Genomic DNA, 55,392 nt, shown 5'->3' with positions numbered 1-55,392 from the left:
CCTGCGCCGGCTACCTCGTGCAGGCCGACCGCGAGCCGACGAAACTGCCCTCGCTCTCCCAGCCGACGCTGCCGCAGGCGAAGGGCAAGGCCCCCGAGCCGCTGTCCGCCGCCCAGGACCGCCGGGTGAAGACCGACGGCGACCTGCGCAAGCTGCTGCTCAAGAAGCCGGGTGGCGCGAAGGCCGCCGACTGGCTGTCCGGCACCGACGGCTGGTTGGACCTGGCCGCCTACGCCGACCAGTACAAGAAGCCGGAAGAGATCTTCGGCGACCTCGTCGGCGACGAGTTCCGGCGCGCGGCCGTCACCGGCTGGGAGTCCGGCACGACCTCCCTGGAGATCCGGCTGATCCAGTTCCGCCAGGAGGAGGCCCCCGCGGCCGCCGACACGGCGGACAACAGCCAGTACTGGGCGGACGCCGAGACGGCCACGAAGAGCTGGACCGTCCCCGGTACCGGGAACGGCATGGCGTACGTCCACACCCAGCCCGAGCGCGAGGCCGGCTACCTGCCGCTCTACAGCGCCGAGGCCCACGCCTGGCGCGGCGACATCGCCATGGAGATCTGGATCTACGACACCAAGCCGATCTCCAAGAAGAAGATCATGGACCTGGCCGAGCGGCAGATGGAGCGGCTGTGACCGAGAACCAGAACGAGCCGGTCCAGAGCACGCCGCTCGGTGACGCAGGTGAAGCCGGTCAGGTGGGGCCCGTCGAGCCCGGGCAGCCCTCGGCGCCCGCCGCGTTCGACGCGTTCGACGCCTACGGCGTTCCCGTCCCGCCGCCGGCCAAGAAGCCCTTCCCTCGTCGCCGTATCGCCGCCGTGGCTGGATCCCTCGTGCTCGTCGGCGCCGTGGTCGCCGGTGTCGGCCAGACCGTCGTGACCGTGAAGGACGCTGACCGTGACGCCGGCGCCCCGGTCTGGAAGTTCCCGAAGACCACGGCCGAGGACAAGAAGGCGGCCACCGCCAAGGGTCTCGCCGGCGTCCTCGTGCCGTACGGCACCGACGGCTGGAGCCGTGGCCCCGACCTCGGCGAATACGGCTCCGACGCGGAGCTCAGCGGCGCCCAGGCGACCGCCCTGCGCAAGGAGTCGCTGAGCGACCTGCCCCGCAGCCAGCGCAGGAAGCTGGAGAAGCAGATCGACCGGCAGCGCATCAAGGGCATGGCGATGCGCAGCTACCTCAGCTCCGACGCCAGTGCCCTCAGCGAGAACGAGGGCACCTTCGCGGTGAGCATCGTGCTGGCGCAGATGGAGAGCCGGGCGGCCGTCCGCGACATGGCCACGTTCCAGAACGAGTTCCTCGACGCCCTGGACGTCTTCCGCAAGGGCCCGAAGGTCAAGGGCCACAAGAACGCCGAGTGCTTCCTGCCGCCCGAGGACGACGACACGGACCTCGACACCATGTACTGCTCCGCCTACCAGGGCGACGTCCTGGTCACGGCCACCGCGGACGGCGTCAAGCCACTGGACACCAAGGGGGTCGCGATGCTGCTGAGCGAGCAGCTCGACCGCATAGCCGAGCCGGGGGAGGCGGTATGACCGAGCAGCCACAGATCGCGGAGCCGACGGCCGCGGAGCAGACGGCCGTGGAGCCGCAGATCACGGCGCCCCAGATCGCGGAGCCGACGGCCGTGCAACCGGCAACAACGGAGCCGACTGCCGTGAAGCCGGCAACAACGGAGCCGGCAACACCGGAACCGCAGTCGGCCCCGCCCCCGCCCCCACCCCCGCCTCCGTCCGCGCCCCCCACCGCCCCACCCCTCCAGGCACCCTTCGCACCCCTCACACCCCCCGCTCCCAAGGACCGCCGGGTCCTGCGCGCCGTCCTGCGCTGGACCGCGGCCGTCGTGGTCTTCGCGGCGGTCGGGGCGTCGGCCGCGTACGGCATCACGCGGATGGAGCGGACGGACGTACCGGGCCTGGCGACGGAGTCGGACGGGCGGTGGGACTACCCGCAGCTGGTGAAGCCGCCGCTGCCGTCGGGCAGTCCGGAGCCCTTCGCCGAGGCGAACAAGGCCGGCGCGCACTACGCCGACCTGCGTGCCCTGCTGCTGCCCGCCCCCGCGGGGGCCACGCAGGACAAGGCGCTGCGCGGCTCGGACGGCTGGCTGGCGACGAAGGACTTCCTGGCGGAGTACGAGCCGGAGGATCGTGGGGAGTTCCGGCAGGAGCTCGTCGACGACGGACTGCGGCACATCGCGGCCCGCGGCTGGACCACCGAGGACGGCACGCACACGCGGATCTACCTCCTGCACTTCGACACGGCGGCCGTCGTCGACGAGGTGTTCTCCGGCGACGTCGGCCCGTACAGCGGTCCGGGCCGCATGGTGCGCGGCGCCGAGGACTCCGTCTTCGACGAGGACTTCCCGGAGCCGGCCCGCGTCGACGACGTCCAGCGCTCGGTGTACACGGAGGCGAAGCCGTACGGCGCCGAGCAGGTCCGGCAGGCGTACCTGGCCGCCGGTGACGTCCTCGCCGTGATCATCCAGTCCCGGAAGGGCACGGCGAAGGCCGTTCCGTTCCAGCAGACGGTGACCCTGCAGAGCCAACTGCTCGGGTGACCTCGGTGAGGGCACACCTCACTGAGAGGGCCGGGCCCCGGCCGCGTAAGCTGGGGCCCGGCTTTTGTGTACTGCCATCCCACTGTGTACTGCCATCCACGATCGTCCGAGGAGCACTCCGTGCTTGAGGTTTTCTTCGAAGCCCTGCTGGTCCTGGTCTGCGTCGGCGTGCTCGCCTTCGCCGGACTGACGGTGAAGAAGCTGTACCAGGGCCAGCGCTGACCCACGTCTAGGAACTGCTGCTCATGATCGAGATCCCGTCCGACCTCCACAAGGACCTGGTTCCCCTCGTCTTCCTGCTCGGCAACTGGGCGGGCGCGGGCGTGCACGACTTCCCCGGTTCCGAGAAGTGCAACTTCGGACAGGAGGTCACCTTCACGCACGACGGTCGGGACTTCCTGGAGTACCACTCCCACACCTGGGTGCTCGACAACGACGGCAACAAGGTCAGGCCGCTGGAGTCCGAGTCCGGCTTCTGGCGGATCGACGCCGAGCGCAAGGTCGAGGTCACCATGGTCCGCGACGACGGTGTCGTCGAGGTCTGGTACGGCGACCTGGCCGCCAAGAAGCCGCAGATCGACCTGGTCACGGACGCGGTGGCGCGTACGGCGGCCTCCGGCCCGTACACCGGCGGCAAGCGGCTGTACGGCTACGTCAACAGCGACCTCATGTGGGTCGGCGAGAAGCAGACCCCCGAGGTCGAGCTGCGCCCCTACATGTCGGCCCACCTGAAGAAGGTCGTCACCCCCGAGGACGTCGAGCGCTGGGCCAAGGCCCTCCCCGACGACATGCCGGACGACGGCATCGCCTTCTTCAAGTAGGAGCTCGCGAAGAGGAATCGCGTTCCCCGTTGGTCCTAGACTCTCTGGTGTGGTGAGCACCGACTGGAAGAGCGACCTCAGGCAGCGCGGCTACCGGCTGACGCCGCAGCGGCAACTCGTGCTCGAAGCCGTGGACACGCTGGAACACGCGACCCCCGACGACATCCTCATCGAGGTGAGGAAGACCGCGTCGGGGGTCAACATTTCGACCGTGTACCGGACGCTGGAGCTCCTGGAGGAGCTCGGGCTGGTCAGCCACGCCCACCTGGGGCACGGCGCGCCGACGTACCACCTCGCGGACCGGCACCACCACATCCACCTGGTATGCCGCGACTGCACGAACGTCATCGAGGCCGACATCTCGGTGGCGGCCGAGTTCACCGCCAAGCTCCGCAAGGAGTTCGGCTTCGAGACCGACATGAAGCACTTCGCGATCTTCGGCCAGTGCAAGGACTGTTCCCGCAAGGCGGCCCAGAGTTCTGCGCTCAAGGGTTCAACTACCGAGTCGTAGGCTTAGCCGTATGAAGAGCCCCCTGCTGTCCCTGTCCGGCGCCGTTCCCGCCGAGGGTGTGGACGAAGGCGTCGCCGCCCACTACGGCGACCTGTTCCGCGAACAGCGCGCCCTCGCCGGCGGCACCGGTTTCGTCGATCTCTCGCACCGCGGGGTCGTCACCGTCACCGGTGAGGACCGGCTGAGCTGGCTGCACCTGCTGCTCACCCAGCACGTCAGCGACCTGCCCACCGGCCAGGCCACCGAGGCGCTGATCCTGTCCGCGCACGGCCACATCGAGCACGCCCTGTACCTGGTGGACGACGGCGTGACGGTCTGGGCGCACGTCGAGCCCGGCACCCAGGACGCGCTGGTCGCCTACCTGGAGTCGATGAAGTTCTTCAACCGGGTCGAGGTCGCCGACCGCACCGCCGACTTCGCGGTCGTCCACCTGCCGGCCGGTTCCATCGCCGGGGTGCCCGAGGGCGTCGTGGTCCGCGAGACGGCGTACGGCCGTGACCTGTTCCTGCCGCGCGAGGACCTGGAGTCGTACGCCGAGAAGACCGGCCCCGCGGCCGGGATCCTGGCGTACGAGGCGCTGCGCGTCGAGCAGCACCGCCCGCGCCTCGGCTTCGAGACCGACCACCGCACGATCCCGCACGAGCTGGGCTGGATCGGCACCGCGGTGCACCTCCAGAAGGGCTGCTACCGCGGCCAGGAGACGGTGGCCCGGGTGCAGAACCTCGGGAAGCCGCCCAGGAGGCTCGTCTTCCTCCACCTCGACGGCAGCGAGGTTCACCTCCCGGTGGCCGGCACCGACATCCGCCTCGCGGACGAGGGTCCCGACGGCCGCAAGATCGGCTTCATCACGACGTCCGTGCGCCACCACGAGCTGGGGCCGGTCGCGCTGGCACTGGTGAAGCGGAACGTGCCGTTGGACGCGCGGCTGATGGCGGACACGACGGCCGCGGCCCAGGAAGTCGTCGTAGAGCCGTAGATCGTTCCCGGAGTCCCGGAGTCCCGGAGTCCCGGAGTCCCGGAGTCCCGGAGTCCCGGGTTTTCGGGGTTCAGATCTCGATCTGGACGGTGAACGGGCCGTCGTTCGTCAGCGACACCCGCATTTTCGCGCCGAAGCGGCCCGTCTCCACCGTCGCCCCCAGGGAACGCAGCTGGGCGACCACCTCGTCGACGAGCGGCTCGGCCACGTCGCCGGGGGCGGCCGCGTTCCAGGTGGGGCGGCGGCCCTTGCGGGCGTCGCCGTAGAGGGTGAACTGACTGATGACCAGGAGCGGGGCGTCGATGTCGCTGCACGACCTCTCGTCGGCCAGCATGCGGATCGACCACAGCTTGCGGGCGAGCTGGGCCGCCTTCTCCTTGGTGTCCTCGTGGGTCACGCCGACCAGGACGCACAGTCCCTCGCCGTCGATCTCCCCGACCGTCTCGCCGTCCACGACGACGCTCGCGCCGTCCACCCTCTGCACCACTGCTCGCATACGACCATCATGCCGGGCGGCGGACGGTGCTCCGCACGTGCCATTTTTTGCTGCTTACCCGGCCATCTGGGGCCGTTCGGGGGCACTCGGTCACATAGCGGCCACTTGGGGTGGCACGATGCTTCCACATCCGGTCGAGGGGACGGTAGAGGCACATGAGCACACCGAGTATCGGGGGGCGGCTGGGAATTCAGCGGCCGCCCGTCCAACGCATGGGCAGCCCGGTGCTGCCCGCGGACCCGACCGAACCCGACCTGTCCCTGCTGAGCCTGCCCGAGCTGCGCACCCTGCGCCGGGACGCCCAGCGGGACGAGGCCGACCTCAGCTACGTACGGCGGCTGCTCCAGGGCCGTATCGACATCCTGCGGGCGGAACTGGCCGGGCGGTCCCCCGCGGGGGCGGCGGCCGTCGTCGACCGGCTGTCGGAGATCCTCGCCGACGCCCCGGCCCGGTACCGCTCCTCCGCCCGCCATGTGACGCTGGGCACCCCGCACGGCGAGGAGTACCGGCTGCTGGCCGCGGAGATGCTCGCCGAGGTCGAGCTGTCGGACCTGCGTGCGCGCACCGACCTGGAGCTGAACACCGCGATGGGCCGGCTGGTGCGGTACGAGCGGCAGGTGTCCCGGCGCCGGCAGCGGCTGCAGCGCACGGCGGACGGCTGCAGTGCGGAGATCACCCGCAGGTACCGTGAGGGGGAAGCGCAAGTCGACGACCTGCTCACCTGAGGCGGCGGCCGTACCGGCGATCCCGGGGCCCGCTGTCGGGGCGGGTCACCTGATCCCCGGAGGCCACCGCCGATGTCCCAGTCCCGTTCCGCCGCCCTGCCCGCCATACCGCCCGTCCTCGCCGAGGTCGTGCGCTCCGGGTTCGTCGAAGGACGGCACCGGGGCAGTCTGGTCCTGCTGGACGCGGACGGGTCGGTGGAGCTGGCGCTCGGCGACGTGACGTCCCCGGTCTTCCCGCGCTCCTCCAACAAGCCCATGCAGGCGGCGGGCGTCGTGCGGGCGGGCCTGGACCTCGCGGGCGAGCGTCTGGCGCTGGCCGCGGCCAGCCACTCCGGGGAGCCCTTCCACCGCGACCTGGTCCAGAAGATGCTGGACGAGCACGGCCTGGGCGAGGCCTCGCTGCAGTGCCCGCCGGACCTGCCGCTGGACGCCGAGGAGCGCGAGACCTACCTGGTGTCGGGCGGGGTGCGGTCCCGCGTGACCATGAACTGCTCCGGCAAGCACACGGCGATGCTGGCGGTGTGCGCGCTGCGCGGCTGGCCGCTGGACACGTATCTCGCGGTCGATCACCCCTTGCAGCGGCTCATCCACCAGGTTGTGGAGGAGGCGGCGGGCGAGCAGGTGGCCGCGGTGGGTACGGACGGCTGCGGGGCGCCCCTGATGGCGATCAGCCTGACCGGCCTGGCCCGCGCCTACCGCACCTTCGTCCACGCCGACCCGGGCACGGCGGAACGCCGGGTCGCGGACGCCATGCGCGCCCACCCCGAGTACGTCGCCGGCACCCGCCGCCCCGACACCTGGCTGATGCGCGAGGTGCCCGGCACCCTCTCGAAGATGGGCGCGGAGGCGGTCCAGGCGGTCGCCCTGCCGGACGGACGCGCCCTCGCCTTCAAGGTGGAGGACGGCGGCGGCCGGGCACTGGGGCCGGTGCTGGGGCGGGCGCTGGAACTGATGGGGGTGGACTCGCCGGTGGTGGAGCGGATCGGGCGGGCGCCGCTGGAGGGCGGGGGCCGGGTGGTGGGGGAGATCCGGGCGGCGTTCTGAGGGGCGGGACGGGCAGGGGCGGCGGGGGTGGGCCGGGGCGCGGGCACGGGGGTGAGGGCGGGGCGGGGAAACCCTCGCGACACCGCCACGCCGCCCGCCTACCGTGATCCCATGACCCACCCGAGCCGTCCCGACATCGACGTCCGCCCCATCACCGAGTCCGAGTTCCCCGACTGGATCCGCGCGGTGAACACCGGCTTCCTGCGCGAGCCCATCCCCTCCGAGACCGAGCTCGAAGCCCGTCGCGCCCAGTTCGAATCCGGTGACTCCGGCCGCTACCTCGGCGCCTTCGACAACGGCCGCTGTGTCGCCACCTTCAAGTCCTTCGCCCAGGAACTCACGGCCGTCGGCGGCGCGGCCGTCCCCGCGAACGCCGTCACCGGCGTCACCGTCACCGCCACCCACCGTCGCCGCGGCCTGCTCACCCGCATGATGGCCCGGGACCTGTCGGCCGCGAAGGAGCGCGGTGACGTCGTCGCCACCCTGATCGCCGCCGAGTACCAGATCTACGGCCGCTACGGCTTCGGCCCCGCCACCTGGATGACCGAGTGGACGGTCGACGTCCCGCGCACGGGCCTGGACCCGCGGCGCTCCGGCAGCCCCGAGGACGGCGGCCGTATCGACCTGGTGGACGGCGAGGACGTCCGCAAGCTCGGCCCCGAACTCCACGAGCGGGTACGCCGCGCGCAGCCCGGCGCGGTCAGCCGCGACGAGATGTGGTGGCGGGTCAACACCGGTGTCGTACGGTTCGAGCCGTCATGGAGGGAGCCGCACTACGCGGTGTACCGCTCGGCGAACGGTGAGGTCGAGGGACTGGTCTCGTACGCGGCCGACGACAACTGGCACGGCAAGCTGCCGCACGACACGGTGTCCGTGAACTGGCTGCTCGCGGCGAGCCCGGCCGCCGAGCGCGCCCTGTGGCGTTACCTGTGCTCGATCGACTGGGTCACCAAGGTGAAGAGCGGCTGGCGGGCCCCCGACGACCTGCTTCCTTTCGTCCTGCCGAACCCGAGGGCGGCCACGGCCACCACGCAGGGCGACTGGCTGTGGGTGCGGATCCTGGACGTCGTACGAGCGCTGGAGGCGCGGACGTACGAGGCGGAGGGGACGCTGGTCCTGGAGGTGGCCGACCGGGACGGCCTGACCGGCGGGCGGTACCGGTTGGAGGCGTCGGAGGCGGGCGCCTCCTGTACTCCGACGCGGGAGAACGCCGACCTCACGCTCGACGTCGGCGACCTGGCGGCCCTGTGGCTGGGCGACGAGTCCGCGGTGCGGCTGGCGGCGCTGGGCCGGGTCCGGGAAGGACGAGCGGGCGCCGGCCGGTTGGCCGACGCCCTGCTGCGTACGTCCAGGCGGCCTTGGTGCCCGGACATGTTCTGAGACCTCCCTTCGGCCGACGACCGTTGCTAGTTGCTAGTTGCTAGTTGCTGTTTGCTGAGTGCTGCTTGCTCATTGGTGCTTGCTCTGCATCCGTAGCGAGCTGTTCGGTTGTGGCTGTGCGGTGTCCGTAGCGAGCTGTGAAGTTGTGGCTGTGCTGAGGCTGTTCGGTTGTGGCTGTGCTCGGTGGTGACGGTGTTCAGTTGTGGCTGTGCAGACGGAACGGGCTCCCGGCTCCCCTCCGGAAGGGAGCCCGATCAGCCGGACTGGGCGAGCAGCATCACGAGGATCACCGCTCCGATGCCGCCGATCGCGGCGCTCTTGGTCTTGACGCCGACGGTGAGAGCGACGAAGGCGACGATGCCCATCGCACCCAGCTTCCACTGGACGAGTGCTTCGAAGCCGACCGCGAGGGCGGCGATGGCGAGAGCGATGAGCGGCATGGCGGTCCCCTCTGTTTTCGGGACGATGGCCAACCTCGTGGAAGTTTGACCATGTTGCTCAAGTTGGTGACCAACTTCACTGTACTTCTCTCCACTTGGAAGCGACTCATAACCACCTTCACTTGAACTGCCGAAAGATGGCGGGAAGTTGTAGTGTTTGGTCGTGGATCCGAAACACCCGGCCGTCAATGGGCGGAAGAGGTCACAACGGCCACAGAGGACACATCGCGAGGTGGCCGACGAGCTGCGTGCCCGGATCCGGTCCGGGGCACTGCGGCCGGGCCAGCGCATGCCCACCCAGGCCAGGCTGGCCGACGAGTTCGGGGTCGAGCGGGGGGTCGTACGGCAGGCTCTGCACATCCTGCAGTCGGAGCGCCTGCTGACCAACGTTTCCAAGGGGAGCCCGGCGACCGTGGCTCCCGACCTGGGCCTGGGCGGGGCGCCGACCGGTCCCGCGGCGCCGCCGCTGCCCACCACGGCGGCCCTCGCCCCCCGTATCGCGGCCGCCTTCGCGGCCCCGCACGTCGAGATCGACGCCCTCTGCCTGACCTCGGTCTCCCTCACGCTCGCCATCGGGGAGCCGCTGCGTCAGATCCACGCCGGGGAGCTGAAACCGGCCAAGATCGACGTCCGGGTGCTGCTGCCGAGCCGGGACATCGACCTCGCCTTCCCGGTCCCGGTCGAGGACCACGGCTACGGCCCCCCGGTCCAGAAGCGCTGGCTGGCCCACCGCAACGCCCAGGGGCAGGTGCTGAAGCACAACCTGCTGGCCCTGCGCTCCACCCACGGCATCGACGTGCACGTCTCCTTCCGTGCGCTGCCCTTCACCCCACCCGTCAAGCTGTACCTGCTCAACGGCGAGGAGGCCCTCTTCGCGTACTACACGCTGACCCGGCGCGCGACGGAGTTCGACCACGGGCAGCTGGAGATGTACGACGCCGAGGGCACCCGGTCGATGCTGTTCTCCTTCGCGCAGGGCGCCGGCCTGCGCGACACGACGTTCGTGGAACAGTCCCACCTGTGGTTCAACGCACTGTGGGAGACGATCAGTTCGGAGCTGCTGCTCACGAGCTGATGTCTCCCACAGTGGCTGATCGGGGCACCGGTCGCTCATCCGAGGACACCGGTTCGGTCACAGGGCGGGCCGTGTGACCAGCAGTGCGAGCATGACCGCCCCGACGGAGCTGACGGCCGGGCTCTTGGCCTTGATACCTACGGTGAGCAGCAGCAGGCCGATGATGCCGGCGACGCCGTACTTCCACTGGACGGTCTGCTCGACGCCGACGACGAACACGGCGCAGAGGAGGGCGAGGACAGGCACGGTGGTTCCCCCTTCGGGCTTCCGGGGCGGGACGGAACAGGAGGCAAAACTTCCGCCAACTTGACCAAGTTGGCAACCAACTATGGTTATGTTGTCCCCACTTGGCAGCTATCCATAAACAACTTTCAAACAACTCCCCACAGATGGATCGAAGTTGTAGCGTTTGGTCGTGACCCAGGAGAACGTGGCAGTGAACGGCAGCAGAAGGCTCTCCCCTCAGGAAATCGCCGACATCCTGCGCGAACGCATCCGCGTGGGTGACCTCAAGGCGGGCCAACGCCTCCCCACCCAGGCGGAACTCGCCGAAGAGTTCAGCGTGGAGCGGGGCACCGTGCGACAGGCCCTGCGGGTGCTCCAGGAGGACGGGCTGCTCAGCAACGTGAGCAAGGGGAGCCCGCCGCGGATCGCGGAGGTCACCCCGACCAGCGAGGAGCCCCAGCCGACCATGGTCGGTCTGGCCTCCCGGCTCACAGCGGCCTTCTCCGCGCCCGAGGTGCGCATCGACGCGGCGTGCCTCACGGCGGAGTCGCTGATGCTGGCCCTCGGCGAGCCGATCCGCCACATCCACGAGGGCCGCATCCGCCCCCGCTCGATCGACGCCCGCATCCTCCTGCCGTCCCGGGACATCACCCTGGCCTTCCCGGTCCAGGTCGACGGCGGCGGCGACGACGATCCGGTCCACCAGCGCTGGCTGGACATGCGCAACGCCCAGGGTCACGTCCTGCGCCACAACCTCCGGGCCCTGCGCTCCTCGCACGGCGTCGACGTGCGCATCTCCTTCCGCGCCCTGCCCTTCACCCCGCCGGTGAAGCTGTACCTCCTCAACGGCACGGAGGCGCTCATGGCGTACTACATGGTCACGCGCCGCGAGGAGCCCTCGGACCACGGCACCCTCGACATGTACGACGTCCTCGGCACCGAATCCCTCCTCTTCTCCTTCGACAGCGCGGCCGGCCCGCGCGACGCCGCATTTGTGGAGGAATCCCAGAAGTGGTTCGACGCCCTCTGGGAAACCATCACGACGGACCTGACACTCTCCTAGTGACTGCTGATACGACGCACGCTGAACGGGACTCACTGATCGCCTCCGCTCGGTACGTGCTCTGGGACCTGGACGGGCCCATCTGCCGGTTGTTCGCCGGATATCCCGCGCACGGCATCGCGCGTGACCTGGTGAAGTGGATCGACGGTTTGGGGATGGGGAGTCTGCTGGACAAGAAGGAACGATCCGCCACTGATCCCCAGGAGGCCCTGCTCGCCATCCACAGACGGCGGCCGGGCAGTGACCTCGTCCGCGAACTGGAGACGTGGCTCACCCGGCGCGAACTGGCCGCCGTCCCGGCGGCGATGCCCACCCCCTATGCCGACCCGGTGATCAGGACGTGGGCTTCGGGGGACACGCGGTTCGCCATCACCACGAACAACGCGGGCGAGGCCGCCTCCGCCTACATCGAGACCCGTGGACTCGGCGACTGCTTCCGGTACATCGGCGGCCGCACGCCGGACCTCGACCTGATGAAGCCGAATCCGCACTGTCTGCGGCAGGCACTCACGCACATGGGTGCCCACGACCCGTCGCAGGCCCTGATGTTCGGCGACGCACCGACCGACTACGAGGCGGCCCGGACGGCCGGTGTCCACTTCCTGGGCTACGCGCGTAACGAGAAGAACCTGGCGGCCCTCCTGGCTGTCGGCGTCAAGCGCGAGTTCATCGTGAACTCCCTCGAGCAGGTGCTGGAGGTGGTGCGGCGCAGGCGATGACGCGAACAGGAGCAGGTGCCGCGCCGTCGGCCTGCCGGCAATCGCTCAACTGTTCGGCAGCTAGGGGATCGCCACACAGGCTCCACCAAACCTCGTATACCTCATTGAGACCATGAATCGCAGGACTCGAGTCGTACGAGCCCCGGTCCGGCGCTAGGCTCTGCATCACTTTCCGGAGCCTTGCACTTTGATCCAGGAGCAGCCGGTGGATGCGCGCTCTGTTCCATCGCCTCCCCCCGGGAGGGCCGGCACCCACGACCCGTACGTCGAGTTCGTGCGCCGGGCCCGGACCCACGGCGAGACGTGCGACGGTCACCACAACCAGAACTACGTGCTGCCGCTGACCGAGCCCATGGCGCGGTTCGTGGGGCGTCGGCCGGGCACGCCGGCGATAGTGCGGTTGCGGGCACGGGGCGTACTGCCGGTGGTGATCAGGACCTGGAACGAGGCGGACGTACTCGGTGCGATCAGGGGCCGGGTGCCCAGGGTTCCGGAATGCCTCGCCAAGCGGAACGGTTCCGCGGTGCACAGCTATGTGGAGGGCGTGCCCCTCTCCAGCATCTGCGAGAACGGCAAGCCGGTCGATTCGCTGCTGGTCGACGCGCTGATGGAGACCGTCGCGGGCATGTCCCAGGTCCGCAGGGACGTTCTGCCGGCCCTGCCGAGCGGTCTGCCGAGCGGCGCCACGGACAGCAGGGGTTTTCTGCGCACCCTGGCCCATCGCACCGACCGCGAGATCCGGCTGCCCAACTGGCCCGAGTTCGGTGGCCTCTTCGCGGCCCTGGGAGTGCCCTCCGACGCCCTCACCAGACTGGCCGAACTCGTCCCCGCCATGTCGCGACGGCCGCACAACCTGCTGCACACGGATCTGCACCGGGACAACCTCATCGTGTCCGAGGGTGAGGCTCCACTCGCCTGCATCGACTGGGAACTGGCCACGTACGGCGACCCGTTGCACGAACTCGCCACCCACCTGGTCCGTATGCGCTACCCGGTGACGCAGTGGGACGACGTGACCCGGGCCTGGGCGGCGGCCATGGAACGGCACCGTCCTTCGGCGGTCAAGGGACTCACCAAGGACCTGCGCCACTACCTCGGTTTCGAGCGGGCACAGTCCCTCTATCCGGACGTCATGCGCGCGGCGAGGTCGCTGGAGGACCGGCTCGACGACACCAGCCTGAACGCGGCGACGGCATCCGTCCACGCGGCCCTGGAGGCGGCCGCCGTTCCGCTCGGGCTCGCCAGGGTGCCCGGCGAGGCGGAGATCGAACGGGCCCTGATGCGCTGGCGCGACTCCCGGCATCGCCGGGGCGTCGGCTTCCGGCCGGTGCCGGCCCTCGCGTGGGAACCGGACCGGCGGGTGCCGGAGCATCCCGAGTTCCCGGGCACCGCGGTGCAACAGGCTCTGGTCGCGGAGGGCGCGGCCCGGGCGAGCCGCGTGTTCAGGGGCACCGCGCACCTGAACTCCGTGGTCAGGGTGCCCGGGGTGGACGCTCCGGTGGTCGTGCGGCGCAGGCTCACCTCGTTCTGCCGGCTCGAGCCCAGTCACCTCAGCGAACACGCGGTGCTGCAGGCGATCGAGCAGTCCGGGGCGGACGTGACGGCGCCACGGGTCCTCGCGCTCGGCACCAGCCACGCGAACGAACCTTTCGCCATCCACACCTATGTCGGACCGACGCACGGTGACCGGCCCCCCAGCCATCCGGTGAACGGACTGCTGCCGCACGAGGCCGACGGGCTCGTCAACCAGCTCCACGCCCTGACCGGCGTCGCCCACACGGGACTCGACCCCCTCGACGGGAACCTGGACTTCTACACCTGGCTGAGCCGGCAACTGGTCGAGCTGGTACGGCGGTTGCCCAGCCCGTCACAGCGACTGGCGAAGTCCCTCGGGTTGCCCGACGCCGACCGGCTGAGCGAGATCCTGGCCCGGCACCGGGTCACCGCGCGCACCCACGTCCTGCTGCACGGGGATCTGAACCCCTGGAACCTGGTCCGGCACTCCCAGCACGACGACCTGGCGCTGACCATCATCGACTGGGAGATGGCGATGGTCGGCGACCCGTTGTACGACCTGGTCCGGCACTTCCACCTCACGCCGACCCGGCCGGAGATCCGGGCCCGCATGTTCCGCCGATGGGAGAGCCTGCTGGACCCCGAGTACACCAAGGACTGGCGACAGGACTGGCGTGTCTACCGGTGGGTCGAGATCGTCCGCTCCGCGTACGTCGACCTCGACCGGCTCGTCACCGGGGCGGGCCTCGACGCTCCCAACGTGCGCCGCGCGGTCGACTCGTACGCGATGACCCTCGCCGCCGCCACCGCCTCCCTGGGCCTTCCGGTCCGGTCCGCGGCACACCCTCGGCTCACCCGGGCCCTGCCCCCGACCGTTCCGCGGTAGCCGGGCGGGCTGCGTACCCTCACCGCATGGCTGAGAACGGCGAGACGGGCCCGGTCGGGCTGCGCGAGCGCAAGAAGCAGCGGATGTACGAGACCGTGTCGGAGATCGCGATCCGGCTGTTTCTGGAGAAGGGGTTCGACGCGGTGTCCGTCGCCGAGGTGGCGGCCGCGGCGGAGATCTCGAAGCCGACCCTTTTCCGGTACTTCCCGGCGAAGGAGGACCTCGTGCTGCACCGGTTCGCCGATCACGAGGGGGAGGCCGCGCGGGTGGTGGGGCGCAAGGAGGCGCCGCCTTTGGTCGCGCTGCGGCGGCACTTTCTCGCCGGGCTGGAGCGGTGCGACCCGGTCACCGGGCTCAACGACCATCCCCAGGTGCTCGCCTTCCACGCCCTGCTCTACGGGACGCCCGCGCTGGTCGCCCGGCTGTACGGGTTCCAGGAGCGGTCGGAGGCCGCGCTGGCCGAGGCGCTCGGCGGTGGGCTGGAGGCACGGCTGGCCGCCGGGCAGATCGTGGCCGTACAGCGGATCCTCGCGCTGGAGAACTGGCGGCGGATCGCGGAGGGGGAGCGGGCGGCGGACGTGCGGGAGGACGCGATGGCCGCGGCGGAGCGGGCGTTCGGGGTACTGGAGGCGGGATTGCCGCGGCTGGCGTGAGCAGGCCAGTAAGCGGTACCGAGTTAAAAATTTAACTCAGTTACATTATTCCGCTACGCTTGCCGGAATGACGTCACCCGACCCTTCCCTCCAGGACGCCCTTCATCGCGAACGCGCCCACCACAACCGCTGCCGCGCCGCACTGACCGCCATGGTCGACGGGGCCGGGGAACACGTCGTCACCGGCGAGGACGTCTCCGCCTCCGGCGCGGACGCCGAGGTCCTCGGGTACCGGCTGCGCAGCCGGGCCAGACAGATGCGGGAACTGCCCGAAGGGCCGTTGTTCTTCGGGCGGCTGGACTTCGCGGGCGGTGAGCACGCCGGGCAGGAATACCACCTCGGGCGGCTGCGGATCAGCGAGCACCCCGCCGCCCCGCCCCTCGTGGTCGACTGGCGTGCCCCCGTCTCCCGCGCCTTCTACCAGGCGAGCGCCGGCGACCCGCGGGGCGTCGCCGTCCGCCGCCGCTTCGGCTGGGCGCCCGGCAGCCGGGGCGACTCCACCGACCTCACGGGGCTGGAGGACGAGCACCTCGGCCGGGGAGAGAGCCGCGCGAGCGACATCGTCGCCCGGGAGATCGAGCGCCCCCGGGTCGGTCCCATGCGGGACATCGCCGCGACCATCCAGCCCGAGCAGGACGATCTCGTACGCGGGGACCTGGCCCTGTCGGTGTGCGTGCAGGGCGCCCCCGGCACCGGCAAGACCGCGGTCGGCCTGCACCGGGCCGCGTACCTGCTGTACACCCACCCGCAGCGCATCCGGCGCGGTGGACTGCTGATCCTCGGACCCAACCGCACCTTCCTGTCGTACATCGCGGCGGTCCTGCCCGCCCTGGGCGAGACGGGCGTGCGGCAGTCGACGCTCCTCGAGGAGATCGCCCGGCACCCCGTCGGCGGCGCCGACGACGAGCGGACGGCCGCCGTCAAGCACGACGCCCGGATGGCACGGGTACTGCGGCGGGCGCTGTACGCACGGGTGTCGGCTCAGGGTCCGGCCGAGGCCCTCGCGGTGCCCGACGGGTCGTACCGCTGGCGGGTGAGCGCCGGTGAACTCGCGCGGATCGTGGCCGACGTACGGGCCGAGGAGCCGCCGTACGGTGTCGGGCGGGAGCGGGTGCGCAGTCGGGTCGTACGGAGCGTGCAGTTGCGGGCCGAGCGGCGGGCGGGACCGCAGAACGCCGCCTGGGTGCAGCGGATCTCGCGGTCACGCGTGATCGGGGGGTACGTCGACGCCGTGTGGCCGCGGGTCCGGCCCGAGGAGGTGGTGGCCGAACTCCTCACCGACCGCGAGGCGTTGGCGGCCGCCGCCGACGGGCTGCTGGACGTCGACGAGCAGAAGGCCCTGCTGTGGGCGAGGCCGCCGCGCTCGTGGAAGTCGGCGCGCTGGTCGGCCGCCGACCTCGTCCTGCTCGACGAGGTCGCCGGACTCCTCGAGCATCCGCAGGCGTACGGCCATCTCGTCGTGGACGAGGCACAGGACCTCTCCCCGATGGAGTGCCGGGCGATCGCCCGCCGGGCCTCCTTCGGCTCGCTCACCGTCCTCGGCGACCTCGCGCAGGGCACCACGCCCTGGGCGGCCCGGTCCTGGACCACGACCCTGCGCCACCTGGGGAAACCGGACGCGGCCGTCGTTCCGCTGACGACCGGCTTCCGCGTACCGAAGGCCGTCGTGGCCCTCGCCAACCGGCTGCTGGCGAGGCTGGACGTCGACGTCCCGGCGGGGGAGTCGCTGCGCGGGGACGGGGAGTTGCGGATCCGCCCGGTTCCGGCCGGTGACCTGCTCGGTGCGGTCGTGGACGCCGTACGGGACGCGTCGGCGCACGAGGGGTCTGTCGGGGTGGTCGCGGCCGACACGGACGTCGACCGGGTGCGACGGGCGCTCGACGCGGCCGGGATCCCGGCCGCGGGCCCGGACGCGCCGGCCGCCCGCGTGAGCGTCGTCCCCGCGACCCTCGTCAAGGGCCTCGAGTACGACCATGTCGTCGCCGTCGAGCCCGCGGCCATCGCGGAGGCGGAGGAGCGGGGGCTGCACCGGCTGTACGTGGTGCTCACGCGGGCGGTGTCCCGGCTGGAGGTGGTGCACGGACGGCCGCTGCCGTTCTAGACGCCCGACGCCTCCCTCGGCGCGACCTGTCAGCGCGGCCGCTCAGCGGGACCCCTCAGCGGCGGCCCAGCAGGTCCGTGACCCGCATGAACCCGTCCGTGCCGTGGCCGAGTCCGACGACTCGGCGGGCCAGGCCCTCGGTCGCGCGCATCACGCTCGCGTCGATGCCGTGGGACTCGGAGGCATGGACGATGTGCGCCATCGTCGACACCGCCGAGGTGATCGGGTTGAGCTCGCCGGAGAAGGTGCCGCTGTCGACGTCCCGAGCGAACTCCTCGAAGAGCGGCGGGAGGATCGCGGCGATGCCCTGGGCGAAGGGGGTGAACTCCCGGGCGGTGATGCCCTCCGCGCGTGCCACCGCCAGGGCGTGCGCGTAACCCGACATCGCCGTCCAGAAGACGTCGAGCAGGGCGATGTCGTAGGAGGCGGCCCGGCCGATCTCCTCACCGAGGTGGGTGTGGGTGCCGCCCAGCGCGTCCAGCACGGCCCGGTGCTCCTGGTAGAGCTCCTCGGGGCCGCTGTGCAGGAACACCGCCTCGGGCGTGCCGATGGTCGTCGTCGGCGTCATGATCGCGCCGTCGAGATAGCGGATGCCGTGGTCGGCCGCCCAGCCGGCCGTGTTCCGGGCGCGGTCGGGGGTGTCGGCGGTCAGGTTCACGACGGTGCGGCCCTTGAGGGCGTCGGTGACCGCCTCGCCTCGCAGGATGGCGTCGGCCGCGTCGTAGTTCACCACGCAGACGACGGTCAGCGCGCTCGCGGCGACCGCCTCCGCCGCCGACCGCGCGGCCACGGCCCCACGGTCGAGCAGCTCCCCTTCCTTCCCCGGCGTGCGGTTCCAGACCGTGACCCGCAGCCCCGCCTCCAGTAACGCGCCCACGAGGGCACGGCCCATCGGCCCCAGTCCGAGGACGGTGACGGCAGACTGGTCGGTGGACTTGGACATGCTTGAACTCCCTTGAGAACAGTGATGATTCGTGAGAAATGGGGCGAGGATGACGCGTGCGCGTGCCCGGGACCTGAACGTGTGTGGAGTGACCGCCGCGATCTCCGTGATCGACGGCAAGTGGAAGACCGCGCTGCTGTGGCTGCTGGAGTCCGGCCCGTACCGGCCGGGTGAGCTGCGGCGACGGCTGCCCGGGCTCAGCGAGAAGGTGCTGACTCAGGCGCTGCGCGAGATGGAGGAGGACGGCTTGGTGCACCGGGAGGTGCACGACGTGCTGCCCCTCAGGACCGAGTACTCCCTGACCGGGTTCGGTCGTGAACTCTCCGAGGCTCTGGCCCCCCTTTCCGACTGGGGCCACCGTCGCCTGGAGAAGCTGGCGGCCCCCTGACGGCCGACTGCTGTCCGGCCACCACCAGCCTCGTTCGTGCGGCCGGAGCTGCCAAGTACCCACAAATAAGTGGGTACTTGGCGCCCCGTCTCAGCCGCGTCCGGACGTCGCGGGAGGTGTCGACGCCGGAGGCGCCGATGCGGGAGGTGTCGACGCGGGAGGCGTCGACTCGGGCGCCCGGCCGCCGGGGCCCGCACGCTGCCCCCGAGGGAGCCGGTCAGGTGCCGACGTAGGCCGCCAGGTGCTCGCCGGTGAGGGTGGAACGGGCGGCGACGAGCTCGGCCGGCGTGCCCTCGAAGACGATCTCGCCGCCGTCGTGACCGGCGCCGGGGCCGAGGTCGATGATCCAGTCGGCGTGCGCCATGACCGCCTGGTGGTGCTCGATGACGATGACCGACTTGCCGGAGTCGACGAGCCGGTCGAGCAGACCGAGCAACTGCTCGACGTCGGCGAGGTGGAGGCCGGTGGTCGGCTCGTCGAGGACGTAGACGGGCTGGTCGCCGCCCTTCTCGGCCATGTGGGTGGCCAGCTTGAGCCGTTGCCGCTCGCCGCCGGACAGCGTGGTGAGCGGCTGGCCGAGGCTGAGGTAGCCGAGCCCGACGTCGGCGAGCCGGTCGAGGATGCGGTGCGCGGCCGGCGTGCGCGCCTCGCCGCTGCCGAAGAACTCCTCGGCCTCGGTCACCGACATGGCGAGCACCTCGCTGATGTCGCGGCCGCCGAGGTGGTGATCGAGGACCGACGCCTCGAACCGCTTCCCCTCACAGTCCTCGCAGGTGGTGGCCACGCCGGCCATCATCGCCAGGTCGGTGTAGATGACGCCGGCGCCGTTGCAGGTGGGGCACGCGCCCTCGGAGTTGGCACTGAACAGCGCCGGCTTCACGCCGTTGGCCTTCGCGAACGCCTTGCGGATCGGGTCCAGCAGCCCCGTGTACGTCGCCGGGTTGCTCCGTCGCGAGCCCCGGATCGCGCTCTGGTCGATCGACACCACGCCCTCGCCGGCCGGGATCGACCCGTGGATCAGCGAGCTCTTGCCGGAGCCGGCGACGCCGGTGACGACGGCGAGTACTCCGAGCGGGATGTCGACGTCGACGTCGCGCAGGTTGTTCGCCGACGCGCCGCGGATCTCCAGCGTGCCGGTGGGCTTGCGCACCGTCTCCTTGAGGGAGGCCCGGTCGTCGAAATGGCGGCCGGTGATGGTGCCGCTCTTCCGCAGCCCTTCGACGGTGCCCTCGAAGCAGACGGTGCCGCCCGCCGTACCGGCGCCGGGGCCGAGGTCGACGACGTGGTCGGCGATCGCGATCGTCTCCGGCTTGTGCTCCACGACGAGCACCGTGTTGCCCTTGTCCCGCAGTCGCAGCAACAGCTTGTTCATCCGCTCGATGTCGTGCGGGTGCAGCCCGATCGTGGGCTCGTCGAAGACGTAGGTGACGTCGGTGAGCGAGGAGCCGAGATGGCGGATCATCTTGACGCGCTGTGCCTCGCCGCCCGACAGCGTGCCCGACGGCCGCTCCAGCGAGAGGTAACCGAGACCGATCTCCACGAACGAGTCGAGGCTGTGCTGCAGCGCGGCGAGCAGCGGCGCCACCGACGGCTCGTCGAGGCCGCGCAGCCATGCCGCCAGGTCCCTGATCTCCATCGCACAGGCGTCGGCGATGGAGAGCTTCCCGATCTTCGAGGACCGGGCCCCCTCGCTGAGCCGGGTGCCCTCGCACTCCGGGCAGGTGGCGAACGTCGTCGCCCGCTCCACGAACGCGCGGACGTGCGGCTGCAGCGCGTCGATGTCCTTGGACAGCATCGACTTCTGGATCTTCGGGATCAGACCCTCGTACGTCAGGTTGATGCCGTCGACCTTGATCTTGGTCGGCTCCTTGTGGAGGAGGTCGTGCAGCTGCCTCTTGGTGTACGTGCGGATCGGCTTGTCCGGGTCGAAGAAGCCGCAGCCGGCGAAGATGCGGCCGTACCAGCCGTCCATGCTGTAGCCGGGGATGGTGAGCGCACCCTCGTTGAGCGACTTGGAGTCGTCGTAGAGCTGGGTGAGGTCGATGTCGGAGACGGTGCCCCGGCCCTCGCAGCGCGTACACATGCCGCCGGTGCGGTTGTACGTCGCCTTCACCGCCTTCTTGGCACCGCGCTCGACCGTGATGGCGCCGCTGGCCCGGACCGAGGCGGTGTTGAAGGAGTACGCGCTGGGCGGGCCGATGTGCGGCTTCCCGAGCCGGCTGAAGAGGATCCGCAGCAGGGCGTTGACGTCGGTGGCGGTGCCGACCGTGGAGCGGGGGTCGGCGCCCATCCGCTGCTGGTCGACGATGATCGCCGTCGTCAGTCCCTCGAGTACGTCGACCTCGGGACGCGCCAGTGTCGGCATGAACCCCTGCACGAAGGTGCTGTAGGTCTCGTTGATCATCCGCTGCGACTCCGCGGCGAGCGTGCTGAAGACCAGGGAGCTCTTGCCCGAGCCGGAGACACCGGTGAACACCGTCAGCCGGCGCTTCGGGATCTTGAGGCTCACGTCCTTGAGGTTGTTCACGCGTGCGCCCTGCACGCGGATCAGATCGTGGCTGTCGGCGACGTGCGGCGTCGACGGCCGCGTGTCCGTCCTCGTGACCGTGCTCATCGGTCCTCCATCTGTCGGGCGGGGCGCCTTGGCGGTCTCTGGCGGGTGCGATCGCCGGTACGGTGGCCGGCCTGCGGCAGGCTCACGTGCCGGGGCGCTGGTTGAAGCGCAGCATGTTGCCCGCGGGGTCGCGGAAGGCGCAGTCACGCACCCCGTACGGCTGGTCGAACGGCTCCTGCAGCACCTCGGCGCCCGAGGCCTGGATGCGCTCGAATGTAGCGTCGCAGTCGTCGGTCGAGAAGATGACGCCGCGCAGCATGCCCTTGGCCAGCAGCTCCGCCATGGCCTGCCGGTCCGCCGGCGAGGCGTTCGGGTCCGCGAGCGGCGGCTCCAGGACGATCTCCACGTCGGGCTGCGACGGCGAGCCGAGGGTCACCCAGCGCATTCCCTCGAACCCGACGTCGTTGCGCACCTCGAGTCCGAGCACGTCCCGATAGAAGGCGAGCGCCTTGTCGTGGTCGTCGACGGCGATGAAGCATTGTGAAAGTTTGACGTCCATGCGGCCACGCTACGGGCGGGCGGCGTCCTTCGCTTCTTCGTTTCTGACGGCTTCCGCGGCGCCCACCGGGTCTGCTTTCTTGACTGTTTTCGCGGCGGCCACCGGTTCGGTGTTCTCGACCGTTTCCGCGTGGCCCGGCGGTCCCTCGTTATTGACCGCTTCCAGGTTCCTGAGCGGTTCCAGGGTCCGGAGCGGTTCCGCGTTCCGGACCGGTCGCGTGAAGATCTTGGCGACGCAGGCCGGGATGGCCGCGCCCTGGTCGTGCGGGCGCGCCCGGTACGCGCTCGGGCTCTCGCCCACCAGCTCGGTGAACCGCGAGCTGAACGACCCGAGCGAGGTGCACCCGACGGCGAAGCAGACCTCCGTCACCGACAGGTCGCCGCGCCGCAGCAGTGCCTTGGCGCGCTCGATCCTGCGCGTCATCAGGTAGCTGTACGGGGTCTCCCCGAAGGCGGCGCGGAAGCTGCGGGAGAAGTGGCCGGCCGACATGTGGGCGGCGCGTGCCAGTGCGGGGACGTCGAGGGGCTCCGCGTAGTCGCGGTCCATCTGGTCGCGGGCCCGGCGGAGCCGAACGAGGTCCCCAAGCGTCACCGGACCAGCATCGCACGACCGGTGTGCCCACTCCTTGCCATGCTCAAGGTATAGCGCGGCGGGGGGCTTGCGGCAAGGCCCCGGTCGTGCCGCAGAATCGTCGGCCAGGGCCAGGACCTGCGGAAACGGCGGCCTGGATGTGTGTATCTCGTCAAATGGGGGCGCTTTGAAGACGGACGTGATCGTGGTCGGCGGCGGACCGACCGGCTTGATGCTGGCCAGTGAGTTGCGGCTGGCGGATGTGCGGGTGGTCGTGCTGGAGAAGCTGACCGAGCCGACCGAGCAGTCGCGCGGGCAGGGCCTGCACGCGCGCAGCGTCGAGATGATGGACCAGCGCGGTCTGCTGGACCGGTTCCTCGCGGTCAGTGAGAAGTTCCAGGTCGGCGGTCTGTTCGGCGGCATCGCCAAGCCGTGGCCGGACCGGCTGGACACGGCGCACCCCTACGGTCTCGCCACCCCGCAGCCGGTCACGGAGCGGCTGCTCAACGAACGTGCCCTCGAACTCGGCGCCGACATCCGGCGCGGCTGCGAGGTCGTCGGGCTGAGCCAGGCCGACGAGGGGGCCGGGGTGAGTGTTGAGCTGGACGACGGCACGAGCCTGCGCTCGCGCTACCTCGTCGGCTGCGACGGCGGACGCAGTGTGGTGCGCAAGCTGATCGGCGTCGGTTTCCCCGGCGAGCCCGCCAAGGTCGAGACCCTGTTGGGCGACATGCGGGCGACCGAGGATCCGGCGACGATCGCCGCCGTCGTCGAGGAAGTCCGCAAGACCCACCTGCGGTTCGGTGTCGTCCCCCAGGGGGAGGGGGCGTACCGCGTCATCGTGCCCGCCGAGGGTGTGGCCGAGGACCGTGCGGCCGCGCCGACCCTGGAGGACTTCAAGAAGCGGCTGCGGGCGGTCGCGGGCACCGACTTCGGCGTGCACTCGCCGCGCTGGCTGTCCCGCTTCGGCGACGCGACGCGGCAGGCCGAGCGCTACCGGGTCGGACGGGTGCTGCTGGCCGGCGACGCGGCGCACATCCACCCGCCGACCGGCGGACAGGGACTCAACCTCGGCGTGCAGGACGCGTTCAACCTCGGCTGGAAACTGGCCGCTGCGGTCAACGGCTGGGCACCGGAAGGACTGCTGGACAGCTACCACGCCGAACGGCACCCGGTGGCCGCCCGCGTACTGGACAACACCCGCGCGCAGATCACGCTCCTCGGCACCGATCCGGGTGCGACGGCGCTGCGGGAGCTGTTCGCGACGCTGATGGACTTCGAGGAGGTGAACCGGTACGTGACCGGGATGATCACCGCGGTCGACGTCCGCTACGACTTCGGCGAGGGCCATGAACTGCTCGGCCGGCGGCTGCGCGACGTGCGGCTGAAGCAGGGCCGCCTCTACGAGCTGATGCACGGCGCCCGCGGCCTGCTGCTCGACCGGACCGGCGGGCTCTCGGTGGCGGGCTGGGCGGACCGGGTCGACCACGTCGTCGACTCCAGCGAGGAACTCGACGTACCCGCGGTGCTGCTGCGGCCGGACGGCCACGTGGCGTGGGTCGGTGACGACCAGCAGGATCTGCTCGGCCACCTGCCGAAGTGGTTCGGCGCGGCCGCGGCCTGAGCGCCCGTGTCCTGTCTCAGGTAAGTCCGGGTAGCGCGAGTCGGTGACCTGCGGTGCCCGGAGATCAGTGAGACGGTTCAGCTTGTGTTCGTCTCGGCTGACTCCGAGCATTTTTCCGACGGTCAGCGGGTCCCGTTCACGGCAAGAGCGCCCGAGCCGGCCGAAGCCGACCCGGGCGTCCAACCAACACACGTGTACAGAGGCCTACTTGACGGTCCGATAGGCCCGGTGGATCGTCTGCTTCAGGGTGTTGCCGGCCGCGTCCGTGAGCGTCACGCGCAGAGAGACCGCGCCCGCCTTCGCCGGGTGACGCAGGTCGAGGCGCTTGCCGTCGACCGCCTTCGTCGGGTGCCAGGTCCGGCCGTCGTCGTACGAGACGGAGAAGGCCAACTTGCGGGCGGTGCGCGCGGTGGCCGCGCCCTCGACCGTGAACGGGACAGAGAAACGCGTACCCGCCTTGGCCGTGCTCGCCAGGCTCAGCTTGGGCGAGAAGCGGACCGCCGACAGCGGCAGCCGCTGCCCGGCACCGGTGACGTGCGCGGAGGTGAAGGTCCACTCGGCGGTGACCCGGGTGGAGACCGACGACAGCGAGGTCGGACGGGAGACGTCCGTCGTCAGGCGGTACGTGCGCTTGGCGGCGGGGAGTTCGTACGAGACCCCGGCCAGGTCGGTGTCCGCGGCGAAGATCTTCGTGCCGCCCGCGTACAGGGTGCTCCTGGCCTTGCCGTAACGGGAGTCGCCGACATGACCGGCGCCGTCGGAGAAGAGCGGAAGGTACGCCATGAAGGTGTCACCGACGCGGACCGCGCCCGGACGGTCCTCGTTGCCGGTCAGCGGGCCCGTGAGGTGCGGGCCGAAGACGCCGGTGTTGAAGCGCTCGGTGTACTGCTTGCCCGCGCTGTACGCCCGGGGGTTCGCGGTCCACTGGCCGGCGTCGTACACGGTTTCGCCGTCCGCGTCCGTGCCGCTCGTCTGCCAGAGGGCGTACCGCCATTTCACGCCCGGCAGGACGTACTCGGTGAGGGTGGCGGGCAGGGAGAACTCGGTCGGGTGGAAGTCGAGCCAGAAGCCGTCCCCCGGTGTGAGGGGCGCGGCGACGAGCGACCCCTTCTTGCCCTTGGCGGGCGCACCGGCGGGGATGCTGACCTTGGCGAACTGCGAGCGCTTCAGGTTCGCGGTGAAGCCGGACAGATCGCCGGTACGGTTCATCGCCGGCCGGTAGTTCGTACTGCCGTGCGTCCAGGTGCCGTTGTACTGCGCGAACGACTCGTTCGCGGGCAGCCGGGCGCCGAACTGCCCGACCCGCAGCTTGGCGAAGCTGCCCATGTCGTACGTGCTGACGCTCCGGTGCCCGTCGATGTCGAACCCGTAGTTGAGGGTGGCGGCGGTGTGCTTGGCCTTGGCGTCCGGCACGGTGATCCGGACCGGCTTGGCCTTGCGGGCGTCCATGACGAGGGTGGTGTCACGGGTGAGCGAGAACTTCGGGTTGAGGAGGAGGGCCAGGTCCCCGGACTCGGGGGTCGCGCCCGTATCGATCCGGCCTTCGAGGCTGTAACGCCCCTTGGGTAGCCGTACGGTGAACTCGCCGTCCGTGTCGTCGGAGTAGTCCTGCCAGATCTCGTTGTCCAGGCCCTGCACCCCGGTCTGCGAACGGGTGGCGGTCTTGCCCTGCAGGTCGAGGTGCTTGACCGTCAGGTCGTACGACTCGACCTCGCGGTGTACGCCGATGCCGGTCCGTACGGTCGTACCCGCGCCGTCCGTCGCGGTGACCGAGCCGCCGAAGCCGCCGTCGGCCGTGCCCGCGCCGCTGTCGGCGGTGACCTGGGCGGTCGCGGTGGCGCCCGCCGGAACCGTGAGCTGCTTCGGCGAGACCTCGAACATGCCCTCGGCGGCGGGCTTTCCGTCCTCGCCGTACGCCTCGGTGCTCAGGTCGAGGGTGAGGGGGCGGTCGCCGTCGTTGCGGTAGGTGACCGTCTTCGTGGCCGGCTGGTCGTCGGTGTGCGGCCACTGCTGGGCGGGGAAGCCGAGGGTGGCCGGGTTGGTGGTGAGCTGCTGGTCGAGGGCGCGGACGATGTCCGTACGGCCCGTGCCCTGCGCGAACGCCGAGACGCCGGGGGTGGGCTTGGCGGATGCGGTGAGCGCGGCCTTGATGCGCTCACCGGTCCAGTCGGGGTGGCGCTGGGCGAGGATCGCGGCGGCGCCCGCGACATGCGGGGTCGCCATCGACGTACCGCTCATCGAGACGTAGCCGTCGGCGGCCGGGTCGCCCTCCGTGCCCTCGGCGGCCTTCGCGGCGACGATGTCGACGCCGGGGGCGGTGAGGTCGGGCTTGAGGGAACCGTCCGCCGTCGGGCCGCGGCTGGAGAAATCGGCCATCGCGTCGGTGCGGTCCACCGCGCCCACGGTGAGCGCGGCGGCGGCGCTGCCCGGCGAACCGACGGTGCCGGCGGCGGGGCCCTCGTTGCCGGCGGCGATCACGAAGAGGGTGCCGGAGGAGGCGGACAGCTCGTCCACCGCCTGTTCGAGGGGGTCGTCACCGGGGCTGTCGGGGCCGCCCAGGCTCAGGTTGACCACCTCGGCGCCCTGCGCGACGGCCCACTGCGCACCGGCGATGACGCCGGACTCCTCGCCGTAGCCGCCGTCGTCGAGCACCTTGCCGCTGATCAGCCGGGCGCCCGGCGCGACCCCCTTGTACTTCCCCCCGGAGTGCGCGCCGGACCCCGCGACCGTGGACGCCACATGCGTGCCGTGACCCACCCGGTCGACGGTGTCCGCCGCCTCGGAGAAGTTCTTCGCCGCGTCGATACGGCCCTTCAGATCCGGGTGCGTGCCGTCGACCCCGGTGTCCAGCACGGCGACCTTGACGCCCGTGCCGTCGTACCCGGCCGCCCAGGCCTCGGGGGCACCGATCTGCGCGGTGCTCCGGTCGAGGGCCGCCTCGACCTTCCCGTCGAGCCAGATCCTCTCGACCCGGTCGGCGGCGGCCGACCTCTCCCGCGCCGTCCCCCCGCTCCCGGTGAGCGCCTCCCACAGGTCGGCGCCCTCGGACTTACGGGCCTTCAGCGCGTCGCCGTTGACGCTGGACAGGTCCCGGCTGACCCGGGCTCCGGCGGCGGACAGCGTGCTCGGCGCGAGGGTGCGGCCCTTGGCGTACGTCACGATCAGCGGGAGGTCGGGGCGGGCCGCGTCGCCGTAACCCCACTTGACCAGCTGCGTCACGTCGAACAGCCGCCGGTCGGCGGTGCCGTTCGCGAGGAGCCGCTCGGCATCACGCGGCACGACGTAGGTGCGGTCGGCGTCCCGCGCTATTCGGAAGGCCGTACCTTCCCGCCCCTTGCCGGGCCGCACACCGGTGACCTGTCCGGTGGGGTCCAGGGTGACCCGATCGCCGGTGACGAGGGTGACTGTCCTGGCCTTGCCGAGGGCGCCGGCCGTACCTGCCGTACCGCCGGCGGACTGTGCGGCCCCGGATTCCGGGGCACCGAGCAGGGCCGAGGCAAGGGCGGCGGCGACGAGCACGGCGAGAGCGGAAGCCTCACTCGTTCGCCTCTTACGGTGATTCAAGGCATGCCTTTCTCTCCGGACCTTCGGGCATGGCAGAGCAGCCCGGCGGACGGGACAAAGAAACAGAGGGGGAAAGAAAGAAACGGAGGGGGAAAGAGGCGCCCCTTCGCAAAGGGGCGCGGGGCGTACGACCTCAGACGAGCCGCTTACGACCCCAGAAGAAGAGGAACGCCACGACACCGGCGGTCAGGGCGAACAGAATCGACGCCCCGAACCACTGCATGGCGTTCATCTGCGACATCGGGAGGTAATCCACCGACCAGCCCACGACATCGGCCTTGTCCAGGCACACCTGCCGTGCCGCGTCGGTCTGCGACCCCGAACAGGTGCCCCAGCCCACCAGATCCCCGCTGCCGGTGACATACGACTGATCGATTTCGTAGGCGCCGTGGGGGAGCGACGGGGACACGTTCTCGCCTGTGACACCCTTGTTCGTCGTGACCGTGACGACGTTGCCGAGCGACAGCAGGAAGTAGCCCCAGACGAGCTGGAGGACGACGGTGAAACCGAAGGTGACCACCATGGCCGTCAGCGTGCGTCGCAGCACCACACCGATCGCCACCCCGCCGAAGACGGAGAAGAGGGTGAGGGCGGCAGGCACCGGGCCCGTCGTGTTGAACGCGGCGCCCGAGGTCCAGTCCATGACCGTGGCCTCGGACTTGACGGGGTTCCACCACCAGCCGAACACCGCCGACAACACGCCCGTGCTCACCACGACCACCAGTCCGGCCAGCGCCAGCTTCGTGGCGAGCCAGCGGGTCCGGCTCATGGACTGGGCGGCGACCAGCTTGGCGGTGCCGTTCTCCAGATCGCCCGCGATGAGCGGGGCGCCGAGGAAGACACCGAGCAGGATGGGTATCGCCTGGAGACCCGTGGAGACGAAGGACAACGCGTCGTTGTACTGCTGGAACCTGCCGCCCGCCTCGTCGAGGCTCTTGCCGGGATAGCCGTAACCGTCGAGGAAGTCGACCAGCTGGCCGCGCTGGTAGACGATCCAGGCCACGGAGAGCGCGGTGGCGGCGAGGATCGTCCAGAACGCGGCCCGGTGCTGGCGCCAGACCAGCCAGGTCATACCGCTGAGTCGGGGGCGCCGGTTGGCCTCCGTGGTGGTCGCGTTCATGGTCCCGTCGGTGGTCCCGTTCTTGCCGTCGCTCGTGGAGCCGGTCGAGGTGCTGGTCGAGCTGCGGGTGAAGGTGCTCATGCCGCCACCGCCCCGGTGCCGAACCCCTGGCCGTGGACCTGGGCGGTGGGGGTGATCAGCGGTGGTGCGTCGGGTGAGCGGAGATAGGCGAGCAGGAGTTCCTCCATGTTCGGGGCGTTTAGGTCCCAGGGGCCGGTGACCGGGCCCTCGGGGCGGATGAGCGCGGTGAACTGCCGTCCGCTGGTCCGGGACTCGACGAGGGTGTGGTGCCCGAGGGCGAGGGCGGGAGGCATGCCGTCACCCTCCTTCGCGCCCGTGACCAGGGTGTGCACGGACATCAGCTCGTCCACGTCACCGGCGAGGCGCACTCCGCCGCCGGAGACGACGACGAGGTAGTCGCACACGTTCTCCAGTTCGGCGAGGACGTGGGTGGACATCAGCACGGTGGTTCCGCGCTCGGCGGCCTCGGCGAGGAGGGTGCCCATGATCTCGTGGCGCACGACCGGGTCGAGGTCCGACATCGGCTCGTCGAGCATCAGCAGGTCGGGGCTCTTTCCGAAGGCGAGGGCGATGGCGACGCGGGTGCGCTGGCCTCCGGAGAGGGTGCTGATCTTCGCGTCGAAGGGCACGTTGCCCGCGCGGATGATGCCCTCGGCGGCGCGCTGGTCCCAGCCGGGGTTCAGCTCCCGGCCCAGACGCAGGGTCTCCGCCACGGTGAAACGGCGGAACAGGGGCTTCTCCTGGGCGAGGAACGCTGTGCGCCGACCGGACTCCACCGAGCCCGGAGCCTCACCGAACAGGCTGATCGAGCCGTTCGTCGGCTGCAGGACATGGGCCGCGATGCTCAGCAGCGTGGTCTTGCCCGCCCCGTTGGGTCCCACCAGGCCGCAGATCCGTCCCGCCGGGAGCCGGAAGGAGCAGTCCCGCAACGCCCAGCCCCGCCGGTAGCGCATCCCCAGCCCGTACGCCTCGATCGCCGGTTCCCCCGCGTACATACCTTCACTCACCTGTGCTCCTGGTTGTCGTGGCCCCCGTGGACCCCGTTGTCGTGGACCCCGTTGCCGCCACGTTCCCGGCGGCGTACTGCTTCTCCATCGCCGACGCGACCAGCGCGGCCACGTCCTCCCGCTCCAGACCGGCCCCGGCCGCCTTCGACATCCACGCCACCAGCTCCGCGTACAGCGGCGAGTCGGTGCCCGTCTCGGGGCGGCCCAGCGTGCGGCGTACGAAGGTGCCCTGGCCCGGTCGCGGTTCGACCAGGCCCTCGCGCTCCAGCTCGCGGTACGCCTTGAGGGTGGTGTTCGGGTTGACCGTGCTGGTCTCGGCGACCTCCTTGGCGGTGGGCAGCCGGTCACCCGGCACGAGTACGCCCAGCCGGAGGGCCTGCTTGGTCTGCTGCACGATCTGCTGGAAGGCGGGGACCCCGCTCCGCCTGTCGATGCGATACTCCACGATCACCACCACCATTCCACTACTTGATTAGTGGAATGATGATGGAGGGGTGCGAGGACGGTTGTCAATGCCGACCGGGGACGAGGAGAAGCGGGTGGGAGGTACGCTGACCGTCTTTTTTCCAGGCGTCGCGCTGTGCCTGTTGCGGCTTTCGTTGGTTGCTGATGGTCGCCCAGAGCGCGCCGGAGAGACCGATGAGCGCTGCTAAGAGTGCGCCTGACGCCGTGATCACGGAGTTCTGCATCCCCGCATTGAGCGATGTTCGGACCGGTGACGGGCGGTGGTTTCGTGGTGCGGTCACCCGTGCCGCGATGACGTGAGGTGCCCGGAGTTGGGTGAGACACGTTTCGCCAGTGCGTCTCACTCAACTCCGGGCGAGTCCCGCTGGTTTTCATTGATCTCGGCGGACTTGATGGCCTGTTCGATGCGCCATGCAGTCATGATCATCTCGGTGGGAAACCAGTGTCTTGCGGTGGTGCGAAGGGAGCGTTCCTGGGACAGACTTCGATGGAACCCCGCCTTGAACAGCCTCATCTGCTCTCCTCGCCCAGTGCGAGGCTGCGCCAGTGCGAAGACGCGTAGAGCGACATGGCTTCGACGATCTCGGGATAGACCGCCGCGTATCGCTGTGGTTCCCAAGGGCGGACCTGGCGGTCGTTCGGCGACATCCGCCGGAGCTGTTCTGCCCGATCGCTCAGGCGGTAGCCCCGCTGGAACAGGCTGTGCCAGAAGGTGGAGCAGCGCTCGTAGCAGGCAGCGATCACTGCTGGGCCGTAGCGGCGTAACAGCCGGTAGTGCCGCCGCTGGGCCTGGACGACTTCAGGCAGGTCAGCCAGGTCGTATTGTCGTGCCGCGCTGTCGACGGCGCGGCCGATCCAGAGACGATCGGGATGCAGACCTGGTCGTGATGCTTCGACATCCAGACCATGACGTCCTGTTGCGGATTTCCGGTCCTGCGGGCAACACAGCGCTGGCATGCCCACCGGGGAGTGAGTGCGAGGGGCCCGTTCGAGACGTTCCACGACTTGTTCTCCCAGCGGGGAATCGCGTATTGGATCGTGGTGCGGGACTGTCCGCTGAGGACGCTGAGCTGGTCGATCGGATCCAGCCGGGACGTCAGCCAGAGGGAGGGTCGCTGCAGGCGTTGGACGGGCCTCGGTGCTGCCGCACGCATATCAGCAGCCGGTAGAACGTCGCCCGTGACGGCAGCGGAACCGCCCCGGTCCCGTGCTCGGCCTCCAGGAGGCGTTCCATCCGGCGCCGCAACACCTGCGCGGAGACCGTGGACCGGCTCGTCTGCTCGTCCAGGTGGCCCCGCTTCGTGCCCCCTCAGCGTGGCGCGGCACACTTTTGCAAGCGGGTGCTTGCAATAGTTAGCGGGAGTGGGGCAAGGTGGAGGCATGGCAACGCTCAACGTCGGCAATCTCGGTGAGTACCTGCGCGAGCAGCGGCGCAACGCGCAGCTGTCGCTCAGGCAGCTCGCCGATGCCGCCGGGGTGTCCAATCCGTATCTGAGCCAGATCGAGCGCGGGCTGCGCAAGCCGAGCGCGGAGGTGTTGCAGCAGGTCGCCAAGGCGCTGCGGATCTCCGCCGAGACGCTGTATGTGCGGGCCGGGATCCTCGACGCCGAGCGGGAGTTCGACGAGGTGGAGACGCGTGCCGTCATCCTCGCCGATCCCACGCTGAACGAGCGGCAGAAGCAGGTGCTGCTCCAGATCTACGAGTCCTTCCGCAAGGAGAACGGGTTCGGGATCGACGCGGCGGGCGACGAGACGCAGACGCCCGACGCGGCCGTCACCGGTGCACGGACCGACGGTGCCATGGGCGCCCGGGACGGCGAGAGCGCCGTACGGGAAACCCGCGCGGAAGGTGGGCGCAAGCCCGCCGCACGCCGTACCCGCACCACCCGCACGACCGGCGGCAATGACGCCGGCCCGCAGCAGACGGCCAGTTGAGCCGGACCAGGGCACCGGCCGTCTGACTGCGGAACCACAAAACCCTCAGCCGAAAGCGAATCCGGGAGGACCATCACCATGGCCATCACCGACGACCTGCGCAAGACCTTCAGCGACCCGACTCCGCTCTACTTCGCCGCCGGCACCGCCGACCTGGCTCTGCAGCAGGCCAAGAAGGTGCCCGGCCTGGTGGAGCAGCTGCGCGCCGAGGCCCCCGCGCGGATCGACGCCGTGCGCAACACCGACCCGAAGACCGTGCAGGAGAAGGCCCAGGCGCGCGCCAAGGAGGCGAGTGCCAAGGCCAAGGAGGCTCAGGAGAGCATCCAGACCAAGGTCGGCGAGTTCATCGGCACCCTCGACGGTGACCTGAAGAAGATCGGCAGCACCCTCGACGCGGACCTGAAGAAGCTGGGCGAGACCGCCCAGGACTTCGCTCTCCGCAGCGTCGGCGTCGCCGCCGAGTACGCCGTCAAGGCCCGCGAGACCTACGAGAAGGTCGCCGAGCACGGCGAGCAGACCGTGAAGACGTGGCGCGGCGAGGCCGCCGAGGAGATCGAGGAACTGGCGATCGCCGTCGAGCCGAAGGCCGAGCCGGCCCCGGAGCCGGTCGCCTCGGAGCCGGTCGAGGTCAAGGCGGTGCCGACGCCCGCCGAGGCCGCCCCGGCGAAGAAGACCGCGGTCAAGAAGGCCCCGGCCGCCCGCAAGACCACCGCCAAGAAGACCACGCCTCCCGCGAAGTAGGTCATCGCGGCAGGGATCACGGGTCGGGCACTCTCGGAGTGCCCGACCCGTTGTGCGGGTAAGGCGCATGCGGGAACGGGTACGGTGACCGCGTGAGGACGAGCCGAGTCTGGTGGTGGACGTAGTGCTGATGCAGGGATTCGCAGGCTTCATGTGGCTGCTGAGCATGGCGTTGATCGTGTTCAGCGGCTTCGCGCTGATCGACGCCGCCACACGCCGCGAGGACGCCTATCGCGCGGCCGACAAGAAGACCAAGCCGTTCTGGCTGATCGTCCTCGCCCTGGCCTTCGTGGTGAACCTGATCTTCAACATCCTGTCGTTCCTGCCGATCATCGGCCTCGTCGCGACGATCGTGTACATGGTCGACGTACGGCCGGCCCTGCGCGGTCTGCCGGGCGGCGGCCGCAGCCGCCGGGGCGGCTCCAGCAGCGACGGCCCCTACGGCCCGTACAACGGCGGACGCTGACCTCGGCGTACGACCCTACGCACTCCCGGTCCTCGGGCATCCGGCTCTACGGCCTCCGGTCCTACGGCAGTGTCCGGTCCTACGGCGTCCGGGCGCGGCTTCCGGCCCTGCAGCGGTGCCCGGTCCTACGGCGTCCGGGCGCGGCGTCCGGCCCTGCAGCGGTGTCCGCGCCCTACGGCACCCGGTCCAGCAGTACGACCGCCACGTCGTCCGTCAGCTCGCCTCCGTTGAGGTCGCGGACCTCGTTCACCGCCGCCCGCAACAGTTGTTCGCCGCGCAGGCCCTCGGAGAGCTGGCGCCGGACCATCCGCACCATGCCGTCCTGGCCGAGCCGCTCGCCGCTCTCGCCGACGCGGCCCTCGATCAGACCGTCGGTGTAGAGCATCAGGCTCCATTCGGCACCCAGCTCCACCTGCATCCGCGGCCAGCGGGCGCCCGGCAGCAGACCGAGGGCGGGGCCGTTGTTGTCGTACGGCAGCAGCTGGGCAGGCCGGCCCGGGCGGGCGACCAGCGGGGACGGGTGGCCGGCGAGGCAGAGGCCCGCGCGGCGGCCGTCGGGCGCTATGTCGACCGTGCACAGGGTCGCGAAGATCTCCTCGTCGGAGCGCTCGTGCTCCAGGACCTGCTGGAGCGTGCCGAGCAGCTGGTCGCCGCACAGGCCCGCCAGCGTCAGCGCGCGCCAGGCGATGCGCAGCTCCACGCCGAGCGCCGCCTCGTCGGGGCCGTGGCCGCAGACGTCGCCGATCATGGCGTGGACGGTGCCGTCCGGAGTGCGGACGGTGTCGTAGAAGTCGCCGCCGAGCAGGGCGCGTGAGCGGCCGGGGCGGTAGCGGGCGGCGAAGCGCAGCGAGGAGCCCTCCAGCAGGGGGGTGGGCAGCAGGCCGCGTTCCAGACGGCGGTTCTCCTGCGCGCGCATCCGGCCCTCGGCGAGCCGTCGCTCGGCCGTGTCCGAGCGTTTCCGCTCCACCGCGTACCGGATCGCCCGGCTCAGCAGCCGGCTGTCCAGCTCGTCGCGGAAGAGATAGTCCTGGGCGCCGACGCGCACCGCCTCGGTGCCGCGCTCGGCGTCGCCGGACGTGGTGAGCGCGATCACGGCGTGCCGGGGCGCGAGCTCCAGCACGTGCTTGAGCACGGCGAGCTCCTCCTCGTCGCCGGGGCGGCCGGTGACGGGCAGCGCGAGGTCGAGCAGGATGCACTGGACGTCGTCGGTGAGCAGCCGCGCGGCCTCGGTGAGGTTGCGGGCCGTGCGGACGCGGATGGGCTTGCCGGCGGAGTCCAGCAACTCGGGCACGACGGCGGAACCGCCGGGGTCGTCCTCGATCACCAGGAGGGTGAGAGGAGTGCCGGAGGTGCCGTGCGAGTCGCTTGCGGCGCCGGCGCCTGTGCCGGTCACGAAGGTCGTGTGGGTGGCAGCGGGACGGCCGGTGTCCCCGGCCGTCAATTTCCCGGTCGGGTCCGCCTGGCGCGGGGCCTCTTCCTTGGAAGGGCCGCCGCCTGGGGACGCGGCCTGCGCCTGACCACTCTCCACGGCCGGGATCGCTCTCTGCCGCGGTACGGGTACGGGCATCGTTTGGGTTCCTTCCCTCCCCCCGAGGGCACGGCAGGGCGAGGGACCTCGACCTACCGACGGGGACCATAGCGGTAGTCGGCACCGCAACGGAATGGCGTGAGACACGCGGTGCGGCCGGTCGCCGCTGTCATATGCCGCGATCCCTACCGCAGTTGGACAGGCCGGTACCGGGCCGGGGATGACGAACGTCACGTCCGCGGGGTGTTTGGCGGACTGTTGGGCGTGGGGCAGGTCACGTGGCACGGTTCACGGGCCGCCGGGTGGCGGCGTTCATGTGCCGTACACGCCGTGCCGTACACGCCGCGCCGCGCCGTACACGCCGCGCCGCGCCGTACACGCCGAGCCTCCCCCCTCGCGGACGCCGCCCGCGCCCCCGCAGACCTCAGGCCCCCGGCCGCACCACCCCGAGTATCGGCATCGACCCCGCCCCCGCGAGCGTCACCGTCCGGCCCGGTCGGGGGGCGTGGACGATGGTGCCGTCGCCCACGTACAGGGCGACATGGCTGGCGTCGTCGAAGTAGATGATCAGGTCGCCGGGGCGCATGTCCTTGACGTCGACCCGGGTGAGTTGCTGCCACTGTTGCTGCGAGGTGCGCGGGATGGCGCTGCCGGCGCTGGCCCAGGCCTGTGACGTCAGGCCGGAGCAGTCGTACGTCTTCGGGCCCTCGGCGCCCCATTCGTACGGTTTGCCGATCTGCGCGGTCGCGTACTCCACCGCCTTCTTGCCCTGTGCGGTCGCGTTGCCGCTGATCTCGTCGAGGACGCCGGAGTCGAGCCAGGCGGTCTGTGCTTTGAGCGCGGCCTGCTTCTCCAGCTCGGCGAGGCGTTTCTTCTCGCTCTCCTCCAGCTGCGACTCGAGATCCTCGGCCGTCGCGATCCGCTGCTCTATCTTCTTCTTGGCCGAGGCCTTGGCCTTGCGGCCCGCCTCCAGCTTCTTCCACTGGGCGGAGGCGTCCGCGGCGTACTGCTCCAGGTCCTGCTGGGTGCGGGTCATCGCCGCGATCAGGCCCTTGGTGGCGTGCTGGCCCCGGAGCACCCGGCCCGCCCCGTCGAGGAACTCCTGCGGGTCGTCGCTGAGCATCAGGTGGGCCTCGTCCGGCAGTCCGCCGCCGCGGTACTGGGCCCGGGCCGCGGCGCCGGCACGGTCCTTCAGCTCGGCCAGTTCCTCCTTGCCCTGGACGATCTTCTTCGCCAGCTCCACGAGTTCGGCGGACTGCTTCTCGGCCTTCTCCTCGGCCGCGTTGTACGCGTCCGTGGCGGCGGCGGCCTCGCGGTAGAGCTTGTCGAGTTTCTCGCGTACGGCCTCAAGGTCCTTGGTCGGCATGGCGGTCGAGGACGTGCTCGCACTCGGTGTCGGTGTCGGGCTCGCGAACGCCGTGCCCGGTGCCGCCAGCACGGTGACCGCGCAGACCACGGTCACGCCCGACGCGATCAGGCCACGCTTGCCCGTCCCCATACCCATGCCCCCACAACTGATTAACCGTCAGTAACTTACGGATGCCTGGGGGATCGTGCCACGCGGCCACCCGAAACGACAGAGGTCGCCGCACGCGTCGGCAGACTCAGTGCTTCCCCCCTTCCCGCCCCTCCACCCCCGGCATTGACGATCTCCCCGCCGGTGTGACGAACGACTCACCGAGATCGTTCCCGGCGACGGGAGCGGAGAGGGCGTCAGTGGAGCGAAGAGGGCGGCCGGTGGAGCGAAGAGGGCAGGCAGCGGAGCGCAGAGGGGCGGTGGCCGAGCGCAGAGGGGCGGTGGCGGGAGCGCGGCGAGTTCACACCCGCGGCGCCAACGCCCCCCACGCCACCGTCACTTCCCCCTGCCGCCACCGCACCGGCCCGTCCGTCACCGGCCAGTGGGCGCCGAGGTCCCGCACCGCGCGCATCCACCGCTGGCGGGCGCCGTACGACGCGTAGGGCGCGGCGGCGGCCCACGCGCGGTCGAAGTCGCGCAGGAAGGCGTGCACCGGCTCGCCCGGCACATTGCGGTGGATGAGCGCCTTCGGCAGCCGCTCGGCGAGGTCCGAGGGCCGCTCCAGCGAGCCCAGCCGGGTCGCGAAGGTGACGGTCCGCGGCCCCTCCGGGCCGAGCGCGACCCACACGTGCCGGCGCCCGATCTCGTCGCAGGTCCCCTCGACGAGCAGTCCGCCGCGGGAGTTCCCGCCGGCGGGGGCGAGGCGGGAACACAGCCGCTCCCACACGGCGGCCACCTCGGCCTCGTCGTACTGCCGCAGGACGTTGGCGGCACGCACGAGATGGAGCCGCCCGGGGACCGGGATCTCGAAGCCGCCGTGCCGGAAGACCAGCCCCTCGCACTCGTACGGTTTCGCCGCCGCGACCCGCGCGGGTTCGATCTCGACGCCCGCCACGCGCGCGCGTGGCGCGACCGTACGCAGGCGGTGCAGCAGTTCCACGGCCGTCCAGGGGGCGGCGCCGTAACCCAGGTCGACGGCGACGGGGTCGGACGCCCGGCGCAGCTCGGCTCCGTGCGTCGCCGCGATCCAGCGGTCCATGCGGCGCAGCCGGTTGGGATTGGTCGTCCCGCGCGTCACCGTGCCCACGGGGCGGGTGGCGGCGCGGGGAGTCATACGTAGGAGGGTATGCGGGCACTCGGAGCGGTAGGCGGGGGGCGTCCCTGGCCGGGCGCCACGCAGCCCGTGCTCGAACGGTTGAGCGATCCCCGGTAATGATTCGGCAAATACCGGCCCGGCGGAAATGGAGCGAACCCCTCCGGCGTTGCATCACCTTGGAGGGCGCCCCACACCCTCCGTCAGGCATGCCCGCAGCGAGGAGGAACGCCCCGTGAGCCAGTACGTCAGCAGGCTCGGGCGGCGCTCGCCGGCCGCGCCCTCCCGGCTCCGCCTGCACCGCAGGCCCCGCCGGGTCGCCATGCTCTCCGTGCACACCTCACCGCTCCACCAGCCGGGCACCGGGGACGCGGGCGGCATGAACGTGTACATCGTGGAGCTCGCGCAGCGCCTCGCCGCCATCAACATCGAGGTGGAGATCTTCACGCGGTCCACGACCGCCGCCCTGCCGCCGACCGTCGAGCTCGCGCCGGGCGTCCTGGTCCGGCACATCGACGCCGGCCCCTACGAGGGCCTCGCCAAGGAGGAGCTCCCCGCCCAGCTGTGCGCCTTCACGCACGGCGTGATGCAGGCGTGGGCCGGCCACCGCCCCGGCTACTACGACCTCGTCCACTCCCACTACTGGCTCTCCGGCCACGTCGGCTGGCTCGCCGCCCAGCGCTGGGGCGCCCCCCTGGTGCACGCCATGCACACCATGGCCAAGGTCAAGAACGCCAACCTGGCCGACGGCGACACCCCCGAACCCGCCGCCCGCGTGATCGGCGAGACCCAGATCGTCGCCGCCGCCGACCGCCTGATCGCGAACACGGCCGAGGAGGCCGAGCAACTCGTCGGGCACTACGCGGCCGAGCGCGACAAGGTCGCCGTGGTCCACCCGGGTGTGAACCTCGACCGCTTCCGTCCCGCCGACGGCCGCGCCGCCGCCCGCGCCCGCCTCGGCCTCCCGCAGGACGCCCTGATCCCCCTGTTCGCGGGCCGCATCCAGCCCCTCAAGGCGCCGGACGTGCTCCTGCGGGCGGTGGCCGTGCTGCTGGACGAACGCCCCGAGCTGCGCTCCCGCCTCCTCGTGCCCGTGGTCGGCGGCCTCAGCGGCAGCGGCCTCGCCAAGCCCGAGGGCCTGCAGAAGCTGGCCGCACGCCTGGGCATCGCCGACGTCGTACGGTTCCACCCGCCCGTCGGCCAGGAACAGCTCGCCGACTGGTTCCGGGCCGCGTCCGTACTCGTCATGCCGTCCTACAGCGAGTCCTTCGGTCTGGTCGCCATAGAGGCCCAGGCGGCCGGCACGCCGGTGATCGCCGCCGCGGTCGGCGGGCTGCCGGTGGCCGTGAACGACGGACGGACGGGGATCCTCGTACAAGGCCACAACCCCGCCGACTACGCGCGCGTGCTGGCCGGCTTCGCCGACGACCCGCACCTGTCCCCCCGGATGGGCGCGGCCGCCGCCCGGCACGCCCAGTCCTTCGGCTGGGACACCGCGGCCGCCGCGACGGCGGACGTCTACACGGCCGCGGCCGTGGCCCATCGACGTCGCGTACGCTCCCACCATGGCTGACGCACAGAAGGCAGCGCAGGCAGCGCAGGTCGTCGAGGGCGTGCTGAAGGACGCCGAACTCGAATGGGAGAGCCCCGCACCCGGCAACTTCGTCGTGAAGCTCCCCGGCACCCGCAAGCTGTCGACGACGGTGTCCCTGCTGGTGGGCCGGCACTCCCTGTCGCTGAACGCCTTCGTCATCCGCCACCCCGACGAGAACGAGTCCGGCGTCCACCGCTGGCTCCTCGAACGCAACCTCAAGCTGTACGGCGTGAGTTACGCCGTCGACTCCCTCGGCGACGTCTACGTCACCGGCAAACTGCCCCTGTCCGCGGTCACCGCCGACGAGATCGACCGCATCCTCGGCCAGGTCCTGGAAGCGGCCGACGGCAGCTTCAACACCCTCCTGGAGCTCGGCTTCGCGAGCGCCATCCGCAAGGAGTACGAGTGGCGGGTGTCCCGGGGCGAGCCGACCCGCAACCTCGACGCGTTCGCGCATCTGACGCAGCGATCCGCCGACTGACGGGCTTCACCGTGTAGGCGGCTTCACCGACTGGCCGACGGACGTTGGCCGACGGACGTTGGCCGACGGACGACTGACCGACGGACGACTGACCGGCTTCGCCGATCTCTCGAACGCCCGTCCGTACGCCTGCTGTTAGCCTGCCGCAGCCTGGACTCTCACCAGGCTCTTACTCGGACTTTTGCAGCAACGAAGAGGTCGTGCATGCGCACAGGCAGATCCGGCTCCGCGGTCGCGCTCGCGGGAGCGCTCGCCCTGGGGGCGTTCACCGCACCGCCCGCGGAGGCCGCCGACACCGGCATCACGGTGACGAACCTGGTCCTGAACAAGGGCAAGCCCATCATCGTGGGCACCACCGCGGAGGTGACCCCCGACTTCACCTTCGACATGACCAAGCCCTCGGGCTACTCGTTCTCCGACGTGGACGCCTTCCCGTTCCTCTACCACGACGTCACGGCCCGTCAGGGCGCCGAGGACGGCGGCATCTACTCGGGCAGCGTCACCTTCTACGACGACGGATCCTGCGAAGGCGAGCTCTACATCGAGCCGCGCTACACCCTGGACTCCAACAACGACGCCACCACCTGGAAGATCGCCGTCTCCGCCCGCCTCTGGGGCTCGGACGGTCAGCCCAAGGCCACGGAGTACCTCACCGGCTTCGGCACCGTGCAGGTCAAGCGCGCGGCCCGAGCCACCGCCAACGCCTCCCCGGAGCCCGTCACCAAGGGCAAGCCGCTCACCGTGACCGGCAGGCTCACCCGCGCGGACTGGGTGAAGCACGCGTACACCGGCTACGGCGGCAAGTCGGCCAAGCTGCAGTTCCGCAAGGCGGGCACCAGCACGTACTCCACGGTCAAGATCGTGAAGGCGGACTCCGCGGGCGCCCTGAAGACCACGGTCACCGCGTCCACCGACGGCTACTGGCGCTGGACCTTCGGCGAGACGTCCACGACGGGCGGCGCGACGGCGGCCGGGGACTACGTCGACGTCAAGTGACGAAGGTCAGTTGACGGCGCCTGCCGTACGGCCTTCCCGGCCCCCGCTGTTGCGGTAGCGACCCGGCGTCACCCCCACCAACTTCTTGAAGTGGCGGGTCAGATGAGCCTGGTCGTGAAACCCGGTGACGGCGGCGACGTCGGCCGGCCCGCGCCCCGCGAGCAGCAGGCGCCGGGCCCGGTCGACGCGCCGGGCGTTCAGGTACTGGTGCGGCGCGATGCCGTACGCGCCACTGAACGCCCGTACGAGATGGGCGGGGTGGGCCTGCACCAGTCCAGCGGCCTCGTCCAGTGACAGTCCCTGGGCGATCCGCTCGTCGAGGAGTTCGCGCAGTCGCCGGGCGAGGACGGGATCGCGGCGCGAGGCGGGCCGGGTGGCGCCCGGTCCTGTGGTGGCGTCCGGCCCGTCGGCTCCCGCCCGCAGATGCGCCCGCAGCCGCTCGCCCACCAGCGTCAGCCTGCTCTCGGCCTCCAGCTCGTCCCCAGGCCGGGCGAGCGCGGCATGCAACTGACCGACCCGCAGCCGCAGTAGCGGGTCCCGCAGGTCGGGCCCGTCGACGGCGGCACCGATGAGGTCGTCGGTGAGGTGCGAGCCGTCCAGGTAGATCACTCGCTTGCGGAAGCCCTCCGGGGTGACGGGGGAGCCGTTGTGCGGCACCTGCGGCGGCAGCAGCGACACCGTGCCGTCCGGCGTCCCGTGCTCGTGCCGGTCGAGGTCGTACCGCACGGCCCCGTCGTCCACGATGAGCAGCGTCCACGCCTCATGGACGTGCATCGGATAGGCGTACTCCGTGAAATGGGCGTGAAAGACCTCCACGACGCCCGGGACGTGCGGGCGCCAGGCGGAGACGCTGCGCTGCGCGACCATGCAAAGAACGTACAAGACGGCGTGGTACGGCGGTCGGCAGTCTCGCTGCATGAGCACTGAACCCATCCGATTCGACACCAAGATCGCCGTCCTGCTGCGGGGGGACCTGGAGCCCTGGCAGCGCCTGAACGTGACCGCGTTCCTGGTCAGCGGCCTGGGCACGCAGGTCCCCGAGGTGGTCGGCGAACCGTACGAGGACGCCGACGGCGTGCCCTACCTGCCGATGTTCCGCCAGCCGATCATGGTCTTCGAAGCCACGAAGGAGACCCTGACGGCGGCCCACGCGCGCGTGCTGTCCCGCGCGCTGCCGCGGGCGCTGTTCACGTCCGACCTCTTCTCGACGGGGAACGACCGGGACAACCGGGCCGCCGTACGGGCGGTGCCCACGGGCGACCTGGACCTGGTCGGACTGGCTGTGTACGGGCCGCGCAACGCGGTGGACAAGGTGGTGAAGGGGGCGCGGATGCATCCGTGACCTTCAGGCCGAGCTGACCTCGGGCTTCGCCGCCCCCGGCACGTCGACGACGGCCGGCTGCTCCGCCGGCAGCCGCCGCATCAGTGTCCCGAACCCGACCGCCGCCACCGTCCCGACGACCGCGCACAGCCCCCACAGCCACTCGGCGCCGAAGCGGTCGATGACGACGCCGGACATCAGGGGGGCGATCAGGGCGGCGACGGCCCAGGACAGGGTGTACATGCCCTGGTAGCGCCCGCGCCCGTGGACCGGCGACAACCGGACGACCAGCCCCGTCTGCGTCGGCGCGTTGATCATCTCGCCGAGCGTCCACACGCACACCGTGAGGGCGAAGACGCCGATCGACCCGGCGAAGGCGGTCAGCCCGAAGCCGTATCCGGCGAGCAGCGACGAGACGACCAGCAGCCGCTTGGCGTCCCGGTGCTCGATGAACCGGGTGACGGGGATCTGCAGTACGACGATCAGCACGCCGTTGACGGCGATCGCCAGGCCGTAGTCGGCGGGCGTGAACCCGGCCGCCCCCATGGCCACGGGAAGGCCGACCGCGCCCTGCTGGAAGATCAGCGCGACCAGGAAGGACAGTCCGACGACGCTCATGAAGCGCCCGTCGCGCAGGACGGTGCCGAGGCCGACGTCGACGGTCGCCTCGGCCTCGGCCTCGGTCTTCCGCACGGTGGGCCGCGACTCCGGCAGCTTCAGGAACACCACGACGGCGCAGAGGGCCGTCATCCCCGCCTCCAGCAGGAACCCGGCGCGATAGCTGACCTCGGCGATGAACCCGGCCGCCATGGAGGAGACGGCGAACCCGAGGTTGATGGCCCAGTAGTTGAGCGAGAAGGCCCGCACCCGGTCCTCGGGTCGCACGATGTCCGCCATCATCGCCTGCACGGCCGGCCGCGAGGCGTTGGAGGCCATCCCGACGAGGAAGGCGACGCCGGCGATCGCGAGGGGGTGGTGCACGAACCCGAGCAGGGCGACGGAGGCCGCGGTGGACGCCTGGGTGACGAGCAGGGTGGGCCGCCGCCCGATCCGGTCGGCCATCACGCCACCGACGAGGGAGGAGATGACCCCGCCCAGGCCGTGCAGCGAGGCGACGAGCCCGGCGTAGGAGGCGGAGTACCCGCGGTCGAGCGTGAGATAGAGGGCCATGAACGTGGCCACGAACGCCCCGAGCCGGTTGACGAGCGTGCTGGTCCACAGCCACCAGAACTCGCGGGGGAGGCCGGAGACGGTCTCACGGGTGGCACGTCTCAGGGCGGCGACGGACATGACGGATCCCCCACGGATGCAACGGATGTAAGCGGCTCAAACAGCGAGCACACATTACGATCCCGGCGTCGTCGCAGGCCACCCAATTAACGGATCCCGCCAACCGTCCGCCTGCCGAGCGGGCGTACAACGGATCGAGCCCTTGGATTACGCTCATACGCATGGCCGACGCACCGTACAAGCTGATCCTCCTCCGCCACGGCGAGAGCGAATGGAACGCGAAGAACCTGTTCACCGGCTGGGTGGACGTCAACCTCAACGAGAAGGGCGAGAAGGAGGCAGTCCGCGGCGGTGAGCTGCTCAAGGACGCCGGCCTGCTGCCCGACGTGGTGCACACCTCGCTCCAGAAGCGAGCGATCCGCACGGCCCAGCTCGCGCTGGAGTCCGCGGACCGCCACTGGATCCCCGTCCACCGCTCCTGGCGCCTGAACGAGCGCCACTACGGCGCCCTCCAGGGCAAGGACAAGGCCCAGACCCTCGCCGAGTTCGGCGAGGAGCAGTTCATGCTGTGGCGCCGCTCCTACGACACCCCGCCCCCGCCCCTCGAGGACGGCACGGAGTTCTCCCAGTCGGACGACCCGCGCTACGCGACGATCCCCCCGGAGCTCCGCCCCCGCACGGAGTGCCTCAAGGACGTCGTCCTGCGCATGCTCCCGTACTGGTACGACGGCATCGTCCCCGACCTCCTCACCGGCCGCACGGTCCTGGTAGCCGCCCACGGCAACAGCCTCCGCGCCCTGGTCAAGCACCTCGACGGCATCTCCGACGCCGACATCGCGGGCCTCAACATCCCGACGGGCATCCCCCTGTCCTACGAACTCGACGCGGACTTCAAGCCCCTGAAGCCCGGCGGCACCTACCTCGACCCCGACGCGGCCGCGGCGGCGATCGAGGCGGTCAAGAACCAGGGCAAGAAGAAGTAGCCATTGCGATCACGCCCCTGACCTGCGCACATGACGCGAGTCAGGGGCGTTTTCATGCCGTGGAACCTCCCTGGAACCTCAGCCCGTGTGATCTTGCGGCCGGAGAGCCTGCCCGAGAGCCTTCCGGGCGCGGTCCCGGCTACCGCGCATGAGGTGCGCAGATCGTCATCGAGGCCAACGCTGCTGGACGGAAGACCCTGGCCGGCCACCTCCCTAGAACCACGGACTGACCGGAGCCAGCCCCGGATGCCCTTGGCTCCCCAGCCCGGTGTGCGGACGGTGCTGACGCGGACGGTGCCCTCCGATACGGTCCCGAGGCATGGCGAATGGCAACGGTGTGCCGGAGAAGGTGGCGTGGATCCTGGTTCGGGACGACCGGGTGTTGGTGACGCGTAGTCACGGCAGAGATCGCTTCTACTTCCCGGGCGGTCATCGTGAGCCGGGCGAGTCCGACGACGAGACCCTGGTGCGGGAGATCGACGAGGAACTGCGGGCGGTGATCGACCCCGGTTCCATGGTGCACTTCGGCACTTTCGAGATCGGCGAGGGCCATCCGGATCACGGCCCCTTCCGGATGATCTGTTACACCGCCGATCACCGCGGTGAGCTGACCCCGTCGAGGGAGATCGCCGAGAAGGCGTGGTTCCGCTACGCCGATCGGGACCGAGTCTCGGCCGTCGACGAGATGGCTTTCGACGCGCTCCACGAGACCGGACGGCTTTCCTGATCCCGTGACCGCTGTACAGCACCGGAGTACAGCAATCACCACGACCGCAGCCGAGCGTCAACAACCGACGATGGCCGACTGGCCAGCCACCCAGTCCTCAAAGACCTCCCAGCCGAGAGAGCCGAGAGTTCGGCTCGAAGCGCTGGCATCGTGGGTGGCGGACGCTGGGCCGCCTTGGTACGAGCGACACCAGGGCGAGACCATGCCGCCGGGCGGCAAGTGGACGTACTTCGCTCAGGCACTTGTGGCCGCCACGCTCTGCGAGTGACCCCGGAGTGTCCGCAGCACGGTCACGGCTGTCGGCCGACAGGTTGCGGCCCTGCTCAGGCTGCCTCTTTATTGGGCGCACCAAGCATTGGGCGCACCAAGCGGTGGACCGCCTTGCCTGCGTGGGCCTACGGCGTGGAGGGCCGCGATGAGGGTGCCGAACACGGGCAACGACAGTCAGGCTGCGCCGACGCCCGACGAGCTCCTCGCCAGGGTCGGAAAGCGCCTGGACGACGTCGCCAAGACCCAAACGTATCCGAGGCTGGATCGACTCGGGGTGGCAAGCGTGCCCACCGGCGGTTCAGCGGCTTCTCCCCGCCCCGGTCGCCCCCGCCCGCGCTGACCGCCACAGGCCAGGCCGACCCGTGACAGGGGTCAGATCGACAGCGGTACCCGGTGAATCTCGTCCGCCTTGTGGCCCGCCCGCTCGTGGACGCGTTGGACCGCGTCGGCGTCGGGGGCCTCGGAGAGGCAGTAGACGATGCCGGACTCGGGGTCCGCCCACGCCCGTTCGAAGTGCACGCCCTCCTCCTTCTCTATGGCGAGGTCGGCGTCGTGCGCCTGCCTCAGCTGCTCGGGTGTGATGCCCTCGAAACCGTGGTGGACGTCCATGAACTGCGTCATGACCTCGCACCTCCTTGTCCTTCCGAGTGCGCGAGTGGTTCGCCTGCCCCCCTTTCAGGGTGCGCCTGTACGGCAGACCGGGCTACCCGTGCCCCTCCACAGCCCGCCGCCCGGTCACCGTGCGCTGTCGTCGTCCCGCGCGCCGGCGGAGCTGGACGCCCTCGACGGTGAAGGGCCCCGGCAGGCACACCGGGGCCCTTCATCGTCGTACGAATAAGCAGACGCTGCGCGCCCTACCCCGCCGTCACCCGCACTGGCACGGGTTCCCCGACTGGCACCCGCAGCCGCACCCCGACCCACAGCCGCACGCGGCTATCAAGGTCAGGTTCCTGATCTCGGCGGGCTGTTCGGTCGGGCGTTGCCGCGTGGGGTCGGGTGCGGTACCGGGCGTGCTGGGGGATTCGGTCATGGTCCCTCCTCAAGGCTGGTGCCTGTGCCCATTGGATGCCCGTGCCGCTGGGCGCATCAACGGCGCACAGAGGCTCCCGCACGCCCTGAACAGCCCCCGCACCCCCGGCCCGCACCTCCGGGAGCGCGGAGCGCGGAGCCCAAGGGGGATGACACCCCCCCGCAGTCCCGAAGGGGTCAGGCCCCCTCCACCCCCGCCACCGACTGCATCTCCTGCTGGAGCTCGTCCGCGTGCTCACCCGTCACCAGGTACACCACCCGCTTGGCGACCGCGACCGCGTGGTCGGCGTACCGCTCGTAGTAGCGGCCGAGGAGGGTGACGTCCACGGCCGTCTCGATGCCGTGCTTCCAGCGGTCGTCCATCAGGTGCTGGAAGAGCGTGCGGTGCAGGAGGTCCATCGCGTCGTCGTCCTGCTCCAGCTGGAGCGCGAGGTCCACGTCCTTCGTGATGATCACTTCGGCGGCCTTCGCCATCAGGCGCTGCGCGAGCTGGCCCATCTCGAGGATGGTCGCGTGCAGGTCGTGCGGGATCGCCCGGGCCGGGAAGCGCAGCCGGGCGAGCTTGGCCACGTGCTGGGCCAGGTCGCCCGAGCGCTCCAGGTCGGCGGACATCCTCAGCGAGGTGACGACGATCCGCAGGTCCGTCGCCACCGGCTGCTGGCGGGCCAGCAGGGCTATCGCCCGGGCCTCCAGTTCGTGCTGCAGGTTGTCGACCTTCTGGTCGGCCTCGATGACGCTCTCGGCGAGCTTCAGGTCGGAGTCGAGGATCGCCGTCGTGGCGCGCCCGATCGCCGACCCGACCAGCCGGGCCATCTCCACCAGACCGTCGCCGATCGAATCAAGTTCCTCGTGGTACGCGTCCCGCATCAGGGTTTCCCTCTCGTACGTGATCTTCGGGGTCACCGGGGCCGGGGCCCGGCGCGACTGTCGCGTGCGAAACCGGAGCTTCGCACCCCACGCTCCCACGTTCCGCCCTGTACGCGTCGGTTTCCGTCACCCCAAATGAACCATCACTGGCTCCAAGGTGAACTCTGGGCGACGAGTGTTCGAGCTCGCACTCGGACGGCTGTGGTCGGAGCCCATCCCATGCCTAACCTGGGTGCATGGACGTGAACGCGGCGGTCGCCGCAGCAGCAGCGATCGCCGGTGTGCTCACCGGCGTCATCGCCATGCTGGCGTTCCGCTGGAGCGAGCGGGAGCAGAAACGCCCCACCCGCACCTCGCTGCATACGGACCCGGTGCTTCCGCCGGGTGTGGACACCGTCCTGTCCGTGCTGCGGTCCTCGGCCGTCGTACTGGACGAGGCGGACGCCGTGGTCAAGGCCAGCTCGGCCGCGTACGCCCTCGGGCTGGTCCGCGGCGGCAAGCTCTCCGTCGAACCCATGCTCCAGATGGCTCGCGACACCCGACGCGACGGGGAGATACGCCAGGTGGAACTGGACCTCCCCAGACGCGGCACCGGCCGTGGCGAGGCCCTCGCCGTCTCCGCCCGCGTCGCTCCCCTCGGCTCCCGCCTGGTGCTGCTCCTCGTGGAGGACCTCACCGAGGCCCGGCGCATCGAGGCGGTGCGGCGCGATTTCGTCGCCAACGTCAGCCATGAGCTCAAGACCCCGGTCGGCGCGCTCTCCCTCCTGTCCGAGGCCGTCATGGACGCCTCCGAGGACCCGGAGGCGGTGGAGCGCTTCGCCGGCCGGATGCAGATCGAGGCGACCCGGCTCACCAACCTGGTGCAGGAACTCATCGACCTCTCGCGGGTACAGAACGACGATCCCCTCGAGGACTCCGAACCGGTCCGGGTCGACGAACTCGTCGCCGAGGCCGTCGACCGCTGCCGGCACCAGGCCGGCGCCAAGCAGATCACCATGGCCTCGGGAGGCACCGCCGACCTGCACGTCTACGGCAACCGCGGCCAGCTCGCCGCCGCGCTCGGCAACCTCGTCGAGAACGCCGTCAACTACTCGCCCGCCCGCACCCGCGTCGGCATAGCTGCCCGCCGGGTGACCGCACCGGGCGGTGACATGATCGAGGTCGCCGTCACCGACCAGGGGATCGGGATCTCCGACAAGGACAAGGAGCGCATCTTCGAGCGCTTCTACCGCGTCGACCCGGCCCGCTCCCGTGCCACCGGCGGCACGGGCCTGGGCCTCGCCATCGTCAAGCACGTGGCCGCCTCGCACGGCGGGGAGGTCACCGTGTGGAGCTCCGAGGGACAGGGCTCCACCTTCACCCTCCGACTGCCGGAGACGGGCGCGGCCCGCGACCGCGCCGACCGGAACGCCGGCCACGACGATCTCCACGATGATCTGCACGATCTCCACGACGAGGCCGACTCTTCGTCCCCCCAGCCATCTTCTCGTGAACCGCTCCCCTCCCCGGAGGTCCTTCCGTGACCCGAGTGCTCGTCGTCGAGGACGAGGAGTCCTTCTCCGACGCCCTGTCGTACATGCTCCGCAAGGAAGGCTTCGAGGTCGCCGTCGCGACCACCGGGCCCGACGGACTCGACGAGTTCGAGCGCAACGGCGCCGACCTCGTCCTCCTGGACCTGATGCTGCCCGGCCTGCCGGGTACCGAGGTGTGCCGCCAGCTGCGCAACCGTTCCAACGTCCCCGTCATCATGGTGACCGCCAAGGACAGCGAGATCGACAAGGTCGTCGGCCTGGAGATAGGAGCTGACGACTATGTGACCAAGCCGTTCTCCTCCCGCGAGCTGGTCGCCCGCATCCGCGCCGTGCTGCGCCGCCGCGGCGAGCCCGAGGAGGTCACCCCGGCCGCCCTGGAGGCCGGCCCGGTCCGCATGGACGTGGACCGCCACGTCGTCACCGTGTCCGGCTCCAAGGTCGACCTTCCTCTCAAGGAGTTCGACCTCCTGGAGATGCTTCTGCGCAACGCCGGCCGCGTGCTGACCCGCATGCAGCTCATCGACCGGGTCTGGGGCGCGGACTACGTCGGCGACACCAAGACCCTCGACGTCCACGTCAAGCGCCTGCGCGCCAAGATCGAGCCGGACCCGGGCGCGCCGCGGTACCTGGTGACGGTCCGGGGCCTCGGCTACAAGTTCGAGCCGTAAACCGAACGCACGGGCCGAACGCCCAGCCCGAAACACGCCGAACGCGCGGGCCGAACGCCCAAGCCGGAACACGCGGGGCGAACACGCGGGCCGAACCGCGCGCCTGACGCCGAAGGGCGGGACCTCACCAGGAGGTCCCGCCCTTCGGCGTACGACGATCTCGTACGGCTGCTCAGTGGCCGGCGGCCGCGGTGTTCGCCGACTCGCCCGTGTTCGGCGTGGCCGCACCGGTCGGGGTGCCCGACACGGAGGGGGAGCCCGAGGTGCCGGCGCCCGGCTCCTCCTCGCTGGTCGTCGCGGTGGGGCTCGCCGTGGCGCCCGGCGTGGCCGGGATCTCGGTCGGTCCCCACGTGGAGAAGTAGCTCTCGGCCGGGACGACGAACGCGCGCAGGCTCACGGCACCGGTCTCGCTGAAGGTGAAGGTGACCTTCTGGGCGTTGCCGTTCTGGACGCTCTCGCCGATGCTGTTCAGCGCCGCGGAGGCGTTGCCCTTGCCGCCAAGGATGACGGAGCCGTTGGCCGGGACGGTCACCTTGCCGTTGCCCTTGGCGGGCTTGAGCTCGGCGTCGCCGCCACCGGCGACGCTCACCGAGTCCAGCGTCTGGGGCGTGCTGCCGTTGTTGAAGAGGGTGCCGGTGATGACGGCCGGGCCCTCGGCCGCGGCGTCCGGCTGGGTGATGATCACGATGCTCTGCAGCTCGATGTCACCGATGGACGTGGCGGCGTTGTCCGGCTTGATCTCCAGGGTCTGAGCGTTGTTGCCGGCCGCACACGCGGAGAGCGAGGCGAGCGAGAACGCGATGGCGGCGGCGGCGAGGGCACCGCGTCGAAGGCTGCTGCTCACGGCGGCGGCAACTCCTTGACTCGAGCGAGGCGGCCCGTAAAGGCGCGCTAAGTGACTGTCAGCGGCCTTAGATTACCGAGCCGTTCCGGCGGGGCCGCACCCGACCCTCCCCCGAGCCCCCTTCTTCCGTCCGTCTTCGCTCTGTCTTCGCTCCCTCTTCGCCCCGTCTTCCGTCCGGGTTCCCTCAGCGTGGCGTAGCCACAGCGCTCACAAGTGACTCCTGCGTCACATTGGTCCCGGCGCTTGTCCGCCATTCACATAAGTACCGCCGACCCCGCGTCGGGGATTTTCTGTGCAGGAATCCGTGAACCCTGGAATTGATCACCGTCCGGCTGGTCCGGCGCCCCTGTGATCAATTCCGGATTCTCCTCGTACCCGACTCCGCGCACCGAACGGAGTAGCGGAAGTCGCACGCTTGGAAGCGGACATATGGGGATGTTCGGCCGCTCGGAGGGCCGTCCGAGTGTGTGTAACGTACGCGTTTCACCTCCCCCGGACAGCCGCTCCGACCTGCGAATACTTTCTTCCGCTCGCCTCGCGCAGCACGTTCCTGTTGCTGTTGTCAAGCCCCGAGATATGCCCTGACCTGCGGAAACGCCATTCAGAACCCGCAGTTTCCGTGTTACTCTGGATAGCCACGGAAGGGGTACCTGTCACATGACGTTCAAGGTTGGCGACACCGTGGTCTATCCCCATCACGGGGCCGCGCTGATCGAGGCTATCGAAACTCGCCAGATCAAAGGCGTGGACAAGACCTACTTGGTTCTGAAGGTCGCCCAGGGTGACCTGACGGTGCGTGTGCCAGCGGACAATGCGGAGTTCGTCGGCGTGCGTGATGTGGTCGGTCAGGATGGGCTGGACCGGGTCTTCGAGGTGCTGCGCGCGCCGTACGCCGAGGAGCCCACGAACTGGTCGCGTCGTTACAAGGCAAACCTGGAGAAGCTCGCCTCCGGCGATGTCATCAAGGTCGCGGAAGTCGTGCGTGACCTGTGGCGTCGTGAGCGCGAGCGCGGACTCTCCGCCGGTGAGAAGCGCATGCTCGCCAAGGCCCGCCAGATCCTGGTGAGCGAGCTCGCGCTCGCGGAGAACACGAACGAAGACAAGGCGGAGGCCCTGCTCGACGAGGTTCTCGCGTCCTGACGCCGGCGCAAGCCAGCCTCAGTACATGTGAAATGCCGCGGTGCCCGATGACGTATTTCTCGTCGCCGGGCGCTGCGGCATGTTCGCACTCCGGCGCCGTAGGCGTGTTGACCTCGGGGGAAGTCCCCCGACACTCGGTGTGCCGGGTCCGGGTAACGGGCTCGACCAGGGGTCACGGAAGGGTTCCGGTCAAGCTGTCGTACCCGGCACGCTGAGGCCATACCCACCTAGGCCGAGCACACAAACCTGACAGGAACCGATGTCTGACGTTTCGCCTCCTTCGCCCACGCCAGCACGTACGGCTGCCCGCACGGCCGCCGTGATCCCGGCCGCAGGCCGAGGCGTGCGCCTGGGCCCGGGCGCCCCCAAAGCGCTACGCGCGCTGAACGGCACCCCCATGCTCATCCACGCACTCCGCGCACTGGCCGCCTCCCGGGCCGTGTCCCTCGTGGTCGTCGTCGCTCCGCCCGACGGCGCCGCCGAGGTCAAGTCCCTGCTCGACGCGCACGCCCTGCCCGAGCGCACCGACTTCCTGGTCGTCCCCGGCGGCGACAGCCGTCAGGAGTCCGTGAAGCTCGGCCTGGACGCCCTGCCGCCCGAGTACGACATCGTGCTGGTGCACGACGCGGCCCGCCCTCTCGTCCCGGTCGACACGGTGGACGCCGTCATCGAGGCCGTACGAGAAGGAGCCGTGGCCGTCGTCCCGGCGCTGCCGCTCGCGGACACCGTCAAGGAGGTCGAGCCCGCAGCGGCCCCGGGCGAGCCGGAGCCGGTGGTGGCAACCCCGCGGCGGGACCGCCTCCGTGCCGTGCAGACCCCCCAGGGCTTCGACCGGGCCACCCTGATCCGCGCCCACGAGAAGGTCACCGACGACGTCACCGACGACGCCGGTATGGTCGAGCGGCTCGGCCTCACGGTCGTGACCGTCCCCGGCCACGAAGAGGCCTTCAAGGTCACCCGTCCGCTGGACCTCGTCCTCGCGGAGGCGGTACTGGCCCGCAGGAGGCTCAACGATGGCTTCTGAGGCACCCCTGCTTCCCCGGGTCGGCATCGGCACCGACATCCACGCCTTCGAAGAGGGCCGCGAACTGTGGTGCGCCGGCCTCAAGTGGGAGGGCGAGGGCCCGGGCCTGGCCGGCCACTCCGACGCCGACGTCGTCGCCCACGCCGCCTGCAACGCCCTGTTCTCGGCGGCGGGGCTGGGTGATCTCGGGCAGCACTTCGGCACCGGCCGCCCCGAGTGGTCCGGCGCCTCCGGCGTCACGCTGCTCACGGAGGCCGCCCGGATCGTCCGCGAGGCGGGCTTCACCATCGGCAACGTCGCCGTACAGGTCGTGGGCCCGCGCCCGAAGATCGGCAAGCGCCGCGACGAGGCCGAGAAGCTCCTCTCGGAGGCGGCCGGCGCCCCGGTGTCGGTGTCCGGCGCGACCACCGACGGCCTCGGATTCCCCGGCCGGGACGAGGGCCTCATGGCGGTGGCGACGGCCCTCGTGGCGCGGACCGGCTGACAAAGCCGACCCCACGTCACGAATGTGTGCCCCTTGGCAGGAACGGGCGCAAGGCACTGCCCTGCGCCTACTACCCTGGACTCGTGACTATTCGCCTGTACGACACCAGCGCCCGGCAGATCCGTGACTTCGCCCCGCTCCAGCCGGGTTGTGTCTCGATCTACCTGTGTGGCGCGACGGTGCAGGCGGCACCGCACATCGGGCACATCCGCTCGGGCCTGAACTTCGACATCCTGCGCCGCTGGTTCGACTACCGCGGCTACGACGTCACGTTCATCCGCAACGTCACCGACATCGACGACAAGATCATCGCCAAGGCGGCCGACCAGGGCCGCCCCTGGTGGTCGATCGGCTACGAGAACGAGCGCGCCTTCAACGACGGCTACACCGCGCTCGGCTGCCTGCCCCCGACCTACGAACCGCGCGCCACCGGCCATGTCACCGAGATGGTCGAGATGATGCGCGGACTCATCGAGCGCGGCCACGCCTACGAGGCCGACGGCAACGTCTACTTCGACGTCAGGTCCTTCCCCCAGTACCTGCGCCTGTCCAACCAGGAGCTGGACAACCTGCTCCAGCCCTCCGGCGACGGCGAGACCGGCAAGCGCGACCCGCGGGACTTCGCCCTGTGGAAGGCGGTCAAGCCCGGCGAGCCCAGCTGGGAGACGCCGTGGGGCCGGGGCCGCCCCGGCTGGCACCTGGAGTGCTCGGCGATGGCCCACAGGTACCTGGGCACCGCGTTCGACATCCACGGCGGCGGCCTGGACCTGATCTTCCCGCACCACGAGAACGAGATCGCCCAGGCCAAGGCCTACGGCGACGAGTTCGCCCGCTACTGGCTGCACAACGCCTGGGTCACCATGAGCGGCGAGAAGATGTCCAAGTCCCTGGGCAACTCGGTCCTCGTGTCCGAGATGGTCCAGCGGTGGCGCCCGATCGTGCTGCGCTACTACCTCGGCACCCCGCACTACCGCTCGATGATCGAGTACAGCGAGGAGGCCCTGCGCGAGGCCGAGTCCGCGTTCGCGCGGATCGAGGGCTTCGTGCAGCGCGTGGTGGAGAAGGCCGGGGGAGTCGTCGAGCCCTCCGCCGACGTGCCGCCCGCCTTCGCCGAGGCGATGGACGACGACCTCGGCGTCCCGCAGGCACTCGCCGTCGTGCACACCACCGTCCGGCAGGGCAACTCCGCGCTGGCCGCCGACGACAAGGAAGCCGCCGTGGCCCGCCTCGCCGAGGTCCGCGCCATGCTCGGTGTGCTCGGCCTGGACCCGCTCGACCCGCACTGGGCCGGCGAGGCCGACCGCGGGGACGACCTGCACGGGGTCGTCGACAGTCTCGTACGACTGGTCCTCGACCAGCGTGAAGCGGCCCGCTCCCGCAAGGACTGGGCCACCGCGGACGCCATCCGCGACCAGCTCAACCAGTCCGGTCTCGTCATCGAGGACGGTCCGCAGGGGCCCCGCTGGAGCCTCGGCCCGCGCTGACGATTTCTTGATCGATTGTGCCGCCCGGGCATCCGGGCGGCACACTGCATATACGTACACACGCACGCTTCGGCTCAGTAGAGAACAGACGGGTAGGTCATGGCAGCCAACAACCGCCGCATGTCCGGCAAGAAGGGCGCGCAGGTCGGCAGTGGCGGCCAGCGACGCAGGGGCCTCGAGGGCAAGGGCCCGACCCCGCCCGCCGAGATGCGCAAGGGACACAAGAAGAACCGCGTGGCCAACGCGAAGGCGAAGCAGACGGTCCGCCGTACCCCGCCGCGCGGCCGGGGTGGCAAGGGCACCTCGGAGATGGTCGTCGGCCGTAACCCCGTCGTCGAGGCGCTGCGCGAGGGCGTACCCGCGGTGACGCTCTACGTCCAGCAGTTCATCGACAACGACGAGCGGGTCCGCGAGGCGCTCCAGCTCACCGCGGAGCGCGGCGGGATCAACCTCATGGAGGCTCCCCGCCCCGAGCTCGACCGCATGACCAACGGGCTCAACCACCAGGGCCTGGTCCTCCAGGTCCCGCCGTACGAGTACGCGCACCCCGAGGACCTCCCGACCGCCGCGTACGACGAGGGCCAGGAACCGCTCATCGTCGCCCTCGACGGTGTCACCGACCCGCGCAACCTCGGCGCCGTCGTCCGGTCCGTCTCCGCCTTCGGCGGCCACGGCGTCGTGGTACCCGAGCGGCGCGCGGCCGGCATGACCGCCGGCGCCTGGAAGACGTCCGCCGGTGCGGCCGCCCGTACGCCCGTCGCCCGCGCCACCAACCTGACGCGCGCCCTGGAGGCGTACAAGAAGGCCGGCATCGTGGTCGTCGGTCTCGCCGCCGACGGTGAGGCCGAGATCGGCGAGCTGGACGCCCTGTCCGGACCCGTCGTCATCGTCGTCGGCAGCGAGGGCAAGGGCCTGTCCCGGCTCGTCGGCGAGACCTGCGACCACCGGGTGCGGATCCCCATGCCGGGCGGCACCGAGTCGCTCAACGCCGGTGTCGCGGCGGGCATCGTGCTGTACGAGGCGACACGGCGACGCCACTGAGCGGTTGTTCGGCGAGTCACCCACACGGGGTATTCCTGGCGTCAAGGACAACCTTGACGGGGTCCGGACAGATCCGCCGAGTCAAAGCAGTGTCCTAAGCACACGTCACTCGGTTAGACGGGTGTGGACACCAGAACACCCCGCACACCCACGGGGGACGGCCCGTCGGGCTTCGACGACGCTCCCGCGCTGAGCATGGTGAAGGTGCCGAGCGATCCGGCGCAGATCATCGTCAATCACGCGAGCTTCCGCGTGCAGCTGGGCGCGTCGACGCGACGCACCCAATCCCCGCGGGTCGCCCGGCACTTGATCGCCGACGACACCGCCCGGATCCCCGCGGCCGGCGCTGCGGCCGGCGCCGTGGCCGGCAGACCCGGCGCCGCCGCGGGCG

At 70.6% G+C, this 55,392-nt stretch carries 53 protein-coding genes and 2 pseudogenes (1 of these 55 only partly in view); 34 read left to right on the top strand and 21 right to left on the bottom strand.

The window, feature by feature from the left end; genetic code table 11:
- The 6 genes from ACWBNA_RS31955 to ygfZ form a co-directional block, all read left to right on the top strand.
- On the top strand, positions 1-638 hold the 3' portion of the coding sequence (locus tag ACWBNA_RS31955; protein WP_482707999.1) for a hypothetical protein. It extends 82 nt beyond the left edge of the window; only the last 638 of its 720 coding nucleotides appear in the window; its start codon lies off the left edge, out of view; it ends in the stop codon at positions 636-638.
- Positions 635-1,540 (top strand): hypothetical protein, encoded by a 906-nt coding sequence (locus tag ACWBNA_RS31950; RefSeq protein WP_482707998.1) that lies wholly within the window; start codon positions 635-637, stop codon positions 1,538-1,540. The genes ACWBNA_RS31955 and ACWBNA_RS31950 overlap by 4 nt, the downstream gene beginning before the upstream one ends.
- Positions 1,537-2,562, top strand: a complete 1,026-nt coding sequence (locus ACWBNA_RS31945) for a hypothetical protein (RefSeq protein WP_482707997.1) — start codon at positions 1,537-1,539, stop codon at positions 2,560-2,562. The genes ACWBNA_RS31950 and ACWBNA_RS31945 overlap by 4 nt, the downstream gene beginning before the upstream one ends.
- Before the next feature lie 245 nt (positions 2,563-2,807).
- A complete protein-coding gene (locus ACWBNA_RS31940) occupies positions 2,808-3,383 on the top strand; it encodes a heme-binding beta-barrel domain-containing protein (protein WP_482707996.1) in 576 nt (191 codons plus the stop codon).
- Positions 3,384-3,432: 49 nt separating this feature from the next.
- On the top strand, positions 3,433-3,894 hold the full coding sequence (locus ACWBNA_RS31935) for a Fur family transcriptional regulator (RefSeq protein WP_482707995.1): 462 nt from the start codon (positions 3,433-3,435) through the stop codon (positions 3,892-3,894).
- A gap of 10 nt (positions 3,895-3,904) precedes the next feature.
- Positions 3,905-4,870, top strand: coding sequence for a CAF17-like 4Fe-4S cluster assembly/insertion protein YgfZ (gene ygfZ / locus ACWBNA_RS31930; RefSeq protein ID WP_482707994.1), 966 nt, complete (start codon positions 3,905-3,907; stop codon positions 4,868-4,870).
- 70 nt (positions 4,871-4,940) lie between these two features.
- Here ygfZ and dtd read toward each other — a convergent pair whose 3' ends face one another.
- Positions 4,941-5,366, bottom strand: coding sequence for a D-aminoacyl-tRNA deacylase (dtd, locus tag ACWBNA_RS31925; protein WP_383866644.1), 426 nt, complete (start codon positions 5,364-5,366; stop codon positions 4,941-4,943).
- Between the two features lie 155 nt (positions 5,367-5,521).
- Between dtd and ACWBNA_RS31920 the strand changes: the two genes are divergently transcribed.
- The 3 genes from ACWBNA_RS31920 (at position 5,522) to ACWBNA_RS31910 (ending at position 8,515) form a co-directional block, all read left to right on the top strand.
- Positions 5,522-6,091 carry an RsiG family protein gene (locus ACWBNA_RS31920; protein ID WP_482707993.1) on the top strand — a complete coding sequence of 190 codons (570 nt, stop codon included), beginning with the start codon at positions 5,522-5,524 and terminating at the stop codon, positions 6,089-6,091.
- Between the two features lie 72 nt (positions 6,092-6,163).
- Entirely contained in the window at positions 6,164-7,135 is a 972-nt protein-coding gene (locus tag ACWBNA_RS31915; protein ID WP_482707992.1) for an asparaginase, read from the top strand.
- A 111-nt stretch (positions 7,136-7,246) separates the two neighbouring features.
- Positions 7,247-8,515 carry a GNAT family N-acetyltransferase gene (locus ACWBNA_RS31910; protein ID WP_482707991.1) on the top strand — a complete coding sequence of 423 codons (1,269 nt, stop codon included), beginning with the start codon at positions 7,247-7,249 and terminating at the stop codon, positions 8,513-8,515.
- Between the two features lie 254 nt (positions 8,516-8,769).
- On the opposite strand, the gene ACWBNA_RS31905 is transcribed toward ACWBNA_RS31910, so the two are convergent.
- Positions 8,770-8,955: a hypothetical protein gene (locus ACWBNA_RS31905; protein WP_482707990.1), complete on the bottom strand. Its 186-nt coding sequence runs from the start codon at positions 8,953-8,955 to the stop codon at positions 8,770-8,772.
- A gap of 157 nt (positions 8,956-9,112) precedes the next feature.
- Here ACWBNA_RS31905 and ACWBNA_RS31900 point away from each other — a divergent pair, with 157 nt between their 5' ends.
- Positions 9,113-10,030, top strand: a complete 918-nt coding sequence (locus ACWBNA_RS31900; RefSeq protein ID WP_482707989.1) for a winged helix-turn-helix domain-containing protein — start codon at positions 9,113-9,115, stop codon at positions 10,028-10,030.
- 57 nt (positions 10,031-10,087) lie between these two features.
- Here ACWBNA_RS31900 and ACWBNA_RS31895 read toward each other — a convergent pair whose 3' ends face one another.
- The gene (locus ACWBNA_RS31895; protein ID WP_482707988.1) at positions 10,088-10,276 is read right to left on the bottom strand and encodes a hypothetical protein; all 189 of its coding nucleotides are present in this window, start codon (positions 10,274-10,276) and stop codon (positions 10,088-10,090) included.
- 163 nt (positions 10,277-10,439) lie between these two features.
- Here ACWBNA_RS31895 and ACWBNA_RS31890 point away from each other — a divergent pair, with 163 nt between their 5' ends.
- The 5 genes from ACWBNA_RS31890 to ACWBNA_RS31870 all read left to right on the top strand — a co-directional run bounded on the left by ACWBNA_RS31890 (position 10,440) and on the right by ACWBNA_RS31870 (position 17,192).
- Positions 10,440-11,318 carry a GntR family transcriptional regulator gene (locus tag ACWBNA_RS31890; protein WP_482707987.1) on the top strand — a complete coding sequence of 293 codons (879 nt, stop codon included), beginning with the start codon at positions 10,440-10,442 and terminating at the stop codon, positions 11,316-11,318.
- On the top strand, positions 11,318-12,037 hold the full coding sequence (locus ACWBNA_RS31885; protein WP_482707986.1) for an HAD family hydrolase: 720 nt from the start codon (positions 11,318-11,320) through the stop codon (positions 12,035-12,037). The genes ACWBNA_RS31890 and ACWBNA_RS31885 overlap by 1 nt, the downstream gene beginning before the upstream one ends.
- Positions 12,038-12,242: 205 nt before the next feature.
- A complete protein-coding gene (locus tag ACWBNA_RS31880) occupies positions 12,243-14,438 on the top strand; it encodes a phosphotransferase (RefSeq protein WP_482707985.1) in 2,196 nt (731 codons plus the stop codon).
- Positions 14,439-14,464: 26 nt separating this feature from the next.
- Positions 14,465-15,091, top strand: a complete 627-nt coding sequence (locus ACWBNA_RS31875) for a TetR family transcriptional regulator (RefSeq protein ID WP_482707984.1) — start codon at positions 14,465-14,467, stop codon at positions 15,089-15,091.
- A 67-nt stretch (positions 15,092-15,158) separates the two neighbouring features.
- Positions 15,159-17,192 (top strand): HelD family protein, encoded by a 2,034-nt coding sequence (locus tag ACWBNA_RS31870; RefSeq protein ID WP_482707983.1) that lies wholly within the window; start codon positions 15,159-15,161, stop codon positions 17,190-17,192.
- 55 nt (positions 17,193-17,247) lie between these two features.
- Here the strand turns inward: ACWBNA_RS31870 and ACWBNA_RS31865 are convergent, their stop codons facing one another.
- Complete coding sequence (locus ACWBNA_RS31865) at positions 17,248-18,135, bottom strand: NAD(P)-dependent oxidoreductase (protein ID WP_482707982.1); 888 nt, start codon at positions 18,133-18,135, stop codon at positions 17,248-17,250.
- 49 nt (positions 18,136-18,184) lie between these two features.
- On the opposite strand from ACWBNA_RS31865, the gene ACWBNA_RS31860 reads away from it, so the two are divergent.
- Positions 18,185-18,523 (top strand): winged helix-turn-helix transcriptional regulator, encoded by a 339-nt coding sequence (locus tag ACWBNA_RS31860; RefSeq protein WP_482707981.1) that lies wholly within the window; start codon positions 18,185-18,187, stop codon positions 18,521-18,523.
- 217 nt (positions 18,524-18,740) lie between these two features.
- Here ACWBNA_RS31860 and ACWBNA_RS31855 read toward each other — a convergent pair whose 3' ends face one another.
- The 3 genes and pseudogenes from ACWBNA_RS31855 to ACWBNA_RS31845 form a co-directional block, all read right to left on the bottom strand.
- Positions 18,741-21,137, bottom strand: a complete 2,397-nt coding sequence (locus tag ACWBNA_RS31855) for an ATP-binding cassette domain-containing protein (RefSeq protein WP_482707980.1) — start codon at positions 21,135-21,137, stop codon at positions 18,741-18,743.
- Between the two features lie 82 nt (positions 21,138-21,219).
- Positions 21,220-21,636 carry a VOC family protein gene (locus ACWBNA_RS31850; RefSeq protein WP_482707979.1) on the bottom strand — a complete coding sequence of 139 codons (417 nt, stop codon included), beginning with the start codon at positions 21,634-21,636 and terminating at the stop codon, positions 21,220-21,222.
- A gap of 174 nt (positions 21,637-21,810) precedes the next feature.
- A pseudogene (locus tag ACWBNA_RS31845) lies at positions 21,811-22,227 on the bottom strand (helix-turn-helix transcriptional regulator); the annotation flags it as partial.
- A 166-nt stretch (positions 22,228-22,393) separates the two neighbouring features.
- Here ACWBNA_RS31845 and rox point away from each other — a divergent pair.
- Positions 22,394-23,830 (top strand): rifampin monooxygenase, encoded by a 1,437-nt coding sequence (gene rox, locus ACWBNA_RS31840; protein WP_482707978.1) that lies wholly within the window; start codon positions 22,394-22,396, stop codon positions 23,828-23,830.
- 204 nt (positions 23,831-24,034) lie between these two features.
- Here rox and ACWBNA_RS31835 read toward each other — a convergent pair whose 3' ends face one another.
- The 6 genes from ACWBNA_RS31835 to ACWBNA_RS31810 all read right to left on the bottom strand — a co-directional run bounded on the left by ACWBNA_RS31835 (position 24,035) and on the right by ACWBNA_RS31810 (position 31,009).
- The gene (locus tag ACWBNA_RS31835; protein WP_482707977.1) at positions 24,035-27,349 is read right to left on the bottom strand and encodes a S8 family peptidase; all 3,315 of its coding nucleotides are present in this window, start codon (positions 27,347-27,349) and stop codon (positions 24,035-24,037) included.
- 178 nt (positions 27,350-27,527) lie between these two features.
- Positions 27,528-28,595: an ABC transporter permease gene (locus ACWBNA_RS31830; protein WP_482707976.1), complete on the bottom strand. Its 1,068-nt coding sequence runs from the start codon at positions 28,593-28,595 to the stop codon at positions 27,528-27,530.
- Positions 28,592-29,530, bottom strand: a complete 939-nt coding sequence (locus tag ACWBNA_RS31825; protein ID WP_482708056.1) for an ABC transporter ATP-binding protein — start codon at positions 29,528-29,530, stop codon at positions 28,592-28,594. The genes ACWBNA_RS31830 and ACWBNA_RS31825 overlap by 4 nt, the downstream gene beginning before the upstream one ends.
- Positions 29,531-29,534: 4 nt before the next feature.
- A complete protein-coding gene (locus tag ACWBNA_RS31820) occupies positions 29,535-30,002 on the bottom strand; it encodes a GntR family transcriptional regulator (RefSeq protein ID WP_383876309.1) in 468 nt (155 codons plus the stop codon).
- Positions 30,003-30,347: 345 nt separating this feature from the next.
- Positions 30,348-30,521 carry a hypothetical protein gene (locus tag ACWBNA_RS31815; protein WP_482707975.1) on the bottom strand — a complete coding sequence of 58 codons (174 nt, stop codon included), beginning with the start codon at positions 30,519-30,521 and terminating at the stop codon, positions 30,348-30,350.
- The gene (locus ACWBNA_RS31810; RefSeq protein ID WP_482707974.1) at positions 30,518-31,009 is read right to left on the bottom strand and encodes a hypothetical protein; all 492 of its coding nucleotides are present in this window, start codon (positions 31,007-31,009) and stop codon (positions 30,518-30,520) included. The genes ACWBNA_RS31815 and ACWBNA_RS31810 overlap by 4 nt, the downstream gene beginning before the upstream one ends.
- A 378-nt stretch (positions 31,010-31,387) precedes the next feature.
- On the opposite strand from ACWBNA_RS31810, the gene ACWBNA_RS31805 reads away from it, so the two are divergent.
- The 3 genes from ACWBNA_RS31805 (at position 31,388) to ACWBNA_RS31795 (ending at position 33,149) form a co-directional block, all read left to right on the top strand.
- A complete protein-coding gene (locus tag ACWBNA_RS31805; RefSeq protein ID WP_482707973.1) occupies positions 31,388-31,942 on the top strand; it encodes a helix-turn-helix domain-containing protein in 555 nt (184 codons plus the stop codon).
- Between the two features lie 78 nt (positions 31,943-32,020).
- Positions 32,021-32,683, top strand: a complete 663-nt coding sequence (locus tag ACWBNA_RS31800) for a hypothetical protein (RefSeq protein ID WP_482707972.1) — start codon at positions 32,021-32,023, stop codon at positions 32,681-32,683.
- Positions 32,684-32,813: 130 nt separating this feature from the next.
- Positions 32,814-33,149, top strand: coding sequence for a DUF2516 family protein (locus ACWBNA_RS31795; RefSeq protein WP_482707971.1), 336 nt, complete (start codon positions 32,814-32,816; stop codon positions 33,147-33,149).
- Between the two features lie 172 nt (positions 33,150-33,321).
- On the opposite strand, the gene ACWBNA_RS31790 is transcribed toward ACWBNA_RS31795, so the two are convergent.
- From ACWBNA_RS31790 to ACWBNA_RS31780, 3 genes are all read right to left on the bottom strand, one after another.
- Positions 33,322-34,716 (bottom strand): PP2C family protein-serine/threonine phosphatase, encoded by a 1,395-nt coding sequence (locus tag ACWBNA_RS31790; protein ID WP_482707970.1) that lies wholly within the window; start codon positions 34,714-34,716, stop codon positions 33,322-33,324.
- Positions 34,717-35,101: 385 nt separating this feature from the next.
- Positions 35,102-36,175, bottom strand: coding sequence for a C40 family peptidase (locus tag ACWBNA_RS31785; protein WP_482708055.1), 1,074 nt, complete (start codon positions 36,173-36,175; stop codon positions 35,102-35,104).
- A 319-nt stretch (positions 36,176-36,494) separates the two neighbouring features.
- Complete coding sequence (locus ACWBNA_RS31780) at positions 36,495-37,307, bottom strand: class I SAM-dependent methyltransferase (protein ID WP_482707969.1); 813 nt, start codon at positions 37,305-37,307, stop codon at positions 36,495-36,497.
- A gap of 214 nt (positions 37,308-37,521) precedes the next feature.
- Here ACWBNA_RS31780 and mshA point away from each other — a divergent pair, with 214 nt between their 5' ends.
- From mshA to ACWBNA_RS31765, 3 genes are all read left to right on the top strand, one after another.
- The gene (gene mshA / locus ACWBNA_RS31775; RefSeq protein ID WP_482707968.1) at positions 37,522-38,859 is read left to right on the top strand and encodes a D-inositol-3-phosphate glycosyltransferase; all 1,338 of its coding nucleotides are present in this window, start codon (positions 37,522-37,524) and stop codon (positions 38,857-38,859) included.
- Positions 38,852-39,361 carry a type III secretion system chaperone family protein gene (locus ACWBNA_RS31770; RefSeq protein ID WP_482707967.1) on the top strand — a complete coding sequence of 170 codons (510 nt, stop codon included), beginning with the start codon at positions 38,852-38,854 and terminating at the stop codon, positions 39,359-39,361. The genes mshA and ACWBNA_RS31770 overlap by 8 nt, the downstream gene beginning before the upstream one ends.
- A gap of 204 nt (positions 39,362-39,565) precedes the next feature.
- Positions 39,566-40,357 (top strand): hypothetical protein, encoded by a 792-nt coding sequence (locus tag ACWBNA_RS31765; protein WP_482707966.1) that lies wholly within the window; start codon positions 39,566-39,568, stop codon positions 40,355-40,357.
- 6 nt (positions 40,358-40,363) lie between these two features.
- On the opposite strand, the gene ACWBNA_RS31760 is transcribed toward ACWBNA_RS31765, so the two are convergent.
- Positions 40,364-41,224, bottom strand: a complete 861-nt coding sequence (locus tag ACWBNA_RS31760) for a helix-turn-helix transcriptional regulator (RefSeq protein ID WP_482707965.1) — start codon at positions 41,222-41,224, stop codon at positions 40,364-40,366.
- Between ACWBNA_RS31760 and ACWBNA_RS31755 the strand changes: the two genes are divergently transcribed.
- Positions 41,223-41,699 carry a DUF2000 family protein gene (locus ACWBNA_RS31755; protein WP_482707964.1) on the top strand — a complete coding sequence of 159 codons (477 nt, stop codon included), beginning with the start codon at positions 41,223-41,225 and terminating at the stop codon, positions 41,697-41,699. The genes ACWBNA_RS31760 and ACWBNA_RS31755 overlap by 2 nt on opposite strands.
- Before the next feature lie 3 nt (positions 41,700-41,702).
- Here the strand turns inward: ACWBNA_RS31755 and ACWBNA_RS31750 are convergent, their stop codons facing one another.
- Positions 41,703-42,968 (bottom strand): MDR family MFS transporter, encoded by a 1,266-nt coding sequence (locus ACWBNA_RS31750; protein WP_482707963.1) that lies wholly within the window; start codon positions 42,966-42,968, stop codon positions 41,703-41,705.
- A gap of 161 nt (positions 42,969-43,129) precedes the next feature.
- On the opposite strand from ACWBNA_RS31750, the gene ACWBNA_RS31745 reads away from it, so the two are divergent.
- Positions 43,130-43,891 (top strand): phosphoglyceromutase, encoded by a 762-nt coding sequence (locus ACWBNA_RS31745; RefSeq protein WP_482707962.1) that lies wholly within the window; start codon positions 43,130-43,132, stop codon positions 43,889-43,891.
- A gap of 319 nt (positions 43,892-44,210) precedes the next feature.
- A complete protein-coding gene (locus tag ACWBNA_RS31740) occupies positions 44,211-44,618 on the top strand; it encodes an NUDIX hydrolase (RefSeq protein WP_482707961.1) in 408 nt (135 codons plus the stop codon).
- A 642-nt stretch (positions 44,619-45,260) separates the two neighbouring features.
- Here the strand turns inward: ACWBNA_RS31740 and ACWBNA_RS31735 are convergent.
- Complete coding sequence (locus ACWBNA_RS31735; RefSeq protein WP_482707960.1) at positions 45,261-45,509, bottom strand: SCO4226 family nickel-binding protein; 249 nt, start codon at positions 45,507-45,509, stop codon at positions 45,261-45,263.
- Positions 45,510-46,094: 585 nt separating this feature from the next.
- Complete coding sequence (gene phoU, locus ACWBNA_RS31730) at positions 46,095-46,784, bottom strand: phosphate signaling complex protein PhoU (protein ID WP_482707959.1); 690 nt, start codon at positions 46,782-46,784, stop codon at positions 46,095-46,097.
- 236 nt (positions 46,785-47,020) lie between these two features.
- On the opposite strand from phoU, the gene phoR reads away from it, so the two are divergent.
- Positions 47,021-48,307 (top strand): two-component system sensor histidine kinase PhoR, encoded by a 1,287-nt coding sequence (gene phoR, locus ACWBNA_RS31725; RefSeq protein ID WP_482707958.1) that lies wholly within the window; start codon positions 47,021-47,023, stop codon positions 48,305-48,307.
- Positions 48,304-48,984: a two-component system response regulator PhoP gene (gene phoP / locus ACWBNA_RS31720; protein ID WP_383866577.1), complete on the top strand. Its 681-nt coding sequence runs from the start codon at positions 48,304-48,306 to the stop codon at positions 48,982-48,984. Before phoR ends, phoP begins: the two co-directional genes overlap by 4 nt.
- A gap of 172 nt (positions 48,985-49,156) precedes the next feature.
- Here phoP and ACWBNA_RS31715 read toward each other — a convergent pair whose 3' ends face one another.
- Entirely contained in the window at positions 49,157-49,828 is a 672-nt protein-coding gene (locus ACWBNA_RS31715; protein ID WP_482707957.1) for a copper chaperone PCu(A)C domain-containing protein, read from the bottom strand.
- Positions 49,829-50,485: 657 nt separating this feature from the next.
- On the opposite strand from ACWBNA_RS31715, the gene ACWBNA_RS31710 reads away from it, so the two are divergent.
- The 6 genes and pseudogenes from ACWBNA_RS31710 to ACWBNA_RS31685 form a co-directional block, all read left to right on the top strand.
- A complete protein-coding gene (locus ACWBNA_RS31710) occupies positions 50,486-50,968 on the top strand; it encodes a CarD family transcriptional regulator (protein WP_003953493.1) in 483 nt (160 codons plus the stop codon).
- Positions 50,969-51,227: 259 nt separating this feature from the next.
- The gene (gene ispD, locus ACWBNA_RS31705) at positions 51,228-51,992 is read left to right on the top strand and encodes a 2-C-methyl-D-erythritol 4-phosphate cytidylyltransferase (RefSeq protein ID WP_482707956.1); all 765 of its coding nucleotides are present in this window, start codon (positions 51,228-51,230) and stop codon (positions 51,990-51,992) included.
- Positions 51,982-52,476 (top strand): 2-C-methyl-D-erythritol 2,4-cyclodiphosphate synthase, encoded by a 495-nt coding sequence (gene ispF / locus ACWBNA_RS31700; RefSeq protein ID WP_482707955.1) that lies wholly within the window; start codon positions 51,982-51,984, stop codon positions 52,474-52,476. The genes ispD and ispF overlap by 11 nt, the downstream gene beginning before the upstream one ends.
- 83 nt (positions 52,477-52,559) lie before the next feature.
- Entirely contained in the window at positions 52,560-53,960 is a 1,401-nt protein-coding gene (cysS, locus tag ACWBNA_RS31695) for a cysteine--tRNA ligase (protein WP_482707954.1), read from the top strand.
- 99 nt (positions 53,961-54,059) lie between these two features.
- Positions 54,060-55,001 (top strand): 23S rRNA (guanosine(2251)-2'-O)-methyltransferase RlmB, encoded by a 942-nt coding sequence (rlmB, locus tag ACWBNA_RS31690; protein ID WP_482707953.1) that lies wholly within the window; start codon positions 54,060-54,062, stop codon positions 54,999-55,001.
- Positions 55,002-55,124: 123 nt separating this feature from the next.
- A pseudogene (locus tag ACWBNA_RS31685) lies at positions 55,125-55,392 on the top strand (hypothetical protein); the annotation flags it as partial.

It is taken from the genome of Streptomyces sp. Q2 (assembly GCF_056820935.1).
The sequence above is the reverse complement of the archived record's forward strand: the minus strand, read 5'-3'. Positions and strand labels throughout refer to the sequence as shown.

Coding starts and splice junctions, on each gene's coding strand:
- ACWBNA_RS31945 (WP_482707997.1), top strand. CDS start 1,537: ATGACCGAGCAGCCACAGATCGCGGAGCCGACGGCCGCGGAGCAGACG.
- ACWBNA_RS31940 (WP_482707996.1), top strand. CDS start 2,808: ATGATCGAGATCCCGTCCGACCTCCACAAGGACCTGGTTCCCCTCGTC.
- ygfZ (WP_482707994.1), top strand. CDS start 3,905: ATGAAGAGCCCCCTGCTGTCCCTGTCCGGCGCCGTTCCCGCCGAGGGT.
- dtd (WP_383866644.1), bottom strand. CDS start 5,366: ATGCGAGCAGTGGTGCAGAGGGTGGACGGCGCGAGCGTCGTCGTGGAC.
- ACWBNA_RS31920 (WP_482707993.1), top strand. CDS start 5,522: ATGAGCACACCGAGTATCGGGGGGCGGCTGGGAATTCAGCGGCCGCCC.
- ACWBNA_RS31915 (WP_482707992.1), top strand. CDS start 6,164: ATGTCCCAGTCCCGTTCCGCCGCCCTGCCCGCCATACCGCCCGTCCTC.
- ACWBNA_RS31910 (WP_482707991.1), top strand. CDS start 7,247: ATGACCCACCCGAGCCGTCCCGACATCGACGTCCGCCCCATCACCGAG.
- ACWBNA_RS31905 (WP_482707990.1), bottom strand. CDS start 8,955: ATGCCGCTCATCGCTCTCGCCATCGCCGCCCTCGCGGTCGGCTTCGAA.
- ACWBNA_RS31875 (WP_482707984.1), top strand. CDS start 14,465: ATGGCTGAGAACGGCGAGACGGGCCCGGTCGGGCTGCGCGAGCGCAAG.
- ACWBNA_RS31870 (WP_482707983.1), top strand. CDS start 15,159: ATGACGTCACCCGACCCTTCCCTCCAGGACGCCCTTCATCGCGAACGC.
- ACWBNA_RS31865 (WP_482707982.1), bottom strand. CDS start 18,135: ATGTCCAAGTCCACCGACCAGTCTGCCGTCACCGTCCTCGGACTGGGG.
- ACWBNA_RS31860 (WP_482707981.1), top strand. CDS start 18,185: ATGACGCGTGCGCGTGCCCGGGACCTGAACGTGTGTGGAGTGACCGCC.
- ACWBNA_RS31855 (WP_482707980.1), bottom strand. CDS start 21,137: ATGAGCACGGTCACGAGGACGGACACGCGGCCGTCGACGCCGCACGTC.
- ACWBNA_RS31850 (WP_482707979.1), bottom strand. CDS start 21,636: ATGGACGTCAAACTTTCACAATGCTTCATCGCCGTCGACGACCACGAC.
- ACWBNA_RS31830 (WP_482707976.1), bottom strand. CDS start 28,595: ATGAGCACCTTCACCCGCAGCTCGACCAGCACCTCGACCGGCTCCACG.
- ACWBNA_RS31825 (WP_482708056.1), bottom strand. CDS start 29,530: ATGTACGCGGGGGAACCGGCGATCGAGGCGTACGGGCTGGGGATGCGC.
- ACWBNA_RS31820 (WP_383876309.1), bottom strand. CDS start 30,002: ATGGTGGTGGTGATCGTGGAGTATCGCATCGACAGGCGGAGCGGGGTC.
- ACWBNA_RS31815 (WP_482707975.1), bottom strand. CDS start 30,521: ATGAGGCTGTTCAAGGCGGGGTTCCATCGAAGTCTGTCCCAGGAACGC.
- ACWBNA_RS31805 (WP_482707973.1), top strand. CDS start 31,388: ATGGCAACGCTCAACGTCGGCAATCTCGGTGAGTACCTGCGCGAGCAG.
- ACWBNA_RS31800 (WP_482707972.1), top strand. CDS start 32,021: ATGGCCATCACCGACGACCTGCGCAAGACCTTCAGCGACCCGACTCCG.
- ACWBNA_RS31795 (WP_482707971.1), top strand. CDS start 32,814: ATGCAGGGATTCGCAGGCTTCATGTGGCTGCTGAGCATGGCGTTGATC.
- ACWBNA_RS31790 (WP_482707970.1), bottom strand. CDS start 34,716: ATGCCCGTACCCGTACCGCGGCAGAGAGCGATCCCGGCCGTGGAGAGT.
- ACWBNA_RS31785 (WP_482708055.1), bottom strand. CDS start 36,175: ATGGGGACGGGCAAGCGTGGCCTGATCGCGTCGGGCGTGACCGTGGTC.
- ACWBNA_RS31780 (WP_482707969.1), bottom strand. CDS start 37,307: ATGACTCCCCGCGCCGCCACCCGCCCCGTGGGCACGGTGACGCGCGGG.
- ACWBNA_RS31770 (WP_482707967.1), top strand. CDS start 38,852: ATGGCTGACGCACAGAAGGCAGCGCAGGCAGCGCAGGTCGTCGAGGGC.
- ACWBNA_RS31765 (WP_482707966.1), top strand. CDS start 39,566: ATGCGCACAGGCAGATCCGGCTCCGCGGTCGCGCTCGCGGGAGCGCTC.
- ACWBNA_RS31755 (WP_482707964.1), top strand. CDS start 41,223: ATGCAAAGAACGTACAAGACGGCGTGGTACGGCGGTCGGCAGTCTCGC.
- ACWBNA_RS31760 (WP_482707965.1), bottom strand. CDS start 41,224: ATGGTCGCGCAGCGCAGCGTCTCCGCCTGGCGCCCGCACGTCCCGGGC.
- ACWBNA_RS31750 (WP_482707963.1), bottom strand. CDS start 42,968: ATGTCCGTCGCCGCCCTGAGACGTGCCACCCGTGAGACCGTCTCCGGC.
- ACWBNA_RS31745 (WP_482707962.1), top strand. CDS start 43,130: ATGGCCGACGCACCGTACAAGCTGATCCTCCTCCGCCACGGCGAGAGC.
- ACWBNA_RS31740 (WP_482707961.1), top strand. CDS start 44,211: ATGGCGAATGGCAACGGTGTGCCGGAGAAGGTGGCGTGGATCCTGGTT.
- ACWBNA_RS31735 (WP_482707960.1), bottom strand. CDS start 45,509: ATGACGCAGTTCATGGACGTCCACCACGGTTTCGAGGGCATCACACCC.
- phoU (WP_482707959.1), bottom strand. CDS start 46,784: ATGCGGGACGCGTACCACGAGGAACTTGATTCGATCGGCGACGGTCTG.
- phoR (WP_482707958.1), top strand. CDS start 47,021: ATGGACGTGAACGCGGCGGTCGCCGCAGCAGCAGCGATCGCCGGTGTG.
- ACWBNA_RS31710 (WP_003953493.1), top strand. CDS start 50,486: ATGACGTTCAAGGTTGGCGACACCGTGGTCTATCCCCATCACGGGGCC.
- ispD (WP_482707956.1), top strand. CDS start 51,228: ATGTCTGACGTTTCGCCTCCTTCGCCCACGCCAGCACGTACGGCTGCC.
- ispF (WP_482707955.1), top strand. CDS start 51,982: ATGGCTTCTGAGGCACCCCTGCTTCCCCGGGTCGGCATCGGCACCGAC.
- rlmB (WP_482707953.1), top strand. CDS start 54,060: ATGGCAGCCAACAACCGCCGCATGTCCGGCAAGAAGGGCGCGCAGGTC.